Origin of the sequence: Rubidibacter lacunae KORDI 51-2, from assembly GCF_000473895.1 — a bacterium.
Lineage (GTDB): Bacteria > Cyanobacteriota > Cyanobacteriia > Cyanobacteriales > Rubidibacteraceae > Rubidibacter > Rubidibacter lacunae.
Window position 1 is genome coordinate 57,672 of sequence record NZ_ASSJ01000081.1, and the last position, 57,671, is coordinate 115,342.

The window sequence follows — 57,671 nt, forward strand, 5'->3', positions numbered from 1 at the left end:
CTTACAACAACCCAGAGTATCAACAAAGCGCCTCGACCACCCGCTCCGATCTCGCAAATCCAGTCGATCCTGCTGCTAGCCGTCCCCGTGGCAAGGCAGCGGCAGGATCGCTCTAAACTAACAGACTGCTCCGTTAGCGGACGCGGTACGCTGCGGGCCGGGCGATCGCCACTTGCCGTGACTCCCAAGTCGATTGCACCCCCAGCTCGAACTTAATCTACGCCGACTGTGGGACGGTTTGATTCGGGCAGCGCGTGCGGCGGCATTCGATTGCGATCGAACTTGTTTAAAGCCCGCTCGGCTAAAGTCTTAATGATGATGTACAGCACCGGCACTAAGCCTAAACTTAAGAAGGTTGCGGCAAACATCCCGCCGAAGACGGCCGTTCCTAACGATTGACGGCTGCCGGCACCGGCACCGGTGGCCACGACTAGCGGGAAGATACTGCTCAAGGTCGAAATCGCTGTCATCAAAATCGGGCGCAGGCGCTGCTCGGCTGCCTCGATCGCCGCTCGCGAAATGCTTAGTCCTTGTTCGTGCAACTGATTGGCAAATTCGACGATCAGAATCGAGTTCTTACTCGCTAAGCCAATCAGCATTACCAACCCGATTTGACCGTACACGTCGTTAGGGAAGCCCCTCAGGGAGAGCGCCACCAGTGCTCCGAGTACGGCCAGCGGCACTGCGATCATGATTACTGCCGGATCGATGTAGCTCTCGTACTGAGCTGCTAGCACCAAGAACACCAGTAGCAATCCCAAACCGAAGATCAGCGGCGCTTGCCCGCCCGACTGGATTTCCTCCCGTGATTGGCCCGACCATTCGTAGCCCAACCCCTGCGGCAGCACCTCTGCAGCCACCTGCTCCATCGCTGCGATCGCCTGACCGGAGCTCGCACCGGGAGCGGGCTTACCATTAATTTCGATCGACCGCAAGACGTTGTAGTGATTGATACTCTGCGCGCCGGTTGTCGGCGTCAGCGTCACCAAGTTGCCCAACGGAATCAGCTCATCGCGGTTCGAACGCACGTAGAACTGTTCGATGGCGTTGGGATTGTCGCGGAAGGGTTCGTCCGCTTGGATGTAAACTCGGTAGGTTCGCCGTGCCAGCGTGAAGTCGTTGACGTAGCGCGAGCCGAGGTAGCTTTGCAACGTCTCGAAGATGTCATCGACATCTACGTCCAGTGCTTTGGCCCGATCGCGATCGACCTCTACCAACATCTGCGGCGTATTCGCCGAATAGGTGCTGAAAACTGCCTGCAGGTCGGGATGCTGATTGGCCGCACCGAGCATCTGACCCATATACTGCACGAGTTCGCCGAGCGCGAAGCTGCCCTGCTGGTCCTGAAGTTGGAAGGTAAAGCCGCCGAAGCTCCCCAAGCCTTGAATTGTCGGCGGGTTGAGCGGGAGAACGTTCGCCTCGGGAATGTTTGCGAGCTGCTCGCGCACGCGTTCGATGATTTCCGACGCCGACTGTCCATGTCCAGTGCGCTCCGACCACGGCTCCAGTGTCGTAAATACGATGCCGCTGTTGGCAACGCTCCCACTAAAACCGAAACCGCCGACGGCGAAAGTGGCGCGCACTTCGGGAATCGGTAGGTATATCTCCTCGATCTGACGCATCACTTGGCTGGTGTAGCTTAAGGACGACCCTGCCGGTCCACCCACGATCGTGATTATGTAACCTTGATCTTCCTCGGGGAGAAAAGCGCTCGGCACCTGGGCATACATCCAAGCCGTTGCCGCTAACAGCACGATGAAGACCCCGACGAGAAATGACTTGAGATGCGAGAAGGACTCCAACATGCTGCGATAGCGCCTGCGGAAGCTATCGAGGGCATGATTAAAGGCTCCGAAAATGCGCCCCACCCAGCCGCCGACTGGCGGACTGCTTCGCAATAGTAGTGCCGACAGCGTTGGTGTCAGCGTCACGGCGTTGAACGTGGATAAGCCGATCGCGAAGGCGATCGTGAGGGCAAACTGCCGGTACAGCGCGCCGGTCGTGCCCGGGAAAAACGCCACCGGGACGAACACTGCCATGAGCACTAGCGACGTAGCGATCACCGCCCCGAACAGTTCCCTCATGGACTCGATCGCCGCCTGCCTCGGCGTCATCCCCAGCTTCTGAATCTTCGTGGAGATGTCTTCTACCACCACGATTGCGTCGTCGACAACCATCCCCGTTGCCAACGTCAATCCGAACAGAGTCAGGCTGTTGATCGAAAAGCCGAACAGCTTGACAAACGCAAACGTGCCGAGCAGCGCTACCGGGATCGTAATCGCTGGAATCAGCGTCGTACGCCAATCTTGCAAAAACACGAAGATCACCAGCACCACCAACCCGACGGCTTGGAAAAGGGTCGCGATAACCTGCGTCAGCGACTGCTCTACGAAGTCCGTCGTGTCGAAGCCGATATCGTAGGTCATCCCTGCCGGAAATTCTTCCGACAGCTCGCGCATCCGCTGCTTGATCCCGCGCGCGACCTGCAAGGCGTTGCTACCGGGAACCTGATAAATGCCCAAACCCACTGCCTCGATACCGCGGAAGCGCAAAAAAGTATTGTAATTTTCAGCTCCCAGTTCGGCGCGACCCACATCGCGCAGCTTGACAAGCGTGCCGTCTGCTGATGCAGCCAGCACCAGGTTCTCGAATTCTTCTATGCTTTTTAGGCGACTGACCGCGCGCAGGCCGATCTGAAACTCCTGGTCGTCCGGAATCGGCGGCTGTCCGATGCGCCCGACACCAACCTGAATATTCTGCTCGAGCAAAGCATCGGCGACATCCGATGCCGTCAGCCCGCGACTGGCCAGGCGACCTGGGTCGAGCCACAAGCGCATGGCATATTTACGCTCGCCAAAGATAGCCACATTCCCGACCCCAGGAACCCGCTGTAGGGCATCGACCAGATATAAATCTGCGTAGTTGCTCAGAAAGACGTCGTTGTAGGTGCCCGACTCGCTAAACAATCCAAACGCAAGCAGCGGCGGTCCGCTGGACTCTTTGCTCACCGACACGCCCGTTTGCAACACTGCCTCCGGCAGCTGCGGCTCGGCGATCGACACGCGGTTTTGCACGTCTACCGCAGCGATGTTCTGGTCGCTCGATGCGTCGAAGGTTACGGTAATCGAGCTAACGCCATCGTTACTGCTCGACGAGGTCATATAGCGCATGCCATCGACCCCGTTGATTTCTCGTTCCAGGACGGTCGTGACGGCGTTTTCGACGGTGACGGCGTCGGCACCGATATAGGTGGCAGTGACTTGAACCTGTTTGGGACTGATCTGGGGATACTGCGCTACGGGCAGCGTCGGGATGGTAATGACGCCAACCAGTAGAATCAAGATCGCGCAAACTGAGGTCAGTACCGGCCGCTTGATGAAATATTCGATAAACATGGGAGCTGAGCAGGACGTGCGTTCCTAAGGCGGGCGAGGATCGACAGTGCGGAGCCTGACTGACGAGGTTACAGCTACCGCCCGGGAGGCACGGGGCCGGCGGCGGTGTCGGGTTGCGGCGCGATCGCCGCGCAGTCGGTGAGTTTGACGATACCGGACACGATTAGGGTTTCACCAGCTTCGAGTCCCGAGAGCACCTGGTAATTGTTGCCTTGGAGACCGCCGAGTTCGACCGGACGCTGGCGCGCGACCGGTGCGTCGGATGGCGGACTGCCCGCTGCTCCACCCGGTGCTCTACCACCAGCCGATGGACCTTTGGGAGCGGTACAACCGTCGCCGCTTTCGGCCGTAAAGACAAATGCCTGTCCGCCGAGGCGGGCAATAGCCGAAGTCGGGACCAGGACGCCATCGCGAGCGTTCCACACAATGCGCGCGCGGGCAAACTGCTCGTCACGAAACTTGCCGCCGGGGTTGGCAAACCGCGCCTCAACGAGGATCGATTGGGAGCTTTCGTCTACCTTGGGGGAGATGAACTCGATTTTGCCAGAGGCAACGGGTTCGTCACTATCGCCCAAGCGCAACTCTACGGGTAACCCCAGCCTCAAGTCGAGGGCGCGCTCGACGGGAACGGCAATCTTGAAGTCGAGGCGATCGTTTTGCGTGATGGTCGTGAGTTCGTCGCCCGCCTCTACGTAATCGCCAATTTCAACGGGGATATCGCCGACAATCCCGTCGATGGGCGTGACAATACGATTGTACTCAAGGTCCTCGCGCAAGGCGTTGATGTCGGCACGAGCTTGATCGAGCGCAGCTTGGCGTTGGCTGACGTTCGTGCGAGTGGCGATCGACTGCTGTTCGGTTGCAGCAAGGGTATTCCGGGCAACCGAGAGGGTTTCAAGAGATGCTTCGTATTCGGCACGGGCGCTTTCGAGTTCGCTGGTGCGCTCGTCAAGTGCCTGACGCGCCTGCGCGCCTTCACTGACTAACGGGACGACACGGTCGTAGTTGATCTGTGCTAAATCCAAGTCGGCTTCGCGGCGGCGAACGTTAGCCTCTGCACGCCGCACCTCTGCTTGGCGGCTGGCAACGTTCGCCTCGACAACGCGCACTTCGGCTTGCGCGCCATTGAGCGCCGACTGCTGGATGCTCGCGTTCGCGATCGCGGCGTCGACCTCGGCTTGGTTGCGATCGGGACGCAGCTGGATAATCGGCGTCCCGGCACTAACGCGATCGCCTTCGTTGACGAGAATTTCGACGACGCGACCTTCGATGCGCGGACTCAAGTTCACCCGCTCGCTTGCTTCGAGCAACCCGACGAACTCCGATGTCTCGCGCACGGTATGGGAAATAACTGGGGCGAGCTTGACGCGAACGGCGGGAACGTCCATCATCGGCGGACCGCCCCCGCGAGCGAAAATGAAGCGCCAGAGCAAGCCGCCACCGAACAGAAATAATAAGGGGACGAGTAACAACCAAAGGGAGGGTCGGCTACTGCTTTCGTTGGGCACTGGCTGCTGCCCGTTGCCATCGGGCAATGGCTCTATGGGCTGCAAGTCGCGATCGGTGTGGGGAGTTGACATAGCACGTCGGACTCTGGTGGAGAAATTTCCTTAAGAAAATTTTGGGTCGCTGTTGGCGATTATCGACCGCGCGCGGTGAAACCGAGATTCATATTAGTAAATAGCGATCGAACACGATGCTGGTATCCATCTGAAGCAAAATTGATGTCGGTAAGCGCGCCGGAAGGTTAACAGGATTGCAACGGACTTGCCAACCAGAGTCCGAACGCCAGTTACGCCGACTGTAGCAAAGAGTTTTAGTTGGGCAGAAGGGTGACTTGCGTAGGCGGTCAAAGCTCATACCCATCAGCCGACCGACACTCATGCCACGCTGCAAGCAAGAACTCTCTATAGCCGGCCAACATCTTGACGAAATCCTTCAGGATTATTCCGGTCCGTCGAAATCCCTGTTAAGTCCCGGCTGCTAAACAGCTTACTGCCTGACTCGTCGACCGCGCCCTCCAGGGCTAGTTGACCCACCATCTCGACCAGGCTGGTGCTAACCCCGACGCTGCCCGCGACAGCCGCAACGGATCTACACAATAAAACGGTCATACCGATCGGGGCAGCCTCGACTTGAAGATTCCCCGCGACCGCTGCAACGAGTTTCAAGCCGTGCTCGCGCCCAAGGGGCTGTGTCACCTCTCCGGACTCGACGAGAAGATTCTCGCCCTCTCCCCCCGATGAGTCACACCTGCGTTTTTAAAGGCCAACTTCACGACCTCTAAAGGTTGACATTTCCCACGTGTTGCTTAGCCAAGTCACCGACGTCGTCCTGCCGGAACTGAAACAATGGCAAGCCCGCCCGCCCGCTCTGGTCTACCCCTTCGTCAGGCGCGACGCGCTGCCGGGAAGGTACGCCGCGACGGGGGAGTGCAGCAGACCGCCATCTACCGGGTGCTGGGAGTTAACCGCGACGGGTACCAGGAACTGCTCGGGATGTGGAGTGCGCCCGATGACAGGGCGAAGTTCTGGATGTCGGTGCTGACAGACCTGAAAAATCGGGGCGTGCAGCGCATCTGCATTGCTGGCGTGGACGGTCTGACCGGCTTTCCCGAAGCCATCGCTGCCACGTTTCCCGAGGCACGAGTGCAATTGTGCATCGGGCATCTGGTGCGGAACTCGCTGAAGTACACGAACTGGAAACACCGCAAGGAAGTTGCCGGTGACCTGATGACGATTTACCGTGCCCCGATGGTGTCAGCTGCGGAGGATGCCTTGACGGGGTTCGCGCAGAAATGGGACGAGACGTATCCGACCTCGGCGGGCAGTGGCTGCGGGAGTGGGAGCAGGTTACCCGCGGTTTGACTACCCGCCGGACATCCGACCGGTAATGTACTCGACCAACCCGCTTGAGTCGTTGAACCGGTCGTTGCAGAAGGTGCTGAAAACGAAGGGTGCGTAGCCGTCAGAGGAGGCGTTAATGAAACCGATGTACCTAACGCTAGGTCACATCAGCAGGAAATGGACGCGACCGATTGGGAACTGGAAGCCAGCGCTGGAGAGCTTTGCCATTGAGTACCTCAACTGGTTCGCGGACTGAAAGCGAAGCTTAAACAAAATACGTGACACTCTGGTCCTGGCAACTAAACGCAGTGGTGAATTTTCCGTTGCTGTTATGCGCGAATGATAGTCTGGTTTGCCATGGAGCGATCGCGAAGACGCGCAGATAGATCTGCTCGCCGCGCGCGCTGCAGTCTCTTTAGCCGAAGCCTTTGTCGCGATTTGGGGCCGGGACCTCAAGGCACAACTCCAGTTGATGGCGGAGTTCCGGCAGGTCTAGATCCTGACCGATTAGCACGAGTTGGTTCTTCTGCTTGCCCTTCCACTTGTAGTCCTCGATGGAGAAACGCTTGCCACTGAGATGGAAGACGTGGCGATCGGGACTCGTGTCAAACCACAAGATTCCCTTCGCACGGAACACTGCTTCGGGCAGCTCGTTGTCCAGGAAAGACTGGAACTTGCGAATTGAAAAAGGGCGATCGCTTTCAAACGACAGAGACACGAACCCGTCGTTTTCTAGATGATGCGAGCCATCGTGGCTGTGGTCGTGATGGTTGTGATGGTCGTGGCGATGATCGTGATGATGGTCGTGGTGAGGGTGATGGTCGTCATGGTCGCAGTCGGGTTTGAAATATTTGTCCGACTCGAACAATCCGATACTGAGGATCAGCGGCAGCGGCACCTCCGAGTTGCGAGTGCGGATGATGCGGGCGCCTGTCTTCACATCGCGAATGCGTTTTTCGAGATCCGCAATTTTCTGCTCGTCCACTAAGTCAGTCTTGTTCAACAGGATGATATCGCCGTATGCGATCTGGCTGCTAGCCGCTTCGCTGTTGAAGAGATCGAGGCTGAAGTTCTCTGCATCCACCAACGTCACGATCGAGTCGAGGCGCGTCATGTCGCGCAGCTCCGTGCCCAGGAAAGTCAGCGCCACCGGCAGCGGGTCGGCCAGACCGGTCGTTTCTACTACTAGATAATCGACTTTATCCTCGCGCTCCAGCACGCGATAGATTGCCTCCACAAGGTCGTTGTTGATCGTGCAGCAGATGCAGCCGTTGCTCAACTCCACCATTCCTGCACTGCTGTCGGTGTCGATAATTAGCTCGTTGTCGATGCCAATTTCGCCGAACTCATTGACCAAGACTGCAGTTTTGACACCTTGATTGTTGCTAAGGATGTGGTTGAGAAGTGTGGTTTTACCGCTGCCGAGGAAACCCGTGATGATCGTGACGGGCAAGCCGAGCTTGGGAGCGTCCATCGGTGCGGCGGCGGTCGGCTGGAGGTCAGGAGTTTGCATGGCGGTGCCTGGGGAGCGTCACAGTTAAGATGGAGTCCGGAAGCGGGAATTCGCCGAGGGCTAACTGCCTGTGCGTACTTCCTGCTTCTGAATAGTGTTTATATTATGCTCGCCTCGATTCGCGAGTTGCCAGCACGATGACCCTGACTGTTTACAATACGCTCGCCCGCCGTTCGGAACCCTTTGAAACCGTCGAACCCGGAAAGGTGCGGATGTATTGCTGCGGCATTACGGTATACGACTTGTGCCATCTGGGTCACGCCCGCACCTGCACGATTTGGGATGTGGTGCGGCGGTATTTGCGCTGGCGCGGCTTCGCAGTGGAGTACGTTCAAAACTTTACCGATATTGACGATAAGATTCTCAACCGGGCGCGTACGGAAGGCGTCTCGATGCAGGAGATTTCCAATCGCTACATCTCTGCATACTTCGAAGATATGGACCGCTTGGGCGTGCAACGTGCCGACGCTTACCCGCGCGCCACCGACGCGATCGACGGCATCCAGCGCTTGGTGCGCGACCTCCAGGTCAAAGGGTATGCTTATCCATCCGGCGGCGACGTCTATTATGCAGTCCGCAAGTTTTCCGACTATGGCAAGCTCTCCGGACGCGATTTAGACAATCTGCAAGCGGGGGCGAGCGGTCGCGTGGACGCTGGAGATGCCGCAACATCGCAGAAACGCGACCCACTTGACTTCGCACTGTGGAAAGCGGCCAAGCCCGGCGAGCCGTTTTGGGAGTCACCATGGGGTGCGGGCCGACCGGGCTGGCACATTGAATGCTCTGCGATGGTGCGCGATCGCCTGGGCTCCACCATCGATATCCACACCGGCGGCGGCGATTTGATCTTCCCGCACCACGAGAACGAGATCGCTCAATCGGAAGCGGCAACCGGCAAGCCACTAGCGCGGTATTGGTTGCACAACGGCATGGTCAAGGTCGGCGGCGAAAAAATGTCGAAGTCGTTAGGGAACTTCATTACCATCCGCGACTTGCTCGACAAGCCAACGGATCCGATGGTGGTGCGGTTGTTCATTCTGCAAGCCCATTACCGCAAGCCGATCGACTTTACAGATGAAGGGCTGCAAGCAGCGGCGAACGGCTGGGAAACGCTCAAGGACGGTTTGCTATTCGGCGATCGCTTTGCCGATCGACTGGGCTGGAGTTCGACCGAGGCACGCGATCTCGATGCTGAAGCCCGCTTCATCGCTGCTGCAGACGACGACTTTAATTTCACCAACGGTTTGGCGATTCTCTTCGAGCTGGCGAAAGAACTGCGTAAGGCAGGCAATTTGATCGTCCACAACGGAAAAACGGCCGTCCGCGCTGCTGAACTAGAGGGGAAATGGCGATCGCTGGTGGAGCTGTCCTCCGTTCTGGGGGTGGTGGCGCAACCGGAAACCGAAGCGGCGATCGCCTCCGGTCCCAGCGATGCCGAAGTCGAAGAACTTATTCGCCAGCGGACGGCGGCACGGAAAGCCAAGCACTTCGCTGAAAGCGATCTCATCCGCGACGAGCTTCAAGCCCAAGGGATTACTCTCATTGACAAACCTGGCGGTGTCACGGATTGGCATCGCACTTGATATCGGATGATGCTTTAAAAACAGCGCGGTTTCAGCATAAAGGTGTCGGAGCGGATAGCAAGGAAGGGGCGATCGCCAATAATGTCCAAAAAGTAGGGTCACAAGTTTCTGCTCGGAAACCTCGGTCTATGTGACTAAGAGCTAGGGGCGCGTGTAACCTTCTAAAGAGAGAATTTACAGCTGTTTGCTGAGTTTGGCGGACAATGTGCCGCGGGCGTGTTCGACCAAGCGGGTGATGAGCTGTTTGAGCAGCTCCTACTCGCCCAGGATTTGCTCGGAACCGAAGTAATGTTGCAGGAGTTGGTTGAGGAGCTGGTCGGTTTTGGAGGGTTCTGGCTTGCGTCTGGGCATGGGTTGCGGTCTCCTATTGAGTTATCTCTCAGACCGCTTACACAAAAAACTTTGCAGGCTTGGGCTTGGGAGGCGATCGCCTCCGATCGAAGCAACCGACGCGATCGCCAGATTTAGGAAGCTAGTGCCGACGCACGCGGTTTGGCGAAGATCATCCGCCCGGCTGACGTTTGCAGCGCAGAGGTCACAATGACCGGCAACTCGGCTCCGAGGTGCTCGCGTCCATCATCTACAACAACCATCGTGCCATCTTCAAGGTAGCCGACGCCCTGGGCTGGCTCCTTACCTTGCTTGAGGATCTTGAGCTGCAAGGTATCGCCGGGGAGATAGAGCGGGCGTACTGCCTGTGCGAGGTCGTTCACATTGAGCACTGTCACCTGCTGCAGATCGGCCACCTTGTTGAGGTTGTAATCCGTAGTGAGCAAGACGCCGTCGATGTCCTGAGTCAGCCGTATGAGCTTAGCATCAACGGTTTGAACGTCCTCGTAGTCGCCGGCGTGAATTGTCAACCGACCGGGATATGCTTCCTGCATGCGCTTGAGAATGTCGAGGCCTCGCCGCCCGCGTCCGCGCTTCCGATCGTTTGCGGCATCTGCTAGACGCTGCAACTCCTCGAGCACAAATGCTGGTACGAGCAGTTGACCCTCGATGAAACCGGTACCCAACAGTTCTTCAATTCGACCATCGATCGCGCAGCTCGTGTCGAGTACCTTCGTGGCAGCGGGCTTGAGCGTGCCCTCAGCAACCAGGATCGACTGCATGCTGTTGGGGTTGATCAGGCGTAGGAACGATCTTCCGTGGGTATCGGCAAGACTGACTCCCATAAACGCAAACATCACGCTGCCCAGAACGGCAACCAGCGGTTTGATGAAAGCCAGCTCTGTTGGAATCGGCAATAGGAACAGGGGGGCGAGCATGAGATTGGCTAGCAAAAGCCCGATCGCCAATCCAGCCGAACGCGTCAAAATGATTTCTACGGGCGTGTTGCGGATTTGCGCTTCCAGACGGCGGTAACTGGCTTGCGCCCATAGTCCGACTGCCAGACCGAAAATCGCGGTAAACCCAGCCGTCACCCAACGCAAGGCATGCACGTTGCTGACAGTTGCTTGTATCGATTCAGGAAGCAGATCCACGGCATCGTAGCCGATTCCCGCAGCTGCCAGGATAAAAAGAGCAATGATGATGGCGTCAACCATTAGATTCGGGTGCAGAGAACTTGCACGGATGAATGGTTTGGCAGACTCGATTTCGCAAGAATTTCGTGCGAAAACAGAAGTGGGCTTCGTTCATTATATCGGGCGCGAATCGCGCGATATTTGACGGGAATATCGACCGTGCTGTTGCTGATAAACAAGCACTCGACGCGCCTCTTCCCCCTTTGCTGAGGGGCACTCGCAGGGCTACGGCTGTGAGAGTCTCCAGCTTTTAGGCATTTCCTGGGGGCTGCAGTTAAGTGAGGGAAATACGGCAAATGTAGTGCGAGCTTTTGCAACAATTTGCGAAGAAACGCGACCGAGTTTGCGTTAACGTAACGAATATTGACGCTCCTAGTCATCGTTTTCACGGAATGCAGTTTTCTCCTGTCGTCCGCGGGCCCGACTTGCCCGAAGCCGTCGCCGAGTGCTCGCCAACGGCAGCCTACGTTCATATTCCGTTTTGCCGTCGTCGCTGCTTCTACTGTGATTTTCCGATCTCGGTTGTTGGCAATCGCGCTACAGCAGGGTTCGAGAATGTAGTCGAGCGTTACGTAGAAGCATTGTGTCGGGAGATCCGAGCCACTCCGCTTACGAATGCAAGGCCGCTGGCGTCGGTATTCTTCGGCGGAGGGACGCCTTCTTTGTTGCCGGTCGCTCAGCTCGCGCGCATCCTGGAGGTGCTAGGAGAACGGTTTGCGATTGCGACTAATGCCGAGATTGCCATGGAGATCGATCCCGGTACCTTCAATGTCGAACAGCTGCGCGGTTATCGCACGGCAGGGGTCAACCGCTTCAGTCTGGGCGTGCAAGCCTTTCAAAACGAGTTGCTCGAATTGTGTGGGCGATCGCATTGCGGTCAAGACATCATGGCGTCGATCGAGATCGTCCGTCAGGTAGGGATTACCAACCTCAGCCTCGATCTGATCTCCGGGTTGCCACACCAAACCTTGGTGCAATGGAACGCTTCGTTGCAACAGGCGATCGCGATCGCGCCCCAGCACCTCTCTTGCTACGATCTGGTCTTGGAGCCGACGACCGTCTTTGCCCGTCGTTACCAGCCGCAATGCCCTCCGCTGCCGTCCGACGAGACCGCCGCCCAAATGTACCGCCACGCACAGCAGGTGTTGGGGGCTGCCGGTTACGAGCATTACGAGATCGGAAACTACGCTCGCGCGGGTTATCAGTGCCGACACAACCGCGTTTATTGGGAAAATCGTCCTTATTTCGGCTTTGGTGTTGGTGCCGCTAGCTACACGAATGGGCAGCGCTTCACGCGTCCTTGCACGCGCACGAGCTATTACGCGTGGCTTGATGCCTACGAAGCGGCTGGGGGCACGATTGACGTCCTGCCCAACACGCCGACAGAGGAGTTACTGGAAACACTGATGTTAGGTTTGCGCTTGGTTGAAGGGATAGATTTGACCGCGCTCGCCGCTCGATTTGGCTCTAAGTTGTTGGGTGCACTTGCACCCTGCCTGCGACGCTACGAAGGCGCGGGTTGGGTTGAAGTCGTCGCAATAGATGGGAGCAGCAGTGAGGTAGGCGATCGCCTGCCTGCCGCCGGGCGCTTACGTCTGAGCGACCCAGAAGGTCTGCTATGCTCGAATACGGTGCTGGCAGCGCTCTTTGAGATACTGTCGTGACAATGCTCGCGATCGCTCGGCGATTGCCGAACACCATCTACACGTAGGTCCGACAGCGGTCTGTCGTGTTTCAAGCAATCGCATTTCCTACTGCGACCGGGCAAAATCGGTTATCCGGGTCGCTGCCATTTCCAGCGTCGGGATATCGCGCACCAATGCCACGCGCACGTATCCCTCGCCTGCTTGCCCGAACCCCGAACCCGGAGCCAGTGCCACACCGGTTGTTTCTACAAGCTGCGTGCAAAACCCCAGCGACGTGCCCGACCAAGTGTCGGGCAGCTGCGCCCACACGTACATCGTTGCCGGCGGGAGCGGCACGTCCCACCCGTGACGGTGCAGGGCGGCGACAAAGGCATCTCGACGGGCGCGAAACGCGGCTACAGTTTGTCGAATGCCCTCCTGCGGTCCTTCCAACGCCGCGATCGCGCCATTAGCGATACCGCGGTACTGGTTGAAGTCAATAACGGATTTGACCTGCCGCAGGGCTAAAATTAGCGCCCGGTTGCCAATTGCAAAGGCAATCCGGAAGCCGCCCATATTATAGGATTTTGAAAAAGAATAAAATTCAATTGCGATATCTTTATTGCGATCGGCTTCAAATACCGAGGGCGCGCGCCCGGCAAAGACTACTTCAGCATAAGGAAAGTCGTGAACAAGTGCGATCGCGTGTCGGCGGCAAAATGCCACGGCTTCCTCGAAAAACGATCGCGGTGCCATCGCCGTTGTCGGATTGTGCGGGTAGCTCAGCACCATCATCCGCGCGCGATCGCGAATCGCCGGAGGAATGTCGTCGAGCACGGGTAAGAAGCCGCACTCGACCCGAGCGGGCATGAGGCTCACTTCGCCGCCTGCTAAATGCACCCCACCGGCGTGAGAAGGATAGCCAGGATCCTGAAGCAATGCAACGTCACCCGGGTCGAGCAGTGCCAGTGGTAAATGGGCGGTGCCTTCCTGACAGCCGATCAGCGGCAAAACCTCTGTCTCCGGATCGACCGGCAATCCGTATCGGTCCTGATACCACCGAGCTACTGATTCTCTGAACGCTTGCGTGCTGTGAAATAAGGCGTAACCGTGCGTCTGGGGATCATGTAGCGATCGCGCGATCTCGTCGAGTACCCAGTCAGACGCCGGCAAATCCGACGAGCCCAAGGACAAATCGACGATCGCTTGACCGGACGCAATCGCCCGCGCCTTCGCTCGATCCATGTCGGCAAAAACATTGGACTGGAGAGCCTGCATGCGTCGAGCAAGGTGCATGAGCGTTTAGTCGTCGAGATAGTTGGCGCAGAGGTCCGGAGCGCCTAGCGCGGGATCGCTGCAGATGTCTAGCCTAGATGGTCGTCCAGATTGGTTTTCAACTTATCCCGAACTAGTGCACCTTCGTGAGACCACACCACCTCGTTATCCTTAAGTAAGCGTAGCGCCGGCACACCTTCTACTTTGTAGGCTTTTACGGCACCGGGACTGGGATCGACTTCCATCTTTACCACTTTAAGGCGATCGGCATACGCCTGAGCCGCCCAGTCGATCGAAGTCGAAGTTAGGCGACAAGGACCGCACCACGGTGCCCAGAAATAAACCAGCACCGGTTTGTCTGCCTGCAACACTTCACTGTCAAACTGACTGTCTGCAATCGCGATCGCTTGACTCATCTCGCGCTTTCTCCTCCATCTCGAACGCGGCGGATGGCGTCCGCCTGCCTTCCTAAATTACCGCGCACACATTCCCCTCGACTGGGTAGTACGCTTTCTTAAGACCTTCTCGGCATTCGATTCGGGGTTCGAACTGATACGAGTCCCGCACTGTTCGTGCGAGACAGTGCGCGAACAGTGCGGGACCTCTTGAAGAGCAAACCGACATCAGCTGAGTTGCAACGGCCGTTGGCACCAGACATTTTCTAGCTCGCCTCGGCATGCGACCCCGCGGGCATGCCCGATGCAGTTGCTAACCCCAGTTACTTGATATCGTCGAGTTCGGCACGCAAATCGGCTAGCTCCGCGTCGATTGCCAAATCGCCTGCTGCTGGGGCATCCACAGACGTTGCTGATGCTTGCGGTAACGCCCCAGCGGGCTCGGCACCGCCCAGCATCTGTGCTTTCAACGCCGACAACTCGTCGTCGACATCGCTCCCAGCTTCCAGTTGTGCAAACTGTTGCTCGATACCCATGCCGCCAAGCTCTTGGGCTGCCTGCGATTCAGCCTCAATCGACAGTACTCGCTCTTCCATACGTTCGAAAGCAGCTAGGGCGCTACCCGTCCCCATCGTGCCGACTTCAGCCTGCAATCGCTTGTTGGCTTCGGCAGCTTTGAGACGCGCCTTGTACATATTTTTCTTGGTCTTCGCCTCGGAGATTTTACCCTCCAACGCGATGAGGTTGCGGCGCATACCGTCGACCGTAGAAGATTGTTGGTCGAGCTGCTGCTTGAGCATGTTGGCCGCATCAATTGCAGTTTTCTTGCGCTGTAATGCTTCGCGTGCCAAGTTCTCGTCGCCCTTGGTCAAGGCTAGTTGGGCCCGCTGGTGCCATTTTGCTGCTTCCGATTGATTCTGCTCGTACTGCTGCTGCGTGCGCTTTTGCGCCCCGATCGCCTCGGCAGTTGCCTTGCGGAGTTGAACGAGATCTTCCCCCATATCGATCACGGCCTGCTCGAGGATTTTCTCCGGATCCTCGGCTTGGCTGACCAGATCGTTTAGATTGGCACGCACGACGCGACCCAAGCGATCGAAAAGTCCCATGACGCTACTTTCCCTTGCAATTTACCGAAGCCGGTCTACCGCTTCAACGACATACCTGCCACGCCCGCTTGCCGCAGCCTCAGCCAACGAGCTGCAGCGTTTCGCCGCTGCTGCCAACAAGACATCAAAATCGGGGATAACCGATTGCCAGGCACGACAACATCATTACCCCCGCATCCAATCGTTCGGGCAGGTTTTGCCCAAATGTTAACATTCCCGCTTACAGGCGGTCCGCCGCGCCGCTCGCGATCGCGCGCCGAACCCGACCGCTATGACGCTTGACCGCTAAGCGTCGGGATCTTTTCCAGAGCGGACTGCTCCCCATCCTCGCCATAGACGGTCAGATCTTCGGGTTTACAGCGCTCGACGATTAATGCCGCTATCGTCGCGCCCTCGCTCTCGAGATCCTCGATGTAACCGTCCTGGGATGCTTCTGCCTCCCGTTTGTTCGCGAACGGACCGAAACAATAGGTGCACTGGGGATTCTCCGTTTTAATACGAACCCACCAAGCAGCACCAAGCGAATCCAGGATGTTGACTAGGAGCTTCATCATTAGAATTGCCCAAAACTTTGCCTTCAAGCCAAGCAAACAGCAACTAGACTGCGAGTACCCGCTTTATGAGCAGCTTTACATTTCTGCACTCTAGGGTTTTAAACCATCGGTCCGGGGCACGTCAAGAAGGATAGGCGGCGCGTAGTGCTGTCGGCACACTTCGTACAAAGCGATCGCGGTAGCAACCGAGGCATTGAGACTCTCGGTCTTCCCAACGGTAGGGATTGACAGCAAGCCGTCGCAGTGACGGCGCGCGAGCAGGCTCAGCCCCTTATCTTCCGAGCCCACCACCAATACTACCGGTCGATCGAAATCGATGCTGTGTAGTGCTTGACCGCCAGTAGCAACGGTGCCGTAAACCCAAAACTCGGCTGCCTTCAGCTCCTCTAAAGCCCGCGACAGGTTGACCACGCGCGCTACCGGGAAGTATTCGAGTGCTCCGGCAGCTACTTTCATAACCGTTGAGGTGATTCCCACCGCACGCCGCATGGGGATCGCCATGCCCTGAGCCCCGAGCGCTTCGCCCGTCCGTGCGATGGCACCGAGGTTGTGGGGATCGGTAATGCCGTCTGCGACGATCAGGATCGGTCGAGAACTATTAGCTTTGGCCCGCGCGATCAGCTCGCTAAGTTCTACATAGGCATAGGGTGCAACTTGTGCGACGACCCCTTGGTGGTTGCCACCTTCAGTAAGCTGGTCGAGACGCTGGAGATTGACCTCGTCTACAGTGCAGCCGCGACTCTTGGCAGTTTCGAGCGCGGCGTGAAAGTTAGAGCTGTGGCGCAGCCGTGCCGTGACCCAGATGCGATTGAGCTGGCGGCCGGCATGCAGTGCCGACAGGACGGCGTGCCGGCCGTAAATCGTGTCACTTTCAGTTTCAGTAGTAGCAACCGCCGAACTGTCCCGGCGATCGCGCAACGATCCAGCAGCAACTCTATCGCGCGGGTGCAGGCGCGGGGCCTGAGGACGTTCGTCATTGCGCCCGCGGCCGGAACGACGTTCGCCACGATCGAAACGCTTGGGGCGGCTGTCGCGTTCGGACCGATTGGAACGCTCGTCGCGGCTGATTTGCTTTGACCCTTCGTCACGGCGGCGGTAACGATCGCCGCCGGTGCGATTGCTGCCGTCCCCGGTGCTGTCCCCGCGACTGCGAGGAGCACCATCGCGCGTCGATCGCGAGCGGTTGGGATAAGCAGGTTTGGCTGGCATTCGCTTGCGCCGTGTCGGTTCGGACATGAGGATTTGGGGGTGAGCTAAGGGTGGAAGACTCGTTCCGAGCCGTTTGGCTCGGCAGTCGATTGAGGAAACCGAGTGTAGATCGCCTACGCACAGAGATCGAGCCACTGCAGGACCTGCAGCAGGCGTTCGCGATCGCAGAGGAAGAGATAACCGATCAGCGTTTCCAAGCTCGTCGCTTGCTGATAAATGAGGGGTGAGAGCCGACGCGGACGACCCGAAGCAGCATTGCGTCCTCGTCGGAGGATATCGCGCTCGTCTGCGTTCAGATAAGGCTCCAGGGTCTGCAAACGCTCCGCTTGGGTTTCGGCACGAACGGCACTGACAACGAGTCGGTGATAGTCGGATAGGCGCTTGGGCGGAAGCAGATAGCGCGATCGCGCGCAAACCTCGTAGACGGCATCGCCCAAATACGCCAACACGGCCGGCGACAAACGCTGGGCAGCGAGAGCGCTAGTGGGGTCGGTGTCGAACCCCGCACGCAAGCAGTCGAGTTGCACGCTCAAAAATTCGCGCGCGTCGCCATCAGTTGGCAACGCCCTGGAGGAAACTACATCTGGCGTAGCATCGTCGCGAGCTGCCGCTGACATGGGGACCCCCCTAACGAACCCGCCAGCGGGAGTTTGCCGACGACCCAAACGCTTCCGATAGTAGCATTGCTCCCTAGCAGGCAGATTTGGGTATTTGCCAGCCCGACAGATGAGCAACTACTGGGTCTCAGCCTGGGCGATCGCGTCTTCGAGCGTCGGTTTTAGGGATAAGAACTTCTCCAAGCGCACGAGCTTAACCGTCTGTGTCACGCGGGCGTTGGTTACAACTTGGAGAGAGCCACCGGCTGTTTGAGCGAGTTTGACGAGCTGTACAAGCGCGCCCAGTCCGGAGCTATCGATGAAGTCAATCTGCGCGAGTACGAGAATGACGTGTTTCGGCGCGTTTTCTTCTTCAATGAAGGTGCCAATAGTCTTGCGCAGGGCCGGCTCGGAAAAGGCATCGAGCAAGCCGGTCAAGCGAAAAATTTGTATGTTGTCCTTGACTTCGCGCGTGCCTCTGAGGCTGACAGTCAGGGTGAGCGGTTCAGGAATGGCTCCCTCCTCCGGCGTTGGCAGTGCCGGTCGGTATTGCGAAACCGTATTCTAGCTCATCGCGCGGTCGCAGAGGACGATAGGTTTTCAGCCGTGCGATCGCGCATCATACTGACGAATTGTGCGAACAAATAATCGGCATCGTGGGGACCGGGACTGGCTTCGGGGTGGTACTGCACCGAGAAAATTGGCAAGGTTTTGTGGCGCAGGCCGGCCACCGTGCGATCGTTCAAGTTGAGGTGAGTGATCTCGACGTCGGGCCCGAGCGACTCTTCGCGTAAAGCAAAACCGTGATTCTGGCTGGTGATTTCCACGTGCTGGCTCAACCCACAGGGCTGGTTGAGACCGCGATGCCCGAATTTGAGCTTAAAGGTTTCGCCGCCAAGGGATAGCCCGACAATCTGGTGCCCCATACAGATCCCGAAAATCGGCTTGTCGGCTGCCAATAGAGCGCGCGTGGTAGCAATGCCGTCGCCGACGACGGCTGGGTCGCCCGGACCGTTGGACAGGAAGATCCCGTCGGGTTCGTATTTGAGAATGTCCTCAGGTGGAGTGCCGGCCGGCACCACGATAACGCGGCATCCGTAGCTCGCCAGGCGACGCAGGATATTGCGCTTGACGCCGAAGTCGATCGCGACGACCGTCAGGGGCGACCCGCCGCCGACAGCATCGGTCGGGCGATATTCCCAGATGCCATCCGTCGGGTCGGACCATTCGTAGATGTCTTTCGTCGTTACTTCGTTGACGAGGTTGAGCCCTTCCATACAGGGAGCGGCTTGCACTTTGCGCAGCAATTCGTCGGCATCGAGCACGGTGTTAGAGATCGCGCCGTTCATCGCACCGGAGGAGCGCAGGATGCGAGTAAGAGCGCGGGTGTCGATCCCGTAGATGCCTGGAATACTGTTCTCTTGGAGATATGCGTCGAGGGTGCGTTGCATTCGCCAGTTGCTGGGCGTGCGGCACAGGTTGCGGGCGACGACACCCCTGACATGGGGTTGCGCCGACTCTTCGTCTTCGTCGTTGACACCGGTATTACCTAGCTCGGGGTAAGTGAAGGTGATAATCTGACCGCGATAGCTGGGATCGGTGAGGACTTCCTGGTAGCCGGTCATGCCGGTGTTGAACACGACTTCGCCGATCGCCGTGCCGGTTGCGCCAAAGGCACGACCGCGGAATACCGTGCCGTCAGCGAGGACGAGAAGAGCGGGTTTTACGTCTGCAAGCGCCACAATTTCTGTTTGACTCCGTACCGAACGACCTTACGCCTGGGAGCGACTGCCCCGCCGGCGTGAGTTCGCTCCTTACTCTACCAGCTCCGTGCCAGCGCGCTGCCGCCGGCGTCAGGCTTTGATGACGCGCTTTTAGCAAGGCGATCGCCACGTCGGTAGCAAGTCTGTCGGAGCAAGTCTTAAGTGTTGTCTTGATTGCTTAGAAATTGCACGAGCGCCTGCAGTTTTTCCCATGCTGCCCCGCTTTTGAGAAGCTCGCGGGCGCGATCGCAGCCCTCCCGATGCGCGCCGAGGGTGACAACGCCACCCACTTGCAGGGCTAGCGACGCGTTTAATGCCACCACATCTTGCTGGGCTGCAGTGCCTTTGCCTTGCAGGACAGCGGTCAGAATTGCAGCGTTTTCCTCGACTTCACCACCGTGCAAAGCCCCAGTTGGTGCAGTTGCCAAGCCCAGTGCCTGTGGGTCGAGAACGGACAGAGCGATCTCGCCGCGATCGAGTACCGCCAGATCGGTCGCATCGGCCAGACCGGCTTCATCGAGGCGCTCGCGGCCGTGTAGCACGATCGCCCGCTCCATCCCCAACTCGCGCAAGGCTTGCGCCACTGTGTCGACGAGTCCCGAGTCGAACACTCCCAGCACTTGCCCGGTCGGGTGCAGCGGATTCACCAGCGGTCCGAGCAAATTAAATGCCGTACGCACCTTCAGGGTTTTCCGCAGCGGTACGACGGCTTTCATAGCTGGGTGCCAACCCGGTGCAAATAAAAATGTAATGCCGACTGCCGCGAGCGCCGCCCGCGCGGCATCTGGTGTCGCGGTTAAGTTGACCCCGAGAGATTCCAAGACATCTGCCGAGCCAACTTTGCTCGACGCGGAGCGGTTGCCGTGCTTGGCAACCTCGATCCCGGCCGCTGCCGCCACGAACGCCACTGCCGTGGAAATGTTGAAGGTTCCGGCCCCGTCTCCACCCGTCCCGCAGGTGTCGATGACCGGCGCGGTATGTGCGATCGCCTCTGCTTGCCTCGATTGAGCTTGCAGGACTTGGGCCATTCCTGCCAGTTCGAAGGCCGATACCCCTTTGGCTTGGATCGCAGCCAAAATTGCCCCAGACAGCACGGGCGGGATCGCTTCGTCGAGCCAGCCGCGCATCAGTTTTGCAGCCTGCTCGCGGGTTAGCGATTGGCGGTCGAGCAATTGTTGTAGCAGTCCGGACCAGTCCGTCGCGATCGCATCATCTTGCACCATTGGGTTCTTATCGCCAGTCTCGATGTCGTTAGTAGTTGTGTCGTCTGGGTTGACGACCTCGATTTTACCCGCGGGCAATCGTCCTTGGGTGGTCTTCCCAACTTCGGTATATCGGAAGACTACAAACCCTCGCGTCGATGCTCGACGCGAACGCCTGTATTTTCAATGATGCTGGCTCGTCCCAGCCATCGCTCCAGCTAGCGCCCTGCAGGCAGTCAGTTGATAAATCCGCTCAACACGACAAGCAAACCGCCAACAAGGGCCAGAATGGTTAGCACGAGGCCGGCATTTGGACTGCCCTGCCAAGAGTAGTTCTCGTCGCCGTTCTTTCGGTCTGCCACGGGAAGTACCTCCCCTTGCATTTCTGCTTTTTATGATGGCATTTGCTGGGCGGGGTGTAGCGCGATCGCGGCTAGTTTACGGCCACCGGACTACCTTGAACTACCAGCACCGAGCACGGTGCATTGTGCACAACGTAGTTGCTGACACTGCCGAGGAGCAGTTCGGCAACACCGCGCCGCCCGCGCCGCCCGATAACGATCAAATCGGCACCCCAGGTATCCGCGACATCCACAATCCAGTGGCCGGCTTCGCCCATGCGCCACTCGGCCGATACATTAATTACTCCGTTCTTCTCTGCCTCCTTGCGGAAGGACTGCAACCACTCCTCGGATTCAGCAACGCTGCGCTCGATGTGATCCTGCAACAGCTGCGAATTGATCAGTCCGCTTTGCCCGTAAAGCGTCCCGTATGTTCCAATACCATCTTCTCCAAAGGGGATCGTATTCAGCAGCATGAGTTCCGCCTCGTCAGACGCTGCGACGACTCGCGCGCGAGCAAACACCTCCTGACTCTCGGGCGAACGATCCAATGCAGCGAGAACTTTGTTGTATCCCATGACTGACATTTCTCCATCAACGTGCGATCAGTTGTTTTGGCTTCAATATTCAGTAACGACTGACGTGCATGCCATCGCGGCGCGGCGCGGCTCGCCCGCTACCCGAGTGTAGGGATCGGTGGGGGCGGTTGCGATCGCAATCGTTACCTCCAATTCCGTAGTAACACTGCAACATCGCCACACGGCGATCGCGATAGAAAACGCAACCTGCGCGCTTACTGCTGGCACGCAGTTGAGCGAGTATCCTTTGAGAAGGTAAATCGAGTGCGTTTTTCGCCCGAGCTCACCCTTTGCTTACCTGCCTTGTATGGAAGTCAGCGAACTCCTTTCTCGCTACGCCGCCGGACAGCGGAAATTTGCCAACGTCGATCTCAGCGGTCGCAATCTCTGGGGGGCAGATCTCGTCGACATCGTTCTCGAGGGTGCCAACCTGCAGGGCGCGTCGCTCACCTTTGCATACCTCACCGGAGCCGATTTCACCGGTGCTGATTTCACCGGTGCCGTCCTCGGCGGTGCCAATCTCAATCAGGCTTGCTTGCACGCAGCTTGCCTGCATAATGCCGACTTCCACGGTGCAAGTTTGGCGAAAGCCGATCTCGGCGATGCCAATCTCAGCCTAGCCAGCCTCCTGGATGCTAATCTCTGCGAAGCCGATCTGCGCGGCGCGAACTTGACGCGCGCAAACCTCAATGGTGCTTGCTTGCGCAGTGCCAACTTGCGCGAAGAGCAGCGCAAGATCGTCAAGCTGACGCACGCGACGCTCCGTAAAGCCGATCTTAGAGAGGCTAACTTACGCCATGCCGACCTCAGCGGCGTCGACTTGCGCGGTGCAAACGTGCAGGGAGGAAACTTGCGCGGTGCCGATCTCGCGGCGGCCGATCTGAGTTATGCCGACTTCAAGCGGGCTATGTGCGCGGATGCCAACTTCTATCGCGCGCAGATGCGCGGGAGCGACCTCGCAGCTGCCAATCTCGAACGGGCAGTATTATCGGGTGCCAATCTCAGCGGAGCAGATCTCCGCAACGCCATAGCTCGCGATGCCAAGTTTGACGATGCCAATCTATCGGAAGCTATTCTCGTTGCGGCAAAGCTCAACCGCGCCGACCTGCAGCGGGCGAATTTGTCCGAAGCCGACCTCCAAGAAGCAGTTCTCATCGAGGCCTACCTGGCCCGCACGCAGTTCAGAAACACCGATCTCACGGCCGCTAACTTCCTACGCGCTGAACTGAGCAGCGTCGATCTCACGGGCACGATCCTCAGCGAGACGACTATGCCCGACGGGACGGTGCAGTACTGAAGCCCGACTCCACTGTTCGATTTCGATGCAAGCGGGAGGGCGCGTGCAGACGGCTCGCGGAATGGTTAAATAACATTAAGAAAGTTTTCGCCCGCCTGCTTGCGGTGCGTCTCTCCGTCATTCGCGCCGATTCAATTCATCTTAAGAACTGGCTATGGTTGCACCGGAACAAGTCGATCGCATCGTTTGGAATCTACATCACGACCCGTTTGAGATTTTGGGACCCCACCTCGTTGATAGCGATGACAGCACGCGTGGGTGGGTCGTTCGTGCTTATCTTCCGCAAGCAGAAGCTGCTTGGGTGGTTCGTCCCGACGCGCGCCGCGAATACCCAATGCAGTCGGTGCATAACCCACACTTTTTTGAGTGCGAAATTCCCGTTCCCGACTTGGCGAATTATCAACTGCGCGTTAAGGAAGCCGAACGCGAGCGAGTCATCTACGATCCCTATGCGTTTCGGTCTCCAAAGCTATCGGAGTTCGACCTCCATCTATTTTCCGAAGGAAACCATCACCGCATCTACGAAAAACTCGGGGCGCATGTAACGACAATCGACGGTGTTTCCGGCGTTTACTTTGCCGTGTGGGCACCTAACGCGCGCAATGTTTCCGTTTTAGGGGACTTTAACTCTTGGGACGGGCGCAAGCACCAGATGCGCAAGCGCAACTTCAGCGTCTGGGAACTCTTTGTTCCGGACGCCACCTACGGTGCATCCTACAAGTACGAGATCAAAAACTGGGAAGGTCATATTTACGAAAAAACCGATCCCTACGGATTCCATCAGGAGGTTCGCCCCAAGACCGCATCCGTCGTTGCCGATCTCGAAGACTACTCATGGAACGATTCCGAGTGGCTGGAACAGCGCCGTCACACCGACCCGCTTTCGAAACCGGTCTCGGTATATGAGGTTCATTTGGGGTCTTGGCTGCATACCTCAATAGACGACCCCGTGCGATCGCTCAACGACAACGTTGCTCCCGTGCAGGTGTCGGATTACAAACCGGGAGCGCGTTTCCTCACGTACTACGAACTTGCCGACAAACTGATTCCCTACGTTAAAGAACTGGGCTTTACCCATGTGGAGCTGCTGCCGATCGCCGAGCACCCCTTTGACGGTTCTTGGGGCTACCAAGTAACGGGATATTACGCGCCCACCTCCCGTTTCGGCACGCCGCAAGACTTCATGTACTTTGTCGACAAGTGCCACGAAAATGGCATCGGCGTCATCGTCGACTGGGTACCCGGGCACTTCCCTAAGGACGGTCACGGTCTTGCCTTTTTCGATGGCACGCACCTGTACGAACATGGCGACCCCCGCAAGGGCGAGCACAAGGAATGGGGCACGCTGGTCTTCAACTACAGTCGCAACGAGGTGCGAAACTTCCTCGTTGCCAATGCGGTGTTTTGGTTTGACAAGTACCACATTGATGGCATTCGCGTCGATGCCGTAGCGTCGATGTTGTATCTGGACTACCAGCGCAAACAAGGTGAGTGGGTCGCTAACGAGTACGGCGGTCGCGAGAACCTAGAGGCTGCGGAATTCCTGCGTCAGGTTAACTCTGTCCTGTTCGGTTACTATCCGGGCGTGCTGTCGATCGCGGAGGAATCAACAGACTGGCCGATGGTGTCGTGGCCGACATATGTGGGCGGTTTGGGCTTCAACCTCAAGTGGAACATGGGTTGGATGCACGACATGTTGGACTACTTCCACATGGACCCTTGGTTCCGCCAGTTCCATCAGAACAACATCACCTTCAGCATGTGGTATTTTCACAGCGAAAACTACATGCTCGCGCTTTCCCACGACGAAATCGTCCACGGCAAGAGCAATATGCTCGGCAAAATGCCGGGTGACGAATGGCAAAAGTTTGCCAGTTTGCGTGCCCTCTACGGCTACATGTTTGCCCACCCCGGCAAGAAAACGCTGTTTTCTTGTATGGAATACGGGCAATGGAATGAATGGAATGTCTGGGCGGATTTGGATTGGTGGCTGCTTCAATTCGAACCGCACCAAAACCTCAAGCGATTCGTGGGCGACCTCAACGCACTGTATTGTCGCGAACCGGCATTGTACGAGCGCGACTTCGAGCGCGACGGTTTTGCTTGGATCGATTGCAGCGACAACCGCCACAGTGTTGTCTCGTTCTTGCGCCGCGGCAAGGATCCGGACGAACTCATCGTGGCTGTATGCAACTTTACACCCCAGCCCCACAGCCACTACCGCATTGGCGTGCCGGAGGCAGGTTTTTACAGCGAGTTGCTCAACAGCGACGCAGGTCAGTATGGCGGCAGCAACATGGGCAATATGGGCGGTAAGTGGACCGACGAATGGGCGTATCACAACCAGCCGTATTCGCTCGACTTGTGCTTGCCGCCGCTGGGCGTCCTGCTCTTTAAGCGCGATCGCGATCGCTCGGAAACGGTTGAGACCGAAGCTGAGAGCTAATACAGCTGCCTTACCGCTCTGCCGGTCGGTGTCAATTGCACGTTCGACTAAGTGGTAAGGTTGCTTGCCGAACTATCGGGTCTTGAGCGATCGCGTCTGGCTGCGTTCAGATTGTGACGGGCGACCGCACGAGACTCACGAAATTCGCAAGCAGCTGCAAGCCAGCGTGGGATGATTTTTCCGGATGGAACTGCGCGGCCATCACGTTGTCGATCGCGATCGCAGCGGTGACGGTTTGGGTGCCGTGGGTCACCGTAGCGGCATCAACCTGTTGCGGGTCCTGCGGGGCGACGTAGTAGGAGTGGACGAAGTACATCTGTGGGTGCAGTGGCATGTCTCGCCAGAGTGGATGCTGCGGCTGCACCAAATTCAGCGCGTTCCAACCCATGTGCGGGATGGCAATGCCCGGTTCCGGGTGAAAGTGCCGCACCGTTCCAGTAACGATGCCCAAACCAGGCTCGTTGCCTTCCTCGGATGAATCGCACAGCACCTGCATCCCCAAGCAAATGCCCAGAAATGGCTTACCCGAGGCGATCGCGGCTTTGATAGGTTGTTCTAGATCGCGCTCGCGCAGGCGGCGGGCGGCCGGATCGAAGGAGCCGACACCGGGCAGGACGACGGCATCGGCGTGCAAAATGACCTCGGCATCGGCGGTGACCTGGGGCATTGCACCCGCGCGTTCCAGTCCCTTGCACGCCGAATGCAAGTTGCCCATGTCGTAGTCGATGACGGCAATCGTCGGCACGATCGTCCTCCTTCTCGGGATTGGTTGTGGTAGTGTCTCCCATCTTCGCACTGCATCTCCGCACTGCCTAGGAGATTTGGAACGGCGATCGCGCTGCCACCCTCCAAAACAGCCCAGCGACAGACCCAGCTGCACGCCCAGTCGGAACGTAGCGTCGGAACAAACCTCATCCCGATGACGGAGTCTAATTCCATCCCCGTAACCATCCCGTCCTGCCAGTTTGCCCTTCACCGAGCCGATTTGGCAGGTGCTGCACGCCACACTTCAATCCGGCTAAACCTTAACTGCCGGAATTTCAAGCCTGTGGGGCAACTGCAGGCGGACGGCCCGCGACCCGATTCACGCAACCCGATTCAAACGTTTGACAGAACGATCGCGTCGAGCGAGCGGCAACGGGGCGATCGCATTCGGCGAGTCGCATGCAGATTTGTGATAATCGAAGGAATTCGTTCGCAAACACGGTCGGAATGTTCACGATTGACTTAACCCTGAAGTATTCGCCCCTGCCGCTGTCGGTTCAGCGTAAAGAACAAGAGGGCGCTGAGGCTCTGTACCAACAGATTACGGCTGCGATGCGCGGCGAGCCGACCTTGCTGGAGCTGACCTGCGAGAAAGACGATGGCAAAAAGATCGCGGTCTTCAGCGACCAGATTAGCGGCGTCATTCTCTCGCAAAAAACTGGAGCGGCTGCAGCCGGACGCGCACCCGGTTTCTTCACCCCCACGGACGATCGCACCTAGAATCGAGCATGAGCGAACCGGCAATTCGCACGCGCGATCTGGGATTTCGGTGGCGACGTTCGACGCCCGTCCTTCAGGGCTGCACGCTTAACGTGCCGCAGGGCGAGTTTTGGATGCTGTTGGGCACGAATGGGAGCGGTAAGTCCACACTTCTGCGCTTACTGGCAGGGATTTTGACGCCCCAAACAGGCGAGCTGGACGTATTGCCGCCGTTGGGCTTTGTCTTCCAGAACCCCGATCACCAGCTCGTGATGCCGACGGTGGGTTCGGATGTGGCCTTCGGACTTGCCGCCGAACGGTTGACCTTCGTGCAAGTGCGCGCGCGGGTCCGAGAAGCCCTGACTGCGGTGGGGTTGCTCGACCTCGAACGGCGGCCGATCTACGCTCTCAGCGGCGGTCAGAAGCAGCGCGTGGCGATCGCGGGCGCGATTGCCCGTCACTGCCAGGTGTTGTTACTAGACGAACCAACGGCACTGCTGGACCCGGACGCGCAACTGGATCTCGTCGCTCAAGTCCGCGAACTCGTGCGATCGCGCGGCTTGACGGCTTTGTGGGTAACCCACCGCCTTGAAGAACTAGATTACTGCGACGGCGCGATCTTGCTCGAACGCGGCTGTGTTGCCGACCGCGGCGACCCCCATCGCTTGCGCCAGCGCCTCGAATGCCAGCAAGCGCCGCTCTAGGGTCGGTCTGAATTGATGCGATCTACTGCACCTTCTGACGTTGAGTTGAAAAGAATTTCTTGACTTTCTCGGACTCAGAAAGGCGAAGGGTGCGTGCTGGTTTGATACCGAATCGGAACCTATGATGTAGCAGCAGGCGATCGGCGGCCTGTGAAGAGTTTTCGCAGCGCGCCGAGCGGACCGCGCTCCTTCCACGGCAGCGCATCTGCACCGGCGTTACCCAGCGCCTGCGTGATGCGATCGAGCACGATCGCCAGGATGACGATGCTGATGCCTCCCACGCCGGCCAGACCGATATCCAAGCGACCGATGCCGCGGTTGACCATTTGCCCGAGACCCCCGACAGCAATCAGCGATGCAATGACGACCATTGAAAGTGCCAGCATCAGCGATTGATTGATGCCTGCCAAGATCGTCGGCATGGCCAGAGGTACCTGTACCTGCCAGAGAGTTTGGCGCGGCGTTGCTCCGAAGGCACGCGAGGCTTCGACAACATCGCTCGGAACGCCGCGGATGCCGATGTTCGTCAGACGAATCAGCGGCGGCACTGCAAAGACGAAGGTGACGATCGTACCCGGCACTTCGCCTGTACCGAAGAGCATTACCACGGGGACCAAGTATACGAACGCGGGGAGCGTCTGCATCGCGTCTAGCACCGGGCGAGCTGCCCGTTCGGCATGCTTGTTGCTAGCCGTCCAAATTCCCAGAGGAATTCCCACAACCGCACACAAAATCACCGCAGTCAGAATCAACGATAGCGTCACCATCGCGTCATCCCATGCTCCGATCGCGCCGACGACGGCCATTGCTACCACGCTGAAGATTGCCGTGTTGCGACCGGCAATTTGCCACGCGATCGTCAGTAGTCCCATCAGAAGGGTGAGGGGGTGGACGGCATCGACGAAGAACCACTGGATGCCGTTCAAGACGATGCGAATGCTGTCGCTTAGAACTTGGAAAAACGGCCGACAATACTGGACGATGATGTCAACAATGACAAACTCGAGCCACCGATCGAGTGGAATTAGCGCGTCATTCCCAAACGGCCATAGCTCGGCAGGAAGGGGAGTTGCACTCAGTGAAGAAAACAGCTCGATGGCGACATCAGACACGATTAAAGAGTCTCCTGGCTTCTACGGGAGAAGGTGTCGGGGCAGCGATCGCAGGACGGCAAGACTTCGGATTTGGCTGGGAGGACCGTATTGCATGCAGAGCTGCGTGGGGGTCTTTTAGATAATCGCCTGAGGTTTGGCAGCTGCAACTGCCGCGATCTCTTCGGCGACCGCGCGCTGGCTGAGGCGACCGATGCTGCCTAAGATGTCGGCTGGATCGACGACCCCTGCCAATTGACCGGATTCGTCAACGATCGCAACGGGGAGGCCGAAGCGACCGAGGTGCGCCACCTCCTCGATCGATGCCGAAGCAGTCGCCTGTGGAAATTCTGCGCGCAGTACCGTGCGGATGTCCTCGCAACCGCCTGCCAAGGCCGCGGCTAGCGCCCGGGCTTCAACGATGCCGGCGGGTCGGCCGGTGCTATCGACGAGGTAGGTCTGTTGGCGATCGCAGTCTTGCAGGTGCTCTAGGGCTTCCCGGACCGAACTCTCGCCGAGGACAATCGGCTGGACGATACGGACGATCGAACCGGTTTTAAGCACCTGCGCGCGATTGACATCGAGCATGAAATCGCGGATGTAATCATTCACCGGATGGGTGACTAGTTCTTCTGGGGTTCCTACCTGCTCGAATGCGCCCGCCTGCATCACAGCTACGCGATCGCCGATTTTGAGCGCCTCGTGAATGTCGTGGGACACGAACACGATCGTTTTGTGTAGCTCGCTTTGCAGGCGGAGTAGCTCCGCTTGCATGTCGCGGCGGATCAGCGGGTCGAGGGCGCCGAAGGCTTCGTCCATAAGCAGTACATCTGCTTCCGTCGCTAGCGCCCTTGCCAGGCCTACGCGTTGCTGCATACCACCGCTCAACTCCGCAGGCAAGCGGTCGGCCCACTGGCTCAAGCCCACGACCTCGAGAGTTTCTAGCGCGCGTCGTCGCCGTTCGCGTGCGGCCATACCGCGCACGGTCAGACCGTACTCGGCATTTTCAGCAACGGTCAAGTGCGGAAAGAGGGCAAACTTCTGGAAGACCATTGCCATCTTCGTGCGGCGGATATCTCGCAGGCGATCGGGCTCGGCATGGGTAATATCCTCGCCATCGAGATAAACGGTGCCGCTGGTCGGTTCGATCAAGCGATTGAGACAGCGCAGCAGCGTCGATTTACCCGACCCCGACAGTCCCATGATGACGAACAGTTCTCCGGGCTGAATTGCAAAAGAAACGCCTGCAACACCGAGAACGTCGCCGGTTTGCTCCAAAATCGACTCGCACGTACCGCCTGCCCGGAACAATTCCAGTGCCGACCGCGGTTTCTTGCCGAAGATTTTGACCAAGCTCTCGACGCGAATCTTCGGCTCGGAACTGCCCATCACTGCGCTCTCAAAATTCTACTAGCTGCAAGCCCCCGACATCGCGAACAACATCAATCCAGCTGCCGCTCTTGCCGCTAAAACCTTCGTTGCACGATTCTATCACCGCATTCCGCAGGCTCCAGACACGGGTTCGCTCCAGGGTGACAGGCAGGTCAACGAAACCCCGGAGCGCATCAAACAGGGCGGTGGTTGGGGGCGCTAGAGCGAGGAGTTATAGAGAAGAGATCGAAAGCATCGTCGCTCAAGGTAATCGAACTCTCCAACGCTCGACGGACCGCGTGCATTAGCGACTTGCTTGGAGAACCAACTCCTTTTGCTCCCGTGCGGCGATCAGAATGTCTCCATCGGCGGCGATGTCTGCAACAGCTATATTGCCGGCACGTAGGGCGTCGGCCAAAATCGCTTCTGCCAGTCGATCCTCCAGCATGTGTGTCAGCGCCCGGCGCAACGGACGCGCCCCATACGCTGGATCGAATCCGACCTCGATAGCACGAGCCTTGAACGCTGCGGTAACCTCAAGGCCGATGTCTTGCTGCTCGTGTAAGCGCGTGCGGATGTCCTCGAGAATAAGGTCGGCAATGCGTGCCAATTCGTCGCGGAGGAGCTGTCGGAAGACAACTACTTCATCGAGGCGGTTGATGAACTCGGGCCGGAAAGTATTCTTCAACTCCTCGTTGACGCGATCGCGGATGCGCTGATAGCGAGCGCTGTCGGCGTCAGTTGCCAACTCGAAGCCCAAACCGCCACCGCCTTTTTCGATCGCCTTCGAGCCGAGGTTGGACGTCAAGATCAACACGGTATTGTTGAAATCGACTGACCGACCATGGGCATCCGTCAAATGCCCGTCATCGAGGACCTGCAATAGCAAATTGAAGATATCCGGGTGTGCTTTTTCAATTTCATCGAACAGCACCACGGTGTACGGGCGGCGGCGCACAGCCTCGGTCAGCTGGCCGCCCTCGTCGTAACCGACGAACCCAGGCGGCGACCCGATCAACTTCGAAACGCTGTAGCGGTCCATGTATTCGGACATGTCAAGGCGAACCATTGCTGCTTCGTCGCCGAACATATAGGCAGCCAAGGCTTTTGACAGTTCCGTCTTCCCCACGCCTGTCGGTCCGCAGAAGATGAAACTGGCGATCGGACGGTTTGGGTCCTTAATGCCCGCGCGCGCGCGCCGCACGGCTCGTGCCACGGCGGTAACGGCTTCGTCCTGACCGATCACCCGTTGGTGCAAGGATTCCTCGAGGTGCAGCAACAGCTCCGACTCAGTTTCGGTCAACTTGCTGACTGGAACGCCCGTCCAGGATGCCACGATCTGGGCAATATCCTCGGAACTGACGACGGGATACTCGCAACTAGTATTGTCATCGAGGCGATCGCCCGACGGCTCTCCACCGATGGTGGCTTGCTTGCGCTCCATCGACTGACGCAAATGCAGGCGGGACCCGGCTTCATCGATCAGATCGATTGCCTTGTCTGGTAGGAAGCGATCGGCAATGTAGCGATCGGAAAGCTTGGCTGCGGCTTCCATTGCGGACTCGGCAATCCGCACCTTATGAAACTCCTCGTAGGGAGCACGCAGACCCTGCAAGATTTCAATGGTTTCATCGACCGTTGGTTCGTCAATGAGAATGCGCTGGAATCGACGTTCGAGCGCGGCGTCCTGCTCGATGTACTTCCGGTACTCATCGAGAGTGGTCGTTCCCAAGCACTGCAGCTCGCCGCGCGCAAGGGCGGGTTTGAGCAAGTTCGCCGCATCCAAGCCGCCGTCCATGACGCCACCGCCAATCAGGGTGTGGATCTCGTCAATGACCAAAATGATGTTTCCCGCCTCACGAACCTCGCTCACAATTGCCTTTAAGCGCTCCTCAAACTCCCCGCGGAAGCGCGTACCGGCAACCAATGCCGCCATGTCTAGGCCGATCACGCGGCGGTCTCGCAGAGCTTCAGGAACGTCGTTACGAACGATGCGCTGGGCAAGACCCTCCGCGATCGCCGTCTTGCCCACGCCCGGTTCGCCGACCAGGATGGGATTATTTTTTGTGCGGCGTCCGAGGATCTGAATGGCGCGCTCCACCTCTTTGTCGCGGCCGATAATCGGGTCGAGCCGATCTTCGGCTGCTTTTTGCGTCAAATCGGTGCCGAACTCTGCCAAGCTGCCCCGAGGCGAGCGGCTGTTCGAACCGAAGGCACTGCGAGTGGGGCGCCCACCCACAGTTGCTGCTTCTGACTTTACCGAGGAATCGGTTTCAAAGAATGCTTGCAAGTTTTCCTGCAGCTGCTCTAAGTCTACGGACAGCTTGCCCAGGACTTTAACCGCAACGCTTTCTTCAGTTATCAACGCGTAGAGCAGGTGTTCGGGGCTAATGTGCTTGTGTTCGTGCTGGCGGGCAATTTGCAGTGCTTGCTCGAAAACGCGCTTGGCTTTGGGTGTAAAGGGAATATTTGCTGACGAGCCGAACGACCCTCGACCGATCGACTCTTCTACAGCCTGCCGTCCGACTTTGAGGGTCACGCTCTGCTCGGCGAGTAGCCGTGCAGCCGTGCTCGTTCCCTCGCCGACAAGCCCTAACAAAATTTGCTCGCTGCCCACGAGGTTTTGCCTCATGCGCCGGGCTTCTTCTTGGGCAAGCATAACGGACTTAATTGCCTTGTCTGTAAAATGCTCAAACATGTTTAAGGTGTGAGCGCTGGCTCAACGTGTATTTTTTTCTTTACGCTTCCTCTAACCCTACCGCCAAGGGGGTAGATCATTCAGTAGGGGAACCCGCACGACTAACGATTTGGGTCCGAGCGAAAACTTGTGTTAACTTTTATAAATTTTGCAGGCTTCTGCGGCATCCTGCCTCACTCACAAGATGCATATTCCGCGCCAGTACTCGCCTGGCTTAGGCCCGACAAGTCTCGGGGGCGGGGGGAGTGGTCTCGACGCGCACTGAGCCCCGCCCGGATGCTGCCAGCAACTGTGCGACGGCCAGCCGAGCGCGATTGTTAGCTTCTTCGAGCAAACCGCTAGCACAGGCTGACGTTACGATTTTGTCCAGTGTTTGATGGGCGGCCAGAGTTTGTAATTGCGGAGCGACATCCGGGCCGAGTCCTAGAAACCCGCGGTCGTAGGTGTATACGCGCGACCGACGAACGTCGATTTTGCTGTCGAGGATCTCGGGAGCGGGCAGCCGAATTCTCACGGCATTGCCATCAAGAACGGTTACGCGATCTGGTGTCAACTCCTGCAAGTCCACCCCCGCCCGCACTTGTCCGTGAGCGATGTAGAGAAGACGCGTAGAGGCGATCGGTACGTTACCAACGCGTCGCTCCTGCTCAACGGGAACGACAGCTTCCATCGAGAAAACGGCAGTGGTTAGTTCGCTTGCCCCTCGGACTTGGGTGACGACTAGAGTTGGCACGTCTACTTCGGGAGCAGCCGGCGGCGCGCCAACCAGGTCGTCCAGCCAGGTGAACGCGCTCGTGCCCGCTCTCCAGATTCCGATGAGGATCAAAAGCAGCATCAATCCAAGACCGCTGGTCGTTGCCAACAACAGGTTCTTTAGAAACCTTCCATATTGGTCGGGCGATGCAGACGTGCGAGCGGTTGATGCAATGTCGGGCTTGTCGGTCAGGGTCGGGCGATCGTCGAGTTTCACGGCGGGCAACCTGTGGCGGCGGCAAAACGCAATCGCCGTAAAGGAGGAGCGGGCTGATTCGGTCGCGATCGCTACTCCATTTTAGCCATTCGTCCGAGCTAGGGCTGAAGAGGTTTTTTTGCCCCGACAACGGATACCTTGGGAATGTCAACTGCTTTCGAGGGGGCGACGTTGGCGTCGGATCGCGACGCTCGGCCGAACAGTCGGAAATAGGCCGAAACGCAGCACTCCTTCATCGGGAAAGCCAAAAACGTCAGCGGATTGACCGTGACGACGATATTCCGTGCATCGCGAACGGCCAAATTCAGAATTTGTGCGGCAACCCAATCTGCAGACATGACCCCAATCGGATTGAGATTGCTCTTAAACGGTCCCAAGATCAACTTGCGAATCGTACAGGGAGCGTCCAAGCGGCGCAGCGTTACTAAGTCACCGAGCGCGCGTTTGGACAGTTCGTATAGCGGGCTGATTGCCGGACCCACTTCAGCTTCCGACGTGTTTACCCACACTTCCTTACGGGCAATGTCGGTGTTGGTGCGGACGGTTTGCAGGAATGCCTCCATTAACCGCCAGCTCGAGAAGGTATTGACCTCGTAAGACTGCGCGATCGCGGCGGGGGAACGGTCGCCGTGCACGTTAATGCCGTGATTGAGCACGAGGATGTCGATGCGCTCTAGCATTGCAATGAGCTCAGTTTCCCCACCAACTTTCCACGTCAGCGTTTCCAGCTCCGTGCCGTCGGAAAGCACGACCGGTTGCGATCGCGAGCTGAGCGCGACGACCTTCGCACCGCGAGCGCGGAGCTGTTCCAGGAGCGCCCGGCCGAGCGTTCCGGATGCACCCGTAACGGCAACGCGTTTGCCAGAAAGTGAAAGTGCCGTACCCATGAGCTTGTCAAAAATGGTTAAAGTGCTGCAATAGTAGGCGCGCTGGTTGTCGAAGTGGTGGCGCCAATGATATTCGCGATTGACAAACCAGTTGCCAGGCCGGCCTGAGAACTTACCCGGCTGGTGCGTGAGATCGGTAAGCTCGTCCGCACGAGCCCAGCCGCTGCCGCGCGCGATCGCCCCGAGCAAAAAAACTGTCGTATATGCCGTGCCTGCTAAGGCCGTCCATTGGGGCCACACGTACCACGGGAGCAAGCTCAACAGCAGCATGACCAGACATTCCGGCACGTCGTTAATCCACTGCGAGCGTCGGTAAAGGCGCAAATCGGCTGAGAGATCGGGGCGGAAGGTGCGGTGGTGGATGCCGTGCAGCCGATACAGCCAAGACCACCGGTGCGATAACCAGTGGTAAGTATCCCGAACCCACTCAACCCAAACGATTGCCGCAGCCGCGACCGCGATCGTTCCCAGTCCATTCAATCCGGTCATTATTCGCTTGCTATTCGTTTCGACCCATTGCCGATGATAGGCTAATGCTAGGTAAAAATTACTCCCTCCCCGCCGGAACGCTCGCGTTTGCTCGGCGGTTCTTGAGAAAACGCTGCCTGTCCAAGGACCTTACCGCAGTATCTTTACAAAAGTTTATGGTTCTCGGATAAGCTATTAGAAACTGTTGCCCTATGCCGCTGCGGCGGCAATCCGGACGCACTATGCCCGAACCATCCTGGACCGAGCGCGACCGCTTCGACAAGCTGGATCCCATCAGCTCATTCCTAGCCGATTGGGTCGATCCGACCGAAGACGAGGACGAATTTCGCAGCGACTTCTTCGACGGTATGGCCGGCAGGCGCCGCAAGGCAGCCTTTGCGCTGATGATGGTCTGGGGAACAACGATCTCGCTGCATTTGGTGTCGTGGGGAATTTGGGTCGTTCTCGGTGCGACTGCCTTGGCAGGGGTGTATTTGTTGCAGCTGGCATTGCGGCGGCCGCGTCCGCTCCCGGAGCCATTGGGGACCTTGGATTCGGATAAAGTGCCATCCGTGTCAATTTTGGTGTCCGCCCGCAACGAGGAATCGGTCGTCGGCGAACTCGTCGAGTCGCTTTGCAACCTGGACTATCCTGTCGATCGCTACGAGGTCTGGCTTGTTAACGATCGGAGTACTGACGGTACGGGTGCCGTGCTGGATTCCTTGACTCGCCAGTACGATCGCTTGCAAGTCTTGCATCGACCGGCGATCGCGGGAGGCGGCAAATCTGGAGCCCTCAACGACGCTCTGGCTCGAACGCGGGGCGAGATCGTGGCCGTGTTTGATGCTGACGCACAGGTACCGCGTAATTTGCTGCGGCGAGTTGTTCCCCTATTTTTGGCATCGGAGCGTGTGGGGGCAGTGCAAGTTCGCAAAGATATTGAAAACGAACCGCTAAACTTTTGGACGCGCGGGCAGTGGGCCGAACAAGCTCTCGATGCTTATTGGCAGCAACAGCGTGTTGCAGCGAGCGGGATTGGAGAGTTGCGCGGTAACGGTCAGTTCGTGCGGCGGGCAGCGCTGATGCGATGCGGGCGCTGGAACGAGCAAACAATCACAGACGACCTCGATCTAACATTGCGCCTGCAGCTGGACGATTGGGAAATTGATTATCTTAGCGACCCCCCAGTGGGGGAAGAAGGCGTCACGCGAGCGATCGCCTTATGGCATCAACGTAACCGTTGGGCTGAAGGCGGCTACCAGCGCTATCTGGACTACTGGAGGTTGCTGGCGCGCAACCGGTTGGGCTGGCGCAAATCTGCCGACCTCGCTGTTTTTGCGTTTCTCCAATACGTGCTGCCGACGGCAGTCATCCCCGATACATTGATGGCTCTGTGGCGACATCGCTTGCCCTTGTTGGCACCTCTTACTAGCCTCAGCTTGTTAGCGATCGCTTGGGGGACCTGCGCGGGGGTACGACGCGTGCGCGACAAGGAGCTAAATCTGAGGGCGATACTGGCAATTCTCGTCAGGAGTCTGCGCGGCGCCATCTACATGCTGCATTGGACGCTGGTAATTCCGAGTATGACCGCCCGGCTATCGGTGCGTCCGAAGCAATTGAAGTGGGTGAAGACCGTCCACCAAGGCACTAACGAGCAACAGGCGCGCTCGGCTTGATGAGTGCAACGCTTGCAGTTTTCTAGCGTTTAGCAGGCAATAGAGTCCTGCAGGCGAAACGAGTGAATGCTGCGCTTGCCCAAAATCACGATGGTTCCCGGTCGGATGCCAGTGGCTGTTAGTTCTGCCGTCGTGAATTTTTTCCCTCCAGACATTTTCCCAATACTGGATCGATCGACTGTTGGGCATGCTGCGGCGAATCCTGGGACACGTGAAGCGGACCCGATACTAAAAATTCCCGACATCTTCCCGCGATCGCCGATGATATCGAGAACCCCTTCGCCCTAGAGTCACGGAAACGAATTGCCGAGCTCGCGCGCTCTCAGCCGGCCGTCCTTGCCCACGGACTTGACGAGTGGACCGATCTCTCGTTGACTGCCGCAATAGCAATCGCGCGTCCAGCGTCAGAATCTGGGGACTTTGGTAACAATATTGCCGGCAAAATTTAGACAGTGTTCGACACCGAAAATCGCAAGCGGGAAAAACAGCGCGTCGATCTCGCGCTCCCACCCGCTGGCGGAATGGCAGAGAACGAGTTCGGGCATCGCGTGGAAAAGGCGATCCATGTCGTAGAATCTATCGATATTGCAGTGACAGTACCGGGCCGATCGCCCGCACGTGCGCCCTAACGACGCGATCGCGCCTCGGTCCGAATTCCTCGCGCGTGGCGGCGGCCGGACTCGGCAACCGAACTCGTTCAGTTAGGGCTGTTGCTACTGACACTTAACAGCGCTTGCTACGATCTTCGAATATACTCGCGTATCGTCGAAACCTAAGATAAACCCAAGATTCATGGCCTCCTACACCGCTACTGCCCGCGCCGAGATGAGCGAGCTGCGTCGTTTGAAAACGCTGCTGCCGCCCGAGTTGCAAAGTTGGGTGATGGTCGAAGCCACAACAGAAGTCAACCCGCCGCTGATTCGCTGCGAAGAAATCGGTCGCGACGAAGTTGAAATTCAGCTCGATTTGGCGAAGTGGGACGTTCTCGCGATCGACCAACGCAACTTAATGTTCTGGCACGAGGTCGCGCGCATCCAAAACGACACGATTCCTCGCGAAGGCTGGGAGATGGCTGCCCTGGCGATCGGTCTCGGCGGTGCCGTTGGCGAGCTATGGGTTCAGGACGGTTTGCTGCTAATTTTGGCACTCGGGTTGTGCGGAATCTCCGGGTATCGCCTCTGGCAGAAAAACAATGGCGATCGCACCCTCAAAGAGGCGATTGAGGCCGATGAAAAGGCGATCGCGTTGGCGACGCGTTTTGGTTACACGCTCCCCAATGCTTACAAAAGCTTGGGTAGTGCATTGAAAACCCTCGCCGAGCGCACGCCGAACAAGCGCGGTCGCAAGCGCTACGAAGCCCGTCTGCAGTCCCTGCGTCGCAGTGCTTCTAAGGCAAAAGCCCGAGCGCAGAGCAAGCGAGATGGGACGGGCGAAGAGCGAGGCGTTCGCGAAGGTCGCCAACCGATCTAAGTCCCCAAGCGCTCTGCGTAATGGCGGCAAGATCGTCCGGACCGACACCTCACTCGTGCTGCGGGGCCGGCAGCCTTGTGCCAGTTGGCTTCATTGCCGTCAAGCGATGCTGCCGCGTTTGCGCGCTTCTTTATAAGACGTGCCGACATTCTGCAAGCCGGCACGAATCATCTGTTGTTCGAGTAGGGCAAAGAACCGGGCGCGATCGCCGCCGCGCACGACCGCTTGGTTGTGGGCCTCGGCCAGCGCGACGGGGTAACCGAAGCCTTTGTGGACTTGTGCCAGTACGATACCGAGCGTACGGTCCAGCAGTTTGGCATCTTCAGCAACCCAGGCGGGAAGGTCCACGCGCGCGATTTCCGTACCGACGTGCAGATAGCAGAAATAGACGCGCGATCGCTCGTCGTACCAATCCAGCACCCGTGCGGAGCTGCGCCATAGCGGGCCGCGCTCGCCCGGCTGCAGTAGTTCTTGCCAAAAGGTTGCGTCGCGCAGCGGGTGGACCCGCTGGCATGGCAGGCGATCGCTAGCGTCGCTGCAATGTTGCGAGCAATTCGGTACGGGATAGGGACATGCCTGCAAGCGCAGGAAATTCAAGGCCTCGCTGCTGCGCGAGGCGCTGAGGTAGCCTGCCAGGGGAATGCGCGCCGCTCGCAGCTGCTCCCACGCGCTCAATATGGGGATCAATAGGCGATCGCGTGCTCCTGAAGGCAGGGACTCGAGAAACCAGAAGACGAGCGAGCCGTCCAACAGAGCCAGGCTCGGACCGGGATGGGCGCCGGGTGGGTTGACCCATCGACAGGCCATCTCGGCCAGTGCTTGGGCTTCCGAAACCGTGCGGCGATACCCTAGCCACTCTTCGGTGCGAATGCCCCACTGCCGCGATTCATTGAGATCTTCGGGACGATAAAACACTTCCGGCAGGCTGTCGAGCAGTGGAAACAGGTTCTGCCCGTAATGCAGCATGACGCGCCCGATGTTAATCAAGTAGCAGTAGGCAATTTCGTGGTGGGACGGAGAAATCTGCGATCCGTCGGTGGCAAAGACGCTATGCGCAGTTGGCGGCGGCACGACTGGCACCCGAGTTCCCAGAGGTTCCGTGGGCTCCGCGGCGGTGAAGAAGAGGCGATCGCGCCACTCTTGCTGGACTGCACGCAGCTCGGCACGACGCGCGTCGGCGGCGAGCTGCAGCTGCGCGGCTCGTTCCAAGCGCTGGCGACCTGCGCCGGCCTCGTGCTGTAAGTGTTGGCTGATGCCAGGAAGCTGCCGTGCCAGTTTGGCTAAGTCGAGCATCGCTCTCCCCGCGTATCGGGTTGTACTGACCTAGTCAACAGGAATAGTATACAGGTACTGTTTCCATTAATGTCTGTTAGGGGCATGCCTCTGGGGGAGCGAGCAGCAAGTTGGGTGATGCATTCTGAGGCTATTGCTTTGGAGCGGGCGCTGAAAAAACTCACCCGCGAACGTTGGGTTTGCTCGAGCTCGTCGAGTTCCGTCGAGAGATACCAGATTAGGGAGATTTTGTCGCAGATCGCGCGACTGGATCGAAATATTTTCCCGGATCCGAGGCGATCTAGGCGTAACACAACGTTGGAGAGCTGGCGTAACACTACATCATTGAGGTTGGTCGGGCAGCGACGTCAAACCAACCAAGATCTTGCTATTCAGTTAGTAGTTTGTGCTCACTTTAGTTGCGTCCAGAGCAGTTCGGACCTGCTCGAACCAAGAAAACCTTTTATCCCAGGGCGTGCCCCAGTTCCACAAGTGTCGTTCGGCAGCTCGAGCGCAGGCGATCGCCTCATCTTCGTTACCGGTGCTCCGCGCGATTGCGGCCAGTGCCAAATGCGGTTCGGCAATCCACGGATTGAGTTGCGCAATCGCTTCTAGCACGGCGCGATCGCTTTTTGTAATAACAGATTGCCCGGGTAACCGCAGATAAAGGTCGAGTGCTTTCCGTTCCCGATCTCGGTCGAGAGTCTGCGTACAGCGATTGAAGATCGGCGGCACGACTGTGGGAAACCCCGACAAGCTTGTCGAGCGTTCTGGCGACAGCAACGTTGCCAGCCTCGATACCCGATGCATCCACAATCCCGGTCGCTTCCCCAGCCGGCAGGTTTGCTCGGCGATATTTGCCAGCTCGACGATTAGATATGCCGCAATTGCGGCAGGTGGCAAGTCCAACCATTCGCCTGTTGCCCAATTCTTGGCTGGCAAGCCCACAGATGGAATACAACCGGCTGCCAGCAGGTCGCGTTGTAAGCGGCAGCGATCGAGCGTACAGAACAAAAACACCAAGGCTTCAGCAGTCGGACCGATTGCAGCTTGCAATACCTCGCGCCGGGCGGGCGCGATCGACGGTAGCGGATAGGCATCGGTAGCGTAAGCGCTGTGAAACCAACCGCACCGGGCAATCGGATGGGGTTGCTGCCAGCAGGTCAAGATCCGCCAGGTGCCGATAAGATGAGCGTCAAACGTGCCGACATCGTGGGGAAATGCGGCTGCTTGTTGGTGCTCCAAGCACGCCAGCATTGCCGGTACCTGCGGATCGATTGCGGCAAGAGCGTTTCCAGATGGTGCCAGGGCTGCGAGTGGAAGGGCTGCTGGGTCGGGATGGCGAGGTGCTGCGCTCAACTCCTCAGCAATGTCAACAAGACAACTTGCAAAGCCTGCAGTTGTCCAACTGAGAGCGGGATCGGGCGGGCGCAGCGGTCGAGTCGCAAGCGCGCCGACAAAACGCATCAGGGCTACAGCACGCGCGTTGAACGGGGTGGTTGGGGACGGCATGGCGATCGTGTTTGCAGAGTAGACAATTTGCTTCAGGCTACGTGCGCTCGAGCCCAGGCCGGTTGTAGCGACTTACCAATAGTGGCGGGCCGCAGCCAAGCCAGGGCATGGCTTGCAGGGAATCTCGGTCAACACGATCGATTGGGAAATGTAGCATCCACACCTCGGTTTCTCCTGACAACGTTTGCCTTGCCCCTTTCCTTTATCTCATTGCCTGCTTCATTCACGATGCTAAGTAACTAGGAGAGCCAGGTCTGGAGTCCTGAACAGTGAGGGTGGTGCAGGTGCGGAACCCTCCCTTTGCGATGCTCCTAGCCCAACACGAGCATCACACGTCTCAATCACACCATTTGGTACTTCGAGCACGGCCATCATCCATAGATTGCAATGGTTTGAACCTCCAGTACGGTCAAGCGATCGCGACTCGTTTAGGGTTGGCAGCTTGCCCGTGTGCCTCGTACGCGAGGTCGCTCCAGTCGCGCTAGTTCATTCCCCAGACAGGCCGTAGATATCCTGACAGCAACCAGTCCGGTGCAAACGACTCAATTTTTAAGTCGGTCAGGGCTAATGCTTTCTCCATACTTGTTATGCCCAGATCGCCTACGGGCGATGGGGCTGTCGCACCGCCTACGATCTTTGGCGCAATGAAAGCTAGCACCTTTTGCACCGCACCTGCCGCGATCGCTGCCGCTGCCAGGGTGCCGCCGCATTCCCACAGCACCCGCGACAGCTGTCGTTCGTAGAAATACTCCATGACTCGCGTGGGGGTCAGTTCTTCCAGGACGACCACCTCCACACCGCGATCGCGCAGCGCTGCTTGTCGGTCTGGATCCGCACTCGGTGCGGTTAGCACTAATGATGGCGCGACGTCCGTCCGCCACAACCTGGCATCGGGCGGCAGTTCGAGCGTTCGGCTCAACACGGTGCGGAGCGGGTTGCGATCGCCCATCGCGTGGGTCGTCAACAGCGGGTTGTCCTGGCGAAGGGTATTCCCGCCGACGACGACAACGTCAGCCGCTAACCGTTCTTGGTGAACGCGGCGTCGGGCCGCTTCGCCACTAACCCAGGCACTGTGACCGTTAGCTGTGGCAATTTTGCCATCGAGAGTCATTGCATATTTCAGAATGCCGAATGGCTGTTGGTGGCGCGCCCAATGTGCAAAGGCTTCATTGAGTTCGCGACATGCGGCTGCTTCCACGTCTGTTTGAACCTCAATGCCCTCTGCTTGCAAGCGATCGCGCCCACCCGCTGCGACGGGGTTGGGATCGCTCATACCGATAACGACCCGTGCGATTCCAGCTGCAATGACTGCCTCCGAGCAAGGCGGCGTCCGTCCGAAGTGGTTGCACGGCTCTAGGTTGACGTATATTGTCGCTCCGCGCGCCCGCGCGCCCGCTGCCCGCAATGCAAATACCTCCGCATGAGGCTGGCCGGGGCCGGGATGGAAACCTTCACCGACGATCTCGCCGTCGTTGACGACAACCGCACCAACGAGCGGGTTGGGTGAGGTTCGTCCGAGCGCCTTACTCGCTAGTTCCAGGCAGCGCCGCATCATCGCCCGGTCGAAGTCAGAGACCCTTTCGGCTCGCTCGTCCATGATGTTCGTGTCGATCGCATTTGTGTTGAGTGTACGCTGGGTTGCCCCGGTCGCGCCCAACCCCCAGCGTTTCACTTGGGCAAAAACTTATGCGAAATCCAATTCTCTCTTTTGCAAGAATAGGGGCTCGAATCCGGCGAATCGAGAATGAAAACTGTCCTTCGCGACGTTTGGATTGCTCAAAACCCAATCTTCTCGTGAAGTCTAAATCAGTGTGCGTTTGCCCAAGCGTTTCAACCTATGCGATGCCAACGACTGGCGACATGGCTTAGCTCGAATCGGCGGGGTACACTCCAAGCCAAGCCACTAAAAGGCTCTGTCTTTCCTGGGGCACCCCATTTACTGAACAGTGCTATGACGCGCGAACGATAGCAACTGCCGTCTTCAGGTGTGATGTAGATCGCTCGAGCAACCCCGCCGTTTAGCCAGGAGGAGCGTGCCGTCCTGCTGCAGGAACCAGATACGCCTCCGAATCCGAAACACTCCCCCGAGGCTGCCATCTCGGGAGCAGAACCCCGAGTTTCACCAACCAATCTGCTATTGGTCCAGGCAGACGAGCAAGCTCCGTTAGCACGGCCAGTAAGCGACTGCCACGGCAAGACCGCGTCCGCTAGGGTTTGAGTTGTGAGGGCAATGCACCGCGTACGACCAGACAGAGCGTCGATGGGAAAACTGCTAGGGTTGAGGCATCTTTTCGTGATGCGCCGGCTCGCACGATGTTCACTCCCTACCGTTGCAATCATGGACCGATTTGCTTTGCCGGCCGCGGGCTTTACTGTCTTTTGTGACTTCGACGGCCCGATTGTCGATGTCTCCGAGCGCTACTATCGCACCTATCGCCTGTGCCTGGAGGGCACTTGCGCCAAGGCTGTTGAGCGGGGTGAACCTTTGTCCGCACAGCCCTTGGTCAAGACCGATTTCTGGGAGTTGAAATGCGATCGCGTGCCGGATACAGAGATCGCACGCCGCTCGGGGCTGGGTGCCGAGAACATCCCGCATTTCATCCGCTGTATTCAGGGCACGGTCAATCAACCACACTTGCTAGGGCTCGATCGCCTGCAGCACGGCGTCGACCGCGCACTGATGCTCTTGCGGGCAAGCGGCGTCCGCGTCGTGATTGTTACCCTGCGCTGCCGCGACCAGGTCACGCGTATCTTGGACGAATGTGGACTCCTATGCTTGCTGGAGGGAGTCTACGGCACCGACGATTGCACGATCGCCTACCGCAATACTGTCGAGCAAAAGCGCCGTCTTTTTGAACTTGCCCTTGCCGATAGCACTACTTTCGTCGAGTATGCAATCGGCGACACGGAAGCCGATATCCTTGCTGCCCGTGCCTTGGGCATTCCCACGATCGCGCTGACCTGCGGCATTCGCAGCCACGCCTATCTAAAGCGCTATCAGCCCGAATACTTGCAAACCGACTTAGCAAGTACGACTGAGTTCTTGCTCGGGCAGCTCGCGCAAACCCTGTAAAGACGGCATAAAGAGGGCACTTGCACAAGCGGCTCGCATCTCTAGCCTGAAATATTCATGAACTCTTATGCGGAGACCCTAAACCTTTTGCCTTGCAAGGCTTGCAGACGTTTTCGCTTAATGACAGTGCGTTTCTATAAACGTAGATTGGAGCCTAGTCAGAGCAAGGTTTGAGGCTTCGTCAAGATCTTCGTGAATAATCCAGGCTAGGTCACCGGGGTTTCACCAGTTGCGCTGGCTGTGAGCGATCGACGTGAGGGTATCGAATCACTTGAAAACGCTACTTGGGCCTGCCTGCCCATCCCTGCCTATATCAGCTAGTTGCGATCCCCATCTTTCGAAACGGGCTTTCAGCATCGATACGGTACCTCACCCTCCCCCGTGCGGGACTGGAAGTCCAAGATCGACCGAAGATTGAGGATAAGGTGGATGCGGTCGATCTACTTCTCCGATGTAAGTGTTGAGACCCAAAGCAGTTTCAACCAGAGCCCCATCCAGTTCCACAGAGCGGTATTGAGCGATCGCCTCCGCGATCGGTACGTCCACTACGCGGCGATTTTGCCAAGCCACCATGCGACCGAACTTGTTCTGAGCTACCAAGTCTAAAGCTGCTACTCCAAAGGCAGCTCCAAACAAGCGATCCAGAGCCGAAGGAGTTCCCCCCCGCTGCAGGTGACCCAGGATAGAAACCCGAGTTTCAATTCCCGTGCGTTTGGAGATCTCGTTGCCGATATAGTGCCCGATGCCCCCATAAAGGGTCTGTCCCAAGCTGTTGGTGTAACGAACCGGCTCTCCCGATTCAGTTTTTACAGCTTCGGCAACCACCACAATACTGTAGTTATTACCTTGTTCTTTGCGCTCCAAAATCTTCTCGCAAACCTTCTCCAGCGAATAGGGGAGTTCGGGAATCAGAATCACATGGGCTCCTCCGGCGATCCCGGCACCAATTGCAATATGGCCGGCATCGCGCCCCATTACTTCCAACACCATGACACGACTGTGGCTGATGGCAGTATAGGTGAGCCGATCCAGCGCCTCGACAGCGATGCTCAAGGCAGTGTGAAACCCAATCGAATGCTCGGTCGTACCTACGTCATTATCGATAGTTTTTGGAACGCCAACGAGGTTCCAGTTTCCCTGACGAGCTAGTTTGTCCAGAATCGCCAAACTGCCATCCCCACCAATCCCGATCAACGCATCCAACCCAAGTCGGTGATAGCCCTCAATCGCTTCTTCGGACCGATCTACGAGGCTGCCGTCGGGCATGGGAAATGCAAAAGGATTGTTTTTATTGATGGTGCCTAAGATCGTGCCGCCATACCGGAGAATACTTGAAACTCGCTTGGTGTCCAAGAGTTCAGCTTCCACGGGGCGACTCAACAACCCCATCGTTGCATCCTTGATGCCGTAAATAGCAAACCCGTAATCGCGTGCGCGGCGAACAACTGCTCTGGTTACAGCATTCAGCCCTCCGCAGTCGCCGCCACTCGTCAAAATCCCTACACGTTTCTGTCGTGTCATGAGATATCTACCCGTTCATCCCAATGATTTGTGTATCCGATCCTTGACTCTGAAACCTTGCTGACTGACACATCTCCTGAAACCCCTGCAAACCCTGAAATCTCTATACGAGCTTGCTTGGTTTGAGGCACTTGTGTCAGTCAGCTCTGAAACTGCACCTCAATCGGTTGGTCTGCCAATGCTCTGCCAAAGAGAACGACCTGCCGAGAGGTGCCGGGAAGCAGCGCCTTTACCGTTTCAATCCGAACCATATACTAGCAGGATCTCTTACTGCTTTAATAATCTCTGGATTGCGATCTCATCAGCAAGATCTCAAGATGGCAATGGCAACTTAAAGATATGTTTCAGAAAATCTATACTTTTTGTCGTATGGATGCCTCGGGCCGGTGGCTACGCAGCCGCGTTAAATTCCTGTCAAATCCCATCAATTTTTTTAGATCGCTGGCTTACAATCTCTCGATATTCTCCTTTGCTCAGTTTGTGCTGATAAGAGTAGAAATGTCCTCGTCAAGGTTCGTAAGCAGACCGAAAGTCCCGGGCTTGACCTGGAGATTTGAACCAATCTATCCGCATTTCCTTCACTTGCGTTGATCGGTGCGAGTTTTCTGCTCGGGACTTCAAGTCTCTGAGCTATCAGCACTTACTCACCTTTGAGCAGCTTCTTCCTCGTCGCACCGTAGCCTTGAGTTTGTCCGTGACGAGCATTCCAGGTGGACGCTCCTGGGACTTGGGTGAGTGCAGAAGAACTGTCGGCGGCTGCCTCGGCTCACCGGCTCCGTACCAGGATGTCAATGACCTGACCGTGCCAGTAGACAGCACGCAATAGATAGTAAAGCTGACTCTTGATTTTGATGACGACTTCGTCAAGATGCCTCTAATCGGTGAGTCTGAGTCGAAGGCAACGAATTTGGGTGGTGTCAGCTCGGTCCAACAGTCGGCACCACTTCCGAATTGACTCGCCGGTGACCGGGATGCTGCGTTAGAGCATCATCATCTCGATGTTGCGGAAGCATTGGGGGAAGGAATTGGAGAGCCAAATGCAGTAGTAGATGATTTCTGCCGATAAGTGGGGGTACTGGTAGAAAAAATTGCTCATCGGGCGAGGGGATTGCGAACCGAGACACCAGGCAAAACGGTTAAATTATCATTCCTCCTCATCCTAGGAGGTTGGTACTCTCGGCTCGATCGCCTCTCAACATCTACAGGAGTAGCGAAACCCATCAGAACTCTGGGGTTTGCTGCTAAAGACTACCGGCGTCCTGCCCGGATGCAGCCAGTACTGCCGGTCGTTTGCCGGCCGCAGACTGCTGGGCTGACGGTTCTGCACCCGCAGGCACGACACACACCGCGCAGGCCTTCAACTCCGGTTGCAGCGACGCCGGACATGACTCTGGATGGGTTAGTGCATTTGCCTCTGACTGTTCTGCCCACAGCGCGCCCCAATGCATCGGCACGAATACCGTCCCCGGCGCGATCGCCCGAGTCACCTTGGCCCGGAACCGCGCTGCCCCCCGACGCGATTGTGCTTCTACCCAGGTTTTGTCTTCAATACCCCAATCCGCTGCATCGCGCGGGTGGATCTCCAACTCCGGCTCTGGGTGCAGCTTGAGGATTTTGTCGATGCGGCCCGTTCGCGTTTGCGTGTGCCAGTGTCCGTAAAGCCGTCCCGTCGTCAACACCAACGGATACCCGGAATCAGTGGGCTCCGCTAGCCCTCGCGAATGGAATGCCGCGAACTGTGCCCGTCCATCCCCAGTTTTGAATCGCAGATCTTCGTACAACCGTTTCGACTGTTGGTTCTCCGCCGCCGTCATTCCCTTAGGGCACGGCCATTGAATCGGACCCTCTGCAGCCAAACGCGCGTGACTGAGTCCCGTGCAGTCGCAGAGGCGATCGCGCGTCAGCGCCACGAATTCTGCATACACTGCGGCCGAATTGGCGAGATCGAACTGTTCGGTGAAGCCCAAACGTCGCCCGACCTCAACCATGATTTCCCAATCAGGTCGGGCTTCCCCCGGCGGTTGGCGAAAAGTCGGACAAAGCGTCACCACTCGTTCCGAATTGGTCATCGCGCCGGTTTTCTCGCTCCACTGGGCTGCCGGTAGCAGCACATGCGCGTAGTCCGCCGTCTCTGTCGGGTAGTAGGCATCTTGATAGACCGTAAACGGCGATCGCCGCAGCGCTGACTTCGTGCGCTCGATGTCGGGCATGCTCACTGCCGGATTCGTCGCTGCCACCCAAAACACTTGTACTTCGCCGGTTTCCAAGCCAGTAATCATGTCCCAGGCCGGCCGCCCCGGTATCGGGGAGATACTGCCTGGTGGCAAGCCCCAGCCGCGCTCCACCTCTGCCCGATGCTGGGGGTTCTTCACCAAGCGATAGCCGGGGAGAATATGCGCCAGCCCACCAGCCTCGCGACCGCCCATTGCATTCGGCTGTCCCGTCAGGGAGAACGGACCCGCTCCTGGCTTGCCGATGTCACCCGTCATTAAATGCAGGTTGATCAGCGTCCGCACCTTCGCCGTCCCTTCCGACGACTGGTTCATTCCCATCGACCACAGGGACAACACGCGCTCTGCCCGCGCCCAATACCGAGCAGCCTGGACCACATCGTCGATGCGAAGACCGCACGTGCGGGCCACCCGCTCCGGGGGATAGTGACTGATGACCTCAGCAAACTTCTCGAACCCACGGGTACACTCGTCGACAAATACGGGATCGATAAATCCCCAGCGCAACAGTAAATGAGCTATCCCGTTGAGTAAATCGATATCCGTGCCGGGCTCGATGGCTAGATGTAAATCCGCTGCCTCAGCCGTCGGCGTGCGACGCGGATCTACGACGATTAGCTTCACTTTGCGAGTGCGCTTGTGGTGCTTGCGCAATCGATTGAACACGATCGGGTGGCACTCGGCTGTATTAGTCCCGATGAGGAAAGCGCAGTCGGTCCGCTCCAAATCGTCGTAGCAACAAGGCGGTCCGTCTGACCCGAAGCTTTGGATGTAGCCCGCCACTGCCGAAGACATGCACAACCGCGAATTCGCGTCAAAATTATTCGTTCCCAGACAGCCCTTCAGCAGCTTCTGGGCGATGTAATAATCTTCCGTTTGCAGTTGTCCGGAGCCGTACATGCAGATCGCATCCGGACCGAACGTCGAGTGCGCTGCCTGAATGCGCTCGGCAACCCGATCGAGGGCTTCGTCCCAACTGACGCGACGAAAGGGTTCGTCAAGAGAATCCCGCAACATCGGATGCTTCAGGCGGCTCTTGCTGAGAGACTCGCCGATCGTCGCTCCTTTCACGCACACCATGCCCTTGCTCGACGGATGGTCGCGATCGCCGCGCGCCTGCCAGACCGGATTGCCTTCGCTATCGCGAGCAACGGGCTTGCCGGGCTGAGCGGGGGGGAGCACCTCCAAACCGCAGCCAACTCCGCAATAAGGGCAAAGCGTCTTCGAGAGCGAAACCATCAATGTTATCCTCCATTGTCAGCGGTCTGCGCGTATCTGCAGCCGATGCATTCGCCCGAAGCAATCGGATCTGTCCAAACTATTGCGAGGTACCACAAAGCAATTGGCGATCGACCTGTCAGAAAGTTAAAAAGAAATTTATCGAATCGAGTTCGGGAGATCTGGGAAAGCGGGGGTCGTTCGCTCGATCGCCCCCCGCTGCAGTCGTTCCGACCGGACCGAGTCGCTTACGCTTGGTGTGCGTCGAACGCCGGTGCAGTAGCCTCGATTGCCGCGTCCTCCCCTTCGTGGAACTCGGAGAACGAGCCCTTTGGCTCTTTAAGCACGAAGACACAAAGAAAACCGACGATCAATCCAGCAGTTCCCAGCACGTAGAAGAAGATGCGATCGCCCGCGGGATTGTCGGACACAAGGCTGTAGAGTGTCGTGTAAAGAACTGCACCCACGGTGCCGTATGCACCAACGTTACCCGCTATCTGACCCGTCACGCGGCGCTTGATCAACGGCACGATTGCGAAGGTCGAGCCCTCAGATGCCTGTACGAAGAACGAGCAGCCCATCGTCAGCAGCACCGCTGCCGGCAGCCACCAGCCCCCGGTGACCGTCCCCATCAACATGTAGCCGATGCCCATGCCGAACAACAGGATTGCCATGGTCCATTTGCGACTGCCCATGCGATCGGATATCCAACCACCTCCCGGACGCGACATCAGGTTCATGAACGCGTAGGACGCTGCAATCATGCCTGCCAGCTCCTTGGAGAGGCTGAAGGTCAGCTCGAAGAAGGCAGGCAGCATCGACACCACCGCCAACTCGGAGCCGAAGTTCACGATGTAGGTCAGATCCAGAATTGCGACCTGGGAAAACTCGTAGCGATCCGAAGGCTCGTAGCGCTTCTTGCCGGTCATCAAGTCTTTGTTGACGTCGAAGGCTTTGTACGACTGGAACAAGAATAGAGCTGCTAATCCCGCCCACACCAGGTACATCTGGGAGTTATTCAAGAAACCAACGTCCCTCAAGCGCCAAGCCAACAGTCCCAGGACGCCGATCAAGGGCACGTTCATGACCAATAAGAACCAGAAGTCGCGCTTCGTGGTAACTTCCATACTGCCGTGACGCTTGGGTCGCTGGTAAACCTTGCCGGCCGGGGTGTCCTCAGCACTATAGAAATAAATGACACCGTAAATAGCGGCAATAATTCCGGTCATCGCGATCGCCAAGCGCCAGTTCAATGGAGAGCCAGGCGCGCCAAAGGCCAGCCAGCCTGCAATAACCGGCAGGGCGAACGATGATGCCGCCGAGCCGAAGTTGCCCCAGCCGCCGTAAATACCTTCAGCGGTGCCGATTTCCTTCGGCGGGAACCACTCGGCAACCATGCGGATGCCAATCACGAAGCCAGCCCCGACGATGCCGAGCAGCAGGCGACCGATAACCAGCATATTGAAGTCCTGGGCGGTCGCGAAAATCAAACACGGAAAGGCTGCGTATACTAGCAACGTCGAATAGGTAATGCGCGGACCGAAGCGGTCGAGCAGCATCCCGATGATGATGCGCGCGGGCACCGTCAGCGCCACGTTACACATTGCCAGGGTCCGGAGCTGTCCGACTTCCAGTCCGAAGGCTTCTTTAACTGTCGTTGCTAGCGGTGGGAGATTAAACCACACCACAAAGGTTAGAAAGAACGCAAACCACGTCAAGTGCAAGATGCGGTAGCGTCCCGAGAACGAGACGAGATTTCCAAGCATATCTTAGACTTCCTCAAGCCAGAACGTTACGGAAACGAGTATTGCGACCCTAAAGCTCGAATTGTGCGATTGTTTCAGCATCTGCTACGAGCAGTCCGCGATCGCGTCATCCCGACTTTTTCAGTAACCTCAGCTGCCAAACTCCGATCGAGATCGAACTGAGCTTGCTGCCAGAGCGATTGCTTGTGCGGGTCGAGTAGTATGCATGCAGAATCGCATCTACGCCACACGTGGTTGGTACTTCTTGATACATAAAAATCGGTTTTATGCGCCAAATGCATTGAAACCAAATGCCGAATGCATGGAATATCCCTACCATTAAGAACTCGATACAAATGTCGTTTTGTGTCAGAATCTGTGGTGGAAACTCCTTACAGGGCAGATATTTTAGGCGATCGTACTGATGATTCGACCGACCGTTCCTTGCGGATGTAACGCGAGTAGGTGAGTGCCTACTGTCGCGAACTACAATCCCCAAAACAAACCAAAAGGCGATCGCAGCGATCGCCTTTTGGTAGCAAATCCAAGCCCCTCAGTTCCTATGAGAGGCTAGAGTATGTGTATAAAAGTTGTAGGCGATCGTGCGCTTACTGAACTGAAGCTACACGCGGCTGGGCGGCAAACTTTTCGATGAGGATCTCGCTCAATACCCCGGGCAATTCTTCACACGGAATGGCTTTGCGAACGCAGTTTCCCAGTTGAGCGTCCTTGCCAACTTTGCCGCCCATATATAAATCAACGGCTTCAACTGTTTTGCCGTCCTTGCGCGTTTTCGTTCCCATCAAACCGATATCTGCTACTTGCGGTTGACCGCAGGAGTTCGGGCAGCCCGTCCAGTGCATCCGCACACCCTTGGGAAGCTCCAGCTCGGCATCGAGTTGGCGCGCAATGTCGAGGGCGCGGCTCTTCGTTTCGACCAATGCAAAGTTACAAAACTGCGCGCCCGTGCAGGAGACCAGTGCCCGTTCGAGTGGCTCAGGTGTTATGCTGAAGCGCTCCAGAAGCGGCTCGCTGAGGAAGGACTCGAGGCGATCGTCCGGGATGTTGGGGACAATGGCATTCTGCTCGACGGTCAACCGTACTTCGCTGCTGCCGTATACCTCGGCCACCTGTGCGAGCTCGAACATATCTTGGGCTTGCAGCCGACCGACCGGTACGTGCAGGCCGACATAGTTTAAACCCGGCTGTTTCTGAGCGTGGACGCCGAGACAGTCCCGCTTTTCCCAGCAAATTTCGTCTTCGGGAGCGGCTGTTTCCAGAGCAAACCCGCAAGCGCCTTCGATCTCTGCCCGGAATTTCTCAATTCCCCACTCGTCAATCAGCCACATCAAGCGCGCTTTCTGGCGGTTTGCGCGCAGACCGTTGTCCCGGTATGCCAATAAAATCGCCCGGCACAAGCTCACAACGATGTCTTCTTTAGGGGGTACCCAAACGTCCATCGGAACTGCAGCTGCACAGCGTTTTGCAGAAAAGAAGCCGCCCACGAGGACGTTGAAACCGAGCCGACCGTCTTTGTATGCCGGTACGAAAGCGATGTCGTTGATCTCGGCGTGGACGGAGTTGTCGCGCCCACCCTCGATCGCGATGTTGAACTTACGGGGCAGGTTAGTGAATGCTGGGTTGCCCGAGCCGGCAGCTGTAATCATGTCCTGGACGCTTTTTACGAGCGCTCGGGTGTCGATCAGTTCGTCGGCGTCGAGGCCGGCCATCGGCGAGCCGGTGATATTGCGGACGTTGTCCATACCCGACTGCATCGAGGTCATCCCTGCAGCATGAAGGCGTGCGAATATCTCTGGCACGTCTTCAAGGCGGATACCGCGCAATTGCAAATTCTGGCGTGTAGTGATGTCGGCACTCCCATCTTCGCCATAGCGTTGCACGATTTCGGCGAGTACTTGCAGTTGAGCGCTGGAGAGTATCCCGTTGGGCATCCGCAACCGCAACATGAATTTTCCGGGAGTGACGGGACGGTAAAAGACCCCGACCCATTTCAACCGATGCTCCAGGTCGGTCTTGTCGAGAGCTTCCCAACCGATTTTGGCGAAGCCCTCGAGCTCGTCTTTGACGGCGAGCCCGTCCTTTTCGGCTTTGAACCTCTCAAACTTGTTTTTAGCAGCGGCTGCTTGGGTGCTCGTCATAAACATCGCTCTCTTGACTCATCTGAAGCTATCGGGCACGCACCTAAAGTGACGGCATACCGTTACCTTCGCGCGATCGCCCAAAGCAGTTAGGGGATGGTGTCACAGTATGGCGATTGTGTCGCCAAGAAGGTATTTTTAGCTACCGACACCACCGTTTCACCCTGAAAGCGCATAATCTAGACGCAATTTCTGCATCAACGCTGGCTGCCAGGACAGTTGATGCAGAACAGTTGAGGGAAGGGTGGGTGGGACGATCCCTTTAAACTGGGTTGACCGCCCTCGCGTCCAGAAGAGACTCGTTGCGAACTGCAAGCAGGCGATCGGTTGGAACTGTCGTCCGGCGGTCTGCAAACGAAGCGACTTTCACAAGTTGATGTCAGCTCTAGTTGAGGGGCGCAATCTCGCTTGCGATCGCCAAGTCACGCTGGGTCATGAGGGCTTGAAAGAGTTTAGTCGGAACGGCGGCTTCGGGCGTCCAAATACCGGGTTTGCGGAGCCTGCCGTCCAGCACGGCTTCAGCCAGGCTCCCCGTGCCACAGCCGGCTGCGACGGCCGTATTGTCGTGGGTAAAGGTCGCGCGGTACCGAGCGGGGTGACCGTCGCGGATGCCTGTCACCGTGACACCCATGGCAATACCGATGCCGCTGAAGCGATCGCTGAAGTCGGTCATCTGCTTGCTGGTCCGGGCGAGGAACTCCACGGCTGCTGGGTGCTCCAACCAGCGAGACGGAACCAACCGCGCAACCGCCCATGTCAGACGATTATAGAGGTCTGGAACGGATCCGAACTTGGTGATGACGCGATCCACCGTAAAAGTTTGAGCTAGGCTTTCTGTTTCCGCCACGTCGAACCAATACACGCCAACGCGACCGAACGGCGGCGGAAACCTAACCGTCTCGCGATCGCTGAAGGGCAACACTGATTGCCAGCGGCCGTCGAGCCAGGCGTCGAAGGCGCGCTGCAGTCCCAAAAAGGTCGTTCGCATGACCGTCGGTCCCGCACCGCCCGACCCGGCAACGGCGTAATCCAGGCGAATTTCCTCGACGCGCTCGAACTGCTCGACGCCCTGACGAGCAATGCAATTGGAGATGCCGGGAAACACGCCCGTATGCAAAATGGCTGTTACCCCGGCTGCCACCGCGCGCTCGTGCCAGGGGAGGACGCGTCGGGCAAAAGAGCGGTGATCGCTGACGTCAAGGTAGTGAATGCCGCGCTCGATACATGCTTCCAACACTCGACCGTCGCGGTCGTGGAAAGGTCCAGCACAATGGACGACTAAGTCGCACTCCGCGATCGCCCGGTGCAGCGTGGCGCGATCGTTGAGGTCCAGCCGCGCAAAAATCTGATGCGGTCCGAGGCTGGGGGGCTCCGCTCGCCCGGTCACGACAACATCGATCGACGCGTGCGCGACTAAGTCACGTGCAACTTGCTGCCCAATGCGCCCGCAGCCTCCTACGATCGCGACCGCACTCATACGCGTTGACACAAAAATAGTCCGCCATAAAAGAATAAGCGATCGCGTCGGTTACGCTCGTTTCCGGTCCAGCCGTTGCGTTTGCAGTGAAACAAACAAAACCCCTCGAAAGGTCGAGGGGCGGCTTAAACAAGCGCTCGACACCCGCATTGGAGCGATCGAGCCCTACTCTAGAACTTCACCCCACGGTAAGTCCGACGACCGGCAGCATGGGATACGGCGGCTTCGAGATCGACAAACTCGACCTCAGTGCCGCGATACTTGCCGACTTCGACTTCTCGGACGACTTCGAGGTCGATAGCAGGCTTGGTGTAGTGGTTTCCGCGATATTTCATGACGTTCGCCTCCGGTTAGATACGTTTTCGAGGCGCGTTCCTTCAGGGCAAAACCCTTACTTCCGTCCCCTCAGTGGCGCTGGGGAGATGAACGATTCATGTTTCTGTAGCTAATGATACCGTTTGTCGCACGAATGTCAAAACCTTGGGTTTCGGTTTCATGACATTAATGACCGACCTAGCAACAGAATGGAGCGTCCGGACAATCCCAGGGCCGGAAGCCCGGTCGCTCGATTCTTCCGTTTAAATCCGAGGAATTACTTGCAGTACCAGAATCTTCAGTTGAGAATGCTATCAGAATTGCTGCGATCTGACTCGAATAGCGATCTGGCGGATTGTGTATCAGCATTGGGATGCACGAACCAGCTGCTTAAATGTCATATGCAAGCCATATCTCTGAAGGTGCGTTTCCCAGAAAAAAAATTTGCCTGCGATCGCGGGCTTGGGTTTTCCTTCCGTCGCGGCACGTGCGGTTCGCAGACGTCGCGCTCGCTGGTGCCGGGAGAGGTCTGTCGACAGGGACGACCAAAACGGCTGGTTCTAGAAGCGCTCGGCGATCGCGCGCGCGAATTCGGAGCACTTCAGCGGTGAGACCGGCGGCGTCAACAGTCGCGCAAGGTCGTAGGTTACCTGCTGGTGGGCGATCGCGGCGCCGATGCCCTTGCGCACCAAATCGGCTGCTTCTTGCCAGCCGAGGAACTCCAACATCATCGCGCCGGACAGAATCAGCGAGCCGGGGTTGATGCGATCGAGTCCGGCATGCTTGGGTGCCGTGCCGTGGGTGGCTTCGAAGATCGCGCACGTGTCGCCGATGTTTGCGCCAGGGCTCATGCCCAACCCGCCGACGATCGCTGCCGCTGCATCGGAGAGGTAGTCGCCGTTGAGGTTCGTGGTCGCCAGGATTGAATACTCGTTCGGGCGGGTTTGGATTTGCTGGAAGATGCTGTCGGCAATGCGATCGTTCACCATCACCTTTTCTTTCCAGAGACCGCTCCCATGGGTATCCCAGATGGCGGCAAGTGTTGCTTCCACCTCGGCGATGATTTCCGCACGGCGCTCGGGCGTGTAGGAATCGAACCCGGGATCGATTGTACGGGCGTTGGCTTCCGCCGAAAGGTCGGGGTCGCTCTCACGATTGCTGAGGATCCAGGACTCGCGTTCGGTGACGCACTCGGAACGGAATTCGGTGGTGGCGAGCTCGTAGCCCCAGTCGCGGAAAGCACCCTCGGTGTACTTCATGATGTTGCCCTTGTGCACCAGCGTGACCTGTTGCTGGTGCGGAGGCAATGTGAGAGCGTGTTGGATCGCCCGGCGCACGAGGCGCTGGGAGCCGGTTTTACCGATCGGTTTGATGCCGATCCCGGCGTCGAGTGGAATCAGTTTGTTGCCAAGTTCTGGCGTTGCGGGAATCAGCTCGGTGTTGAGTTGTTCGATCAATCGCGTGGCGATCGCGTCGCCCTGCTTCCATTCGATGCCAAGGTAGATGTCTTCGGTATTTTCGCGGTAGACGATGACGTCTAGCTTCTCAGGGGTTTTGTGGGGCGAGGGCGTACCGACGTAATAGCGCGACGGGCGCACGCAAGCGTAGAGATTGAAAATTTGGCGCAGGGCTACGTTCAGGGAACGAATGCCGCCCCCGACCGGCGTAGTCAGCGGACCTTTAATCGCGACGCCGTAGTCGCGAATAGCTTGTAGGGTATCTTCGGGTAAATACTGAAACGTACCGTATTGCTCGCAGGCTTCGTCCCCCGCGTAGACCTTGAACCAGTGGATCCGGCGCCGATCGCCGTAGGCTGAAGTGACGGCGGCATCGAGGACGTGTTGTGTAGCGGGCCAAATATCGACGCCCGTCCCGTCGCCGCGAATATAGGGCACGACCGGTTCGTCCGGCACGACGGGCAGGCTGCCTTTAAAGGTAATGCGATCGCCGGCAGTGGGGGGAGCGATTTTCTCGTACGTCATGGGTCGCGCGCGTCGGTAAACGGCAAAGATTGATAGGCAGCTTACCAGAAACCGAGAAACCTCCGCTCGGATTGCCCTGATGTTCGCGCCAAAGCACTCTGACCGCGCTCGGACCAATCAGATTCGTTAAAGGGGCCGGCCGGTCGCGGTTGCCGATGCATCGTTGCCCATCCCGAGCTGCCGATCGCAATGCCGGGCATCACACTGCCAAGGCTGAGGACGCGATCGCCAGAGTTCGGACGTTTCGCACCGCGACTCGCATACCCCAACAGCCACTACCCAATCGGCAACTAGGTTTCGACTGGATGCTGGCCGTAGAACGGCACGGCGTCAGACCAGTGCGATCGCGTCCCTTGTGCCCATTCCCAACGCGCGAGTTCTAGCAACCCCGTGACGGTATCGCCGAGGTTTTCGGGAGCCTCTAGTAAGCGGATGGGTGGAGCAATTGCTGCCAGTTCCTGTTGCCACTGCTCGGGGGCGATCGCGGTTTCCGTACGCCATGTCTGCCAGGTGCGCCCATCAGACGATCGTCGATAAATTGCAGCAAAGACCTGCTGACGGCGGGCGGGAAGCTGGATGGCAACGAGTTCGTTGGGGGCGGCGTCGGCAACCGTCATTTGCAGAAATGCTGCTAGTGCGGAAAGCGAAAACAACGGGATGTCGAGCTGCTGAGCCAGCACGCGCGCGGCCGTAACGCCAATCCGCGTGCCGGTGAAGCTACCCGGTCCGTTTGCCACCGCCAAGAATGCCAAATCTTGCCACGTTTGCGGTGGCAGAAACTCGGCTAGCAACCGATGCATGTGCACCGACAGCTCGCGACCGAGGTCCCAGACGCGCGATCGAGGCGTTCCGACACCGTCACTTAACGCCAGTCCGAATTGAGGACTTGTGGTATGCAGTGCCAATCCGTATCTAGTTGCTTCAGGCTCGGCCATCATCCGTCGCTCGGCAGCTCCAGTGCTAGATCGATTTGAGCGAGGAGTTCTACCATCGATTGTGAATGGCCGGGCAGTATGTGCGTCGCCACTTGCTGCAACAACTCGATTTGGTCGGGCGCGATCGCTGCCGCATCGGCTTGACTGGCAAGCGCTACCACCGGCAAATTGCCATACTGCTG

Annotated in this window: 47 protein-coding genes, 1 pseudogene and 1 riboswitch (1 of these 49 only partly in view); of the genes and pseudogenes, 10 read left to right on the forward strand and 38 right to left on the reverse strand. The window is 57.8% G+C overall.

The features are described from left to right. Positions 1-212: 212 nt before the first annotated feature. From KR51_RS15185 to KR51_RS18930, 3 genes are all read right to left on the reverse strand, one after another. Entirely contained in the window at positions 213-3,395 is a 3,183-nt protein-coding gene (locus KR51_RS15185; RefSeq protein WP_022608981.1) for an efflux RND transporter permease subunit, read from the reverse strand. A gap of 74 nt (positions 3,396-3,469) precedes the next feature. After that, positions 3,470-4,975 carry an efflux RND transporter periplasmic adaptor subunit gene (locus KR51_RS15190; RefSeq protein WP_022608983.1) on the reverse strand — a complete coding sequence of 502 codons (1,506 nt, stop codon included), beginning with the start codon at positions 4,973-4,975 and terminating at the stop codon, positions 3,470-3,472. 327 nt (positions 4,976-5,302) lie between these two features. Continuing rightward, the gene (locus KR51_RS18930; RefSeq protein WP_051358243.1) at positions 5,303-5,596 is read right to left on the reverse strand and encodes a hypothetical protein; all 294 of its coding nucleotides are present in this window, start codon (positions 5,594-5,596) and stop codon (positions 5,303-5,305) included. A 150-nt stretch (positions 5,597-5,746) separates the two neighbouring features. Here KR51_RS18930 and KR51_RS18935 point away from each other — a divergent pair, with 150 nt between their 5' ends. After that, positions 5,747-6,262 carry an IS256 family transposase gene (locus tag KR51_RS18935; protein WP_051358244.1) on the forward strand — a complete coding sequence of 172 codons (516 nt, stop codon included), beginning with the start codon at positions 5,747-5,749 and terminating at the stop codon, positions 6,260-6,262. Between the two features lie 394 nt (positions 6,263-6,656). On the opposite strand, the gene KR51_RS15200 is transcribed toward KR51_RS18935, so the two are convergent. After that, positions 6,657-7,754: a CobW family GTP-binding protein gene (locus KR51_RS15200; RefSeq protein WP_022608984.1), complete on the reverse strand. Its 1,098-nt coding sequence runs from the start codon at positions 7,752-7,754 to the stop codon at positions 6,657-6,659. A gap of 137 nt (positions 7,755-7,891) precedes the next feature. On the opposite strand from KR51_RS15200, the gene cysS reads away from it, so the two are divergent. Further along, positions 7,892-9,337 (forward strand): cysteine--tRNA ligase, encoded by a 1,446-nt coding sequence (gene cysS, locus KR51_RS15205; RefSeq protein WP_022608985.1) that lies wholly within the window; start codon positions 7,892-7,894, stop codon positions 9,335-9,337. A 464-nt stretch (positions 9,338-9,801) separates the two neighbouring features. On the opposite strand, the gene KR51_RS15215 is transcribed toward cysS, so the two are convergent. Beyond that, positions 9,802-10,884: a PIN/TRAM domain-containing protein gene (locus KR51_RS15215; RefSeq protein WP_022608987.1), complete on the reverse strand. Its 1,083-nt coding sequence runs from the start codon at positions 10,882-10,884 to the stop codon at positions 9,802-9,804. 371 nt (positions 10,885-11,255) lie between these two features. Between KR51_RS15215 and hemW the strand changes: the two genes are divergently transcribed. After that, on the forward strand, positions 11,256-12,527 hold the full coding sequence (hemW, locus tag KR51_RS15220; protein ID WP_022608988.1) for a radical SAM family heme chaperone HemW: 1,272 nt from the start codon (positions 11,256-11,258) through the stop codon (positions 12,525-12,527). A gap of 87 nt (positions 12,528-12,614) precedes the next feature. Here hemW and KR51_RS15225 read toward each other — a convergent pair whose 3' ends face one another. The 12 genes from KR51_RS15225 to KR51_RS19905 all read right to left on the reverse strand — a co-directional run bounded on the left by KR51_RS15225 (position 12,615) and on the right by KR51_RS19905 (position 21,735). Next, entirely contained in the window at positions 12,615-13,784 is a 1,170-nt protein-coding gene (locus KR51_RS15225) for an LL-diaminopimelate aminotransferase (protein WP_022608989.1), read from the reverse strand. A 68-nt stretch (positions 13,785-13,852) separates the two neighbouring features. Beyond that, a complete protein-coding gene (locus tag KR51_RS15230) occupies positions 13,853-14,179 on the reverse strand; it encodes a thioredoxin family protein (protein ID WP_022608990.1) in 327 nt (108 codons plus the stop codon). Between the two features lie 302 nt (positions 14,180-14,481). Continuing rightward, positions 14,482-15,264 (reverse strand): PspA/IM30 family protein, encoded by a 783-nt coding sequence (locus tag KR51_RS15235; protein WP_022608991.1) that lies wholly within the window; start codon positions 15,262-15,264, stop codon positions 14,482-14,484. A 269-nt stretch (positions 15,265-15,533) separates the two neighbouring features. Continuing rightward, on the reverse strand, positions 15,534-15,818 hold the full coding sequence (locus KR51_RS15240) for a DUF1816 domain-containing protein (protein ID WP_022608992.1): 285 nt from the start codon (positions 15,816-15,818) through the stop codon (positions 15,534-15,536). A 90-nt stretch (positions 15,819-15,908) separates the two neighbouring features. After that, positions 15,909-16,886 (reverse strand): 23S rRNA (guanosine(2251)-2'-O)-methyltransferase RlmB, encoded by a 978-nt coding sequence (rlmB, locus tag KR51_RS15245; protein WP_040656532.1) that lies wholly within the window; start codon positions 16,884-16,886, stop codon positions 15,909-15,911. A 254-nt stretch (positions 16,887-17,140) separates the two neighbouring features. Then, a complete protein-coding gene (locus KR51_RS15250) occupies positions 17,141-17,644 on the reverse strand; it encodes a Mini-ribonuclease 3 (RefSeq protein ID WP_022608994.1) in 504 nt (167 codons plus the stop codon). Positions 17,645-17,761: 117 nt separating this feature from the next. Then, positions 17,762-18,118 (reverse strand): STAS domain-containing protein, encoded by a 357-nt coding sequence (locus KR51_RS15255; RefSeq protein WP_040656502.1) that lies wholly within the window; start codon positions 18,116-18,118, stop codon positions 17,762-17,764. A 74-nt stretch (positions 18,119-18,192) separates the two neighbouring features. After that, complete coding sequence (gene carA, locus KR51_RS15260) at positions 18,193-19,368, reverse strand: glutamine-hydrolyzing carbamoyl-phosphate synthase small subunit (RefSeq protein ID WP_198016811.1); 1,176 nt, start codon at positions 19,366-19,368, stop codon at positions 18,193-18,195. Positions 19,369-19,544: 176 nt separating this feature from the next. Further along, positions 19,545-20,609, reverse strand: coding sequence for an anthranilate phosphoribosyltransferase (gene trpD / locus KR51_RS15265; RefSeq protein WP_022608997.1), 1,065 nt, complete (start codon positions 20,607-20,609; stop codon positions 19,545-19,547). A 215-nt stretch (positions 20,610-20,824) separates the two neighbouring features. After that, positions 20,825-20,950 (reverse strand): hypothetical protein, encoded by a 126-nt coding sequence (locus KR51_RS21045; protein WP_269634920.1) that lies wholly within the window; start codon positions 20,948-20,950, stop codon positions 20,825-20,827. A 71-nt stretch (positions 20,951-21,021) separates the two neighbouring features. After that, positions 21,022-21,507: a universal stress protein gene (locus tag KR51_RS15270; protein ID WP_022608999.1), complete on the reverse strand. Its 486-nt coding sequence runs from the start codon at positions 21,505-21,507 to the stop codon at positions 21,022-21,024. Between the two features lie 42 nt (positions 21,508-21,549). After that, positions 21,550-21,735, reverse strand: a complete 186-nt coding sequence (locus KR51_RS19905) for a hypothetical protein (protein WP_156915141.1) — start codon at positions 21,733-21,735, stop codon at positions 21,550-21,552. A gap of 79 nt (positions 21,736-21,814) precedes the next feature. On the opposite strand from KR51_RS19905, the gene KR51_RS15275 reads away from it, so the two are divergent. Both KR51_RS15275 and glgB read left to right on the forward strand, forming a co-directional pair. Further along, complete coding sequence (locus KR51_RS15275) at positions 21,815-22,804, forward strand: pentapeptide repeat-containing protein (protein WP_022609000.1); 990 nt, start codon at positions 21,815-21,817, stop codon at positions 22,802-22,804. A gap of 154 nt (positions 22,805-22,958) precedes the next feature. Then, positions 22,959-25,250: a 1,4-alpha-glucan branching enzyme gene (gene glgB / locus KR51_RS15280; RefSeq protein WP_022609001.1), complete on the forward strand. Its 2,292-nt coding sequence runs from the start codon at positions 22,959-22,961 to the stop codon at positions 25,248-25,250. Positions 25,251-25,356: 106 nt separating this feature from the next. Here the strand turns inward: glgB and hisH are convergent, their stop codons facing one another. After that, positions 25,357-25,995: an imidazole glycerol phosphate synthase subunit HisH gene (gene hisH, locus KR51_RS15285; protein ID WP_022609002.1), complete on the reverse strand. Its 639-nt coding sequence runs from the start codon at positions 25,993-25,995 to the stop codon at positions 25,357-25,359. Between the two features lie 467 nt (positions 25,996-26,462). Here hisH and KR51_RS15290 point away from each other — a divergent pair, with 467 nt between their 5' ends. Together KR51_RS15290 and KR51_RS15295 are read left to right on the forward strand one after the other, a co-directional pair. Continuing rightward, on the forward strand, positions 26,463-26,735 hold the full coding sequence (locus tag KR51_RS15290) for a hypothetical protein (RefSeq protein WP_022609003.1): 273 nt from the start codon (positions 26,463-26,465) through the stop codon (positions 26,733-26,735). 8 nt (positions 26,736-26,743) lie between these two features. Continuing rightward, positions 26,744-27,418: an energy-coupling factor ABC transporter ATP-binding protein gene (locus tag KR51_RS15295; RefSeq protein WP_022609004.1), complete on the forward strand. Its 675-nt coding sequence runs from the start codon at positions 26,744-26,746 to the stop codon at positions 27,416-27,418. A gap of 119 nt (positions 27,419-27,537) precedes the next feature. Here the strand turns inward: KR51_RS15295 and KR51_RS15300 are convergent, their stop codons facing one another. The 5 genes from KR51_RS15300 to KR51_RS15320 all read right to left on the reverse strand — a co-directional run bounded on the left by KR51_RS15300 (position 27,538) and on the right by KR51_RS15320 (position 34,924). Continuing rightward, positions 27,538-28,530, reverse strand: a complete 993-nt coding sequence (locus KR51_RS15300) for an ABC transporter permease (RefSeq protein ID WP_022609005.1) — start codon at positions 28,528-28,530, stop codon at positions 27,538-27,540. 117 nt (positions 28,531-28,647) lie between these two features. Beyond that, positions 28,648-29,898, reverse strand: coding sequence for a quaternary amine ABC transporter ATP-binding protein (locus tag KR51_RS15305; RefSeq protein ID WP_022609006.1), 1,251 nt, complete (start codon positions 29,896-29,898; stop codon positions 28,648-28,650). A gap of 286 nt (positions 29,899-30,184) precedes the next feature. Then, positions 30,185-32,578, reverse strand: coding sequence for an ATP-dependent Clp protease ATP-binding subunit (locus tag KR51_RS15310; protein WP_022609007.1), 2,394 nt, complete (start codon positions 32,576-32,578; stop codon positions 30,185-30,187). A gap of 214 nt (positions 32,579-32,792) precedes the next feature. After that, positions 32,793-33,548, reverse strand: coding sequence for a DUF4230 domain-containing protein (locus KR51_RS15315; RefSeq protein WP_022609008.1), 756 nt, complete (start codon positions 33,546-33,548; stop codon positions 32,793-32,795). A gap of 98 nt (positions 33,549-33,646) precedes the next feature. Then, on the reverse strand, positions 33,647-34,924 hold the full coding sequence (locus KR51_RS15320; protein ID WP_022609009.1) for a bifunctional sterol desaturase/short chain dehydrogenase: 1,278 nt from the start codon (positions 34,922-34,924) through the stop codon (positions 33,647-33,649). 221 nt (positions 34,925-35,145) lie between these two features. Between KR51_RS15320 and KR51_RS15325 the strand changes: the two genes are divergently transcribed. Continuing rightward, positions 35,146-36,579, forward strand: a complete 1,434-nt coding sequence (locus KR51_RS15325; protein WP_022609011.1) for a glycosyltransferase — start codon at positions 35,146-35,148, stop codon at positions 36,577-36,579. A 29-nt stretch (positions 36,580-36,608) separates the two neighbouring features. Here KR51_RS15325 and KR51_RS21050 read toward each other — a convergent pair whose 3' ends face one another. Then, positions 36,609-36,734, reverse strand: a complete 126-nt coding sequence (locus tag KR51_RS21050) for a hypothetical protein (RefSeq protein ID WP_269634921.1) — start codon at positions 36,732-36,734, stop codon at positions 36,609-36,611. Positions 36,735-37,155: 421 nt separating this feature from the next. Continuing rightward, positions 37,156-37,302: a hypothetical protein gene (locus tag KR51_RS19910; protein ID WP_156915143.1), complete on the reverse strand. Its 147-nt coding sequence runs from the start codon at positions 37,300-37,302 to the stop codon at positions 37,156-37,158. Between the two features lie 69 nt (positions 37,303-37,371). Here KR51_RS19910 and KR51_RS15330 point away from each other — a divergent pair, with 69 nt between their 5' ends. Continuing rightward, on the forward strand, positions 37,372-38,049 hold the full coding sequence (locus tag KR51_RS15330; RefSeq protein ID WP_022609013.1) for a DUF3318 domain-containing protein: 678 nt from the start codon (positions 37,372-37,374) through the stop codon (positions 38,047-38,049). Between the two features lie 99 nt (positions 38,050-38,148). Here the strand turns inward: KR51_RS15330 and KR51_RS15335 are convergent, their stop codons facing one another. The 3 genes from KR51_RS15335 to ribD form a co-directional block, all read right to left on the reverse strand. Next, positions 38,149-39,342, reverse strand: a complete 1,194-nt coding sequence (locus tag KR51_RS15335; RefSeq protein WP_022609014.1) for a DNA double-strand break repair nuclease NurA — start codon at positions 39,340-39,342, stop codon at positions 38,149-38,151. 375 nt (positions 39,343-39,717) lie between these two features. Continuing rightward, positions 39,718-40,833, reverse strand: a complete 1,116-nt coding sequence (locus KR51_RS15340) for a DUF6817 domain-containing protein (protein WP_022609015.1) — start codon at positions 40,831-40,833, stop codon at positions 39,718-39,720. Positions 40,834-41,314: 481 nt separating this feature from the next. Continuing rightward, positions 41,315-42,430, reverse strand: a complete 1,116-nt coding sequence (gene ribD, locus KR51_RS15345; RefSeq protein ID WP_040656539.1) for a bifunctional diaminohydroxyphosphoribosylaminopyrimidine deaminase/5-amino-6-(5-phosphoribosylamino)uracil reductase RibD — start codon at positions 42,428-42,430, stop codon at positions 41,315-41,317. Between the two features lie 741 nt (positions 42,431-43,171). On the opposite strand from ribD, the gene KR51_RS15350 reads away from it, so the two are divergent. Then, positions 43,172-43,906: an HAD family hydrolase gene (locus tag KR51_RS15350; RefSeq protein WP_022609017.1), complete on the forward strand. Its 735-nt coding sequence runs from the start codon at positions 43,172-43,174 to the stop codon at positions 43,904-43,906. A 369-nt stretch (positions 43,907-44,275) separates the two neighbouring features. On the opposite strand, the gene KR51_RS15355 is transcribed toward KR51_RS15350, so the two are convergent. From KR51_RS15355 to KR51_RS15390, 10 genes and pseudogenes are all read right to left on the reverse strand, one after another. Further along, on the reverse strand, positions 44,276-45,427 hold the full coding sequence (locus tag KR51_RS15355) for an ATP-dependent 6-phosphofructokinase (protein ID WP_022609018.1): 1,152 nt from the start codon (positions 45,425-45,427) through the stop codon (positions 44,276-44,278). Between the two features lie 766 nt (positions 45,428-46,193). After that, positions 46,194-46,286 (reverse strand): annotated as a pseudogene (locus KR51_RS21375) (hypothetical protein); the annotation flags it as partial. 382 nt (positions 46,287-46,668) lie between these two features. Further along, entirely contained in the window at positions 46,669-48,897 is a 2,229-nt protein-coding gene (locus tag KR51_RS15360; RefSeq protein ID WP_022609021.1) for a molybdopterin oxidoreductase family protein, read from the reverse strand. 227 nt (positions 48,898-49,124) lie between these two features. Further along, positions 49,125-50,642, reverse strand: coding sequence for an MFS transporter (locus KR51_RS15365; protein WP_022609022.1), 1,518 nt, complete (start codon positions 50,640-50,642; stop codon positions 49,125-49,127). A gap of 587 nt (positions 50,643-51,229) precedes the next feature. After that, entirely contained in the window at positions 51,230-52,780 is a 1,551-nt protein-coding gene (locus KR51_RS15370; RefSeq protein WP_022609023.1) for a ferredoxin--nitrite reductase, read from the reverse strand. A gap of 385 nt (positions 52,781-53,165) precedes the next feature. Further along, positions 53,166-54,257 (reverse strand): saccharopine dehydrogenase family protein, encoded by a 1,092-nt coding sequence (locus KR51_RS15375; protein WP_022609025.1) that lies wholly within the window; start codon positions 54,255-54,257, stop codon positions 53,166-53,168. 170 nt (positions 54,258-54,427) lie between these two features. Beyond that, on the reverse strand, positions 54,428-54,592 hold the full coding sequence (locus KR51_RS18475; protein WP_022609026.1) for a DUF4278 domain-containing protein: 165 nt from the start codon (positions 54,590-54,592) through the stop codon (positions 54,428-54,430). A gap of 31 nt (positions 54,593-54,623) precedes the next feature. Further along, positions 54,624-54,688, reverse strand: a riboswitch (Glutamine riboswitch). Positions 54,689-55,132: 444 nt separating this feature from the next. Beyond that, the gene (locus KR51_RS15380) at positions 55,133-56,554 is read right to left on the reverse strand and encodes an NADP-dependent isocitrate dehydrogenase (protein ID WP_022609027.1); all 1,422 of its coding nucleotides are present in this window, start codon (positions 56,552-56,554) and stop codon (positions 55,133-55,135) included. A 290-nt stretch (positions 56,555-56,844) separates the two neighbouring features. Further along, the gene (gene tsaB, locus KR51_RS15385) at positions 56,845-57,492 is read right to left on the reverse strand and encodes a tRNA (adenosine(37)-N6)-threonylcarbamoyltransferase complex dimerization subunit type 1 TsaB (RefSeq protein ID WP_022609028.1); all 648 of its coding nucleotides are present in this window, start codon (positions 57,490-57,492) and stop codon (positions 56,845-56,847) included. After that, positions 57,489-57,671, reverse strand: the end of a protein-coding gene (locus KR51_RS15390) for an ATP-binding response regulator (RefSeq protein WP_040656542.1). 2,781 nt of this gene lie beyond the right edge of the window; 183 of the gene's 2,964 nt are visible here — the last part of the coding sequence; the start codon falls outside the window, past its right edge; it ends in the stop codon at positions 57,489-57,491. The genes tsaB and KR51_RS15390 overlap by 4 nt, the downstream gene beginning before the upstream one ends.

What these genes read in the sequence shown, in the direction of transcription:
- KR51_RS15185 (WP_022608981.1), bottom strand. Translation starts at nt 3,395, where the DNA reads ATGTTTATCGAATATTTCATCAAGCGGCCGGTACTGACCTCAGTTTGC.
- KR51_RS15190 (WP_022608983.1), bottom strand. Translation starts at nt 4,975, where the DNA reads ATGTCAACTCCCCACACCGATCGCGACTTGCAGCCCATAGAGCCATTG.
- KR51_RS18935 (WP_051358244.1), top strand. Translation starts at nt 5,747, where the DNA reads ATGGCAAGCCCGCCCGCCCGCTCTGGTCTACCCCTTCGTCAGGCGCGA.
- KR51_RS15200 (WP_022608984.1), bottom strand. Translation starts at nt 7,754, where the DNA reads ATGCAAACTCCTGACCTCCAGCCGACCGCCGCCGCACCGATGGACGCT.
- cysS (WP_022608985.1), top strand. Translation starts at nt 7,892, where the DNA reads ATGACCCTGACTGTTTACAATACGCTCGCCCGCCGTTCGGAACCCTTT.
- KR51_RS15215 (WP_022608987.1), bottom strand. Translation starts at nt 10,884, where the DNA reads ATGGTTGACGCCATCATCATTGCTCTTTTTATCCTGGCAGCTGCGGGA.
- hemW (WP_022608988.1), top strand. Translation starts at nt 11,256, where the DNA reads ATGCAGTTTTCTCCTGTCGTCCGCGGGCCCGACTTGCCCGAAGCCGTC.
- KR51_RS15225 (WP_022608989.1), bottom strand. Translation starts at nt 13,784, where the DNA reads ATGCACCTTGCTCGACGCATGCAGGCTCTCCAGTCCAATGTTTTTGCC.
- KR51_RS15230 (WP_022608990.1), bottom strand. Translation starts at nt 14,179, where the DNA reads ATGAGTCAAGCGATCGCGATTGCAGACAGTCAGTTTGACAGTGAAGTG.
- KR51_RS15235 (WP_022608991.1), bottom strand. Translation starts at nt 15,264, where the DNA reads ATGGGACTTTTCGATCGCTTGGGTCGCGTCGTGCGTGCCAATCTAAAC.
- KR51_RS15240 (WP_022608992.1), bottom strand. Translation starts at nt 15,818, where the DNA reads ATGATGAAGCTCCTAGTCAACATCCTGGATTCGCTTGGTGCTGCTTGG.
- KR51_RS15250 (WP_022608994.1), bottom strand. Translation starts at nt 17,644, where the DNA reads ATGTCAGCGGCAGCTCGCGACGATGCTACGCCAGATGTAGTTTCCTCC.
- trpD (WP_022608997.1), bottom strand. Translation starts at nt 20,609, where the DNA reads ATGGTGCAAGATGATGCGATCGCGACGGACTGGTCCGGACTGCTACAA.
- KR51_RS15270 (WP_022608999.1), bottom strand. Translation starts at nt 21,507, where the DNA reads ATGGGATACAACAAAGTTCTCGCTGCATTGGATCGTTCGCCCGAGAGT.
- KR51_RS15275 (WP_022609000.1), top strand. Translation starts at nt 21,815, where the DNA reads ATGGAAGTCAGCGAACTCCTTTCTCGCTACGCCGCCGGACAGCGGAAA.
- glgB (WP_022609001.1), top strand. Translation starts at nt 22,959, where the DNA reads ATGGTTGCACCGGAACAAGTCGATCGCATCGTTTGGAATCTACATCAC.
- KR51_RS15290 (WP_022609003.1), top strand. Translation starts at nt 26,463, where the DNA reads ATGTTCACGATTGACTTAACCCTGAAGTATTCGCCCCTGCCGCTGTCG.
- KR51_RS15295 (WP_022609004.1), top strand. Translation starts at nt 26,744, where the DNA reads ATGAGCGAACCGGCAATTCGCACGCGCGATCTGGGATTTCGGTGGCGA.
- KR51_RS15305 (WP_022609006.1), bottom strand. Translation starts at nt 29,898, where the DNA reads ATGGGCAGTTCCGAGCCGAAGATTCGCGTCGAGAGCTTGGTCAAAATC.
- KR51_RS15310 (WP_022609007.1), bottom strand. Translation starts at nt 32,578, where the DNA reads ATGTTTGAGCATTTTACAGACAAGGCAATTAAGTCCGTTATGCTTGCC.
- KR51_RS15320 (WP_022609009.1), bottom strand. Translation starts at nt 34,924, where the DNA reads ATGACCGGATTGAATGGACTGGGAACGATCGCGGTCGCGGCTGCGGCA.
- KR51_RS15325 (WP_022609011.1), top strand. Translation starts at nt 35,146, where the DNA reads ATGCCCGAACCATCCTGGACCGAGCGCGACCGCTTCGACAAGCTGGAT.
- KR51_RS21050 (WP_269634921.1), bottom strand. Translation starts at nt 36,734, where the DNA reads ATGTCTGGAGGGAAAAAATTCACGACGGCAGAACTAACAGCCACTGGC.
- KR51_RS15330 (WP_022609013.1), top strand. Translation starts at nt 37,372, where the DNA reads ATGGCCTCCTACACCGCTACTGCCCGCGCCGAGATGAGCGAGCTGCGT.
- KR51_RS15335 (WP_022609014.1), bottom strand. Translation starts at nt 39,342, where the DNA reads ATGCTCGACTTAGCCAAACTGGCACGGCAGCTTCCTGGCATCAGCCAA.
- KR51_RS15340 (WP_022609015.1), bottom strand. Translation starts at nt 40,833, where the DNA reads ATGCCGTCCCCAACCACCCCGTTCAACGCGCGTGCTGTAGCCCTGATG.
- ribD (WP_040656539.1), bottom strand. Translation starts at nt 42,430, where the DNA reads ATGGACGAGCGAGCCGAAAGGGTCTCTGACTTCGACCGGGCGATGATG.
- KR51_RS15350 (WP_022609017.1), top strand. Translation starts at nt 43,172, where the DNA reads ATGGACCGATTTGCTTTGCCGGCCGCGGGCTTTACTGTCTTTTGTGAC.
- KR51_RS15355 (WP_022609018.1), bottom strand. Translation starts at nt 45,427, where the DNA reads ATGACACGACAGAAACGTGTAGGGATTTTGACGAGTGGCGGCGACTGC.
- KR51_RS15360 (WP_022609021.1), bottom strand. Translation starts at nt 48,897, where the DNA reads ATGGTTTCGCTCTCGAAGACGCTTTGCCCTTATTGCGGAGTTGGCTGC.
- KR51_RS15365 (WP_022609022.1), bottom strand. Translation starts at nt 50,642, where the DNA reads ATGCTTGGAAATCTCGTCTCGTTCTCGGGACGCTACCGCATCTTGCAC.
- KR51_RS15370 (WP_022609023.1), bottom strand. Translation starts at nt 52,780, where the DNA reads ATGACGAGCACCCAAGCAGCCGCTGCTAAAAACAAGTTTGAGAGGTTC.
- KR51_RS15375 (WP_022609025.1), bottom strand. Translation starts at nt 54,257, where the DNA reads ATGAGTGCGGTCGCGATCGTAGGAGGCTGCGGGCGCATTGGGCAGCAA.
- KR51_RS18475 (WP_022609026.1), bottom strand. Translation starts at nt 54,592, where the DNA reads ATGAAATATCGCGGAAACCACTACACCAAGCCTGCTATCGACCTCGAA.
- KR51_RS15380 (WP_022609027.1), bottom strand. Translation starts at nt 56,554, where the DNA reads ATGACGTACGAGAAAATCGCTCCCCCCACTGCCGGCGATCGCATTACC.
- tsaB (WP_022609028.1), bottom strand. Translation starts at nt 57,492, where the DNA reads ATGATGGCCGAGCCTGAAGCAACTAGATACGGATTGGCACTGCATACC.